This window comes from Psychrobacillus sp. NPDC096426 (assembly GCF_044762745.1).
GTDB lineage: Bacteria > Bacillota > Bacilli > Bacillales_A > Planococcaceae > Psychrobacillus.
Window position 1 is genome coordinate 1 of the sequence record NZ_JBIWEX010000010.1, and the last position, 57671, is coordinate 57671.

The following is a 57671-nucleotide window of genomic DNA, read 5'->3' on the forward strand; positions in this document are numbered from 1 at the left end:
GGCGACACGTGCAGCTGACGAATACTAATCGATCGAGGACTTAACCAAATGTATTTATTGTAAAAAATGTCTTTTATCCAGTTTTGAGTGAACAAGCACTCTAATTTGAGGGTTTCAAGACGCAAGCAGTGCTAGGAAACGATTGAGAGAAGGAAGGAGCGTACTCAAGTACGTGACTGACTGAACGAAAGAAGTTGACAACGCAAAGCGCAGTGTATTGAAAGCCGAACAAGTCTAGTGATGATGGCGAAGAGGTCACACCCGTTCCCATACCGAACACGGAAGTTAAGCTCTTCAGCGCCGATGGTAGTTGGGGGTTTCCCCCTGTGAGAGTAGGACGTCGCTGGGCACTAATAAAAAAGTCGTTACCGAAAAATCGGTAACGACTTTTTTTGTGCTTATAAAATAAGTATAGAAGCGTTTACTTATAAACGACATTTCACCGGTAATAACGACAATTATCATCAAAAAATAAGTGAAAATGAATTTTGTCTTCATATTTTGGAATAAGATTGTCCAACTATTTGAGGGCGATGTCCAAATTTTATATAAGATTGTCCAGCATTTAGGAAAGATCGTCCAAGTTCTATATGATTGTCCAGCTTTTACGATAGATTGTCCAACTATTTGAGGGAGTTGGACAAGTTTTATATAAGATTGTCCAGCATTTAAGAAAGATCGTCCAGGTCCTATATCATTGTCCAACTTTTACGATAGATTGTCCAACTATTTGAGGGCGATGTCCAAGTTTTATATAAGATTGTCCAGCATTTAAGAAAGATCGTCCAGGTCCTATAAGATTGTCCAACTATTTGAAGGCGATGTCCAAGTTTTATATAAGATTGTCCAATATTTAAGAAAGATCGTCCAAGTTCTATAGGTATGTCCAACTTTCGTGCGAGATTGTCCAACTTTGGATAAAATGAAAGTCTAAAATTTATTATCGGCAGGTCAAACAAAATCGTAAATCGTACGGTTCTGCGGAATAATCTTACGGCACAAGAAAAATACTAATAATAAACCAAAAAACCCCCGTAAAGGAGGATTCTTAACTAGAAATTTCACTCATTAACGCGTGGGTGTTACCTTCTGTGTCTTTGAAAAATGCCATCCAAGTTTCAGTTTCACCCATCTTAGCTACCATATGTGGTTCGTCTATAAATGTTGCTCCTGCGCCTTTCATTCGATCTACCTCTGTCTGTAGATCATTTACTTTGAAATAGATCACAGAGCTTTTATGGTCGAACTCTTCTTTTTCTGGTCTACTCAATAATAATCTTGTATCTTCGCATTGGAAAAAGGCTAGTCCGGTCGTTTCGAATAACAATGGTAACCCTATTACTTTTTGATAAAACTCGACTGCGCGATCCACGTTTTCTACATTTACTGCAATTTGTCCTATCTTCATCTATATAACCTCCATCTCTCTAATACAATTTCTCTATAAATCAGAAAAATCCTTTATTTTGAATGCTAAGTATAAATATTAGATGTTCTTTCAATTAGCCACATTCACAATGAATGTGGTGTTTTGTTGTCGATAATAAATGTTAACTAGACTTTTCAGATTTTTTATTATATACTACATTACAACACTAATGTACTGACTTTGAAGAAAGGAGAGTTGCCACTTTGAATTTAAATACAAATAGCACTATACCCATTTACATTCAAATTGCGGAATGGATAGAGAATGAAATACTTGCCGATCATTTTCAAAGCGACGAAAAGGTACATTCACAATACCAACTAGCAGATCTATTTAACATTAACCCAGCTACTGCTGCAAAAGGATTAACGATACTCGTAGAAGAAAAAATTCTGTATAAGAAAAGAGGATTAGGCATGTTCGTAGCGTTAGAAGCGAAAAACATGATTCTTGAGAAGCGACGAAACGAAACATTAACACGCATGGCAATGGAGCTTGTTTTAGAAGCAAAGCGGCTTTCTGTGACAGAAGAAGAACTGATTCAACTAATAAAGAAATGCGAGGGGGAACAAAAGTGACGGTTATTGATTGTCAAAATCTAAAAAAACGTTATAAGAGAATGAATGCACTCGAAGATATTACTTTTCAATTGGAAGGTCAAAAAATTACTGGTTTAATTGGACGTAATGGTGCCGGAAAAACGACATTGCTAAAAATATTGGCTGGTTTTATTCGAGAAAGTTCTGGAGATGTTAAAGTATTTTCAAACAAGCCATTTAATAATCTGCGTGTATCAGCGAATAGTATATTAGTAGACGATCAAATGAGCTTTCCAGATTCTTTAACGCTAGCAGATATATTAGAGACAGCACCGGATTTTTATAAAAGATGGGATTCGGAGCTTGCGACTAACCTTTTTCGATATTTTAGATTGAATCCAAAACAATTGCATTCAAGATTATCTAAAGGTAATAGGGCAACGTTTAATATGATCTTTGGATTGTCGACTAGATGCGAGTTGACGATGTTTGATGAGCCAACAAATGGAATGGATGAAGCGGTTCGATCGGATTTTTACCGGGCTCTACTGAAAGATTATATAGCGCATCCACGTTCCATCTTGATTTCGAGCCATCATTTAGCGGAAATGGAGCATTTGCTAGAGGATATATTACTGATTAACAAAGGGATGGTTGTTTTTCATCAATCATTGGAGGAAGTAAAAGAGTATGCAGTTGCATTTCAAGGGCCAAGTGGTTTAATAGAAAAGTTGACTGCTGAGAAAGAAATTCTTCATACGAAGCAATTGGATAGTCAGCGGAAGTATGTAGTGATTAGAAAGGAAAACGTGCCTTTAATAGAGGGAGTTACGATTCATCCAGTGTCTGCTAGTGATGTGTGCATGTATGTGACGAGTGATAGGAAAGGGGGAATCGATGATGTTTTTAAGTAATAGTACATTGGGAGAAGTAGTTAAGACACAAGTGAAATTTAAGATGAATGCATATTTGGGTACTCTCGTATCTTTAGTTGTTGTACAGTTACTTGGACTAGTATTTTCGATGAATGGTACAGGTTCCATGAGTACAGAGGTTAACAATACGGCAATTCAAGTCGTTAAAGTTTCAACGGATACTGTTTTTATATTTGTAGCGATTTGGGCGCTGTTTATTGGGAATGTCATTACCACAAAGGGTTATCGAAATAGCAACTTTTCGTTTGTTATAAATAGTGTAAGCAATAATTTATCAAATATTATTGTACTTATTATAATGAGTGTATTTGCTGGTATAACAACCTTTTTATCCAATTATATTTTACGTATCGTGCTTCCTCTTTTTAACAATGTTGATTATGTGAGGAGTGCAAGCATTTTAGATGAACCGCTTAGTTCGATTGCCAATGTGGGTTTATTGATATGTTTAATCCTAATGATTTCTGCAGGAGGATACTTATGGGGAACCCTCGTTTATATGCATAAGGCATTTATGTTTCTGTTAATCGTTTTAATCATTGCAACACCCACAACGAAGACTGGTCAAATGATTCTTCAATTCATATTTGTTGATAATGGGTCCTTGTTATTTTTGATCGTCAAATTAATTGGTGTATCCATTGTTTTATTTGTACTAGCAATTATTTGTTCGAATCGATCGGAGGTCAGACGATGAGTAATATTGCAATTTTATCGATTTTACCTTTTCTCGGTATACTTTTTATTACATGGCGTATACTTCGTGTGGCAAAGAGTACATCGAATCGTATTAATTGGTCGCAGCGATTGAATAAGTGGGTACTTTGTATTTATGTAGGTGTTCTTTTAGTGGCATTAGTTATGTATGAACTTACCTCATCAAACGGGGATGAACTTTTGGCTCCAAAAGAATACACAATGTTTAATTATGAAAATAAAGTATTTCAGCAAGCATTTGAAAACAATGAGGAAAGTAAATTTAATCCAAAGTTTTTAGTGGAAGAGTGGACACAAGAATTAGAAGGTGATACATTCGAAATAATTTCAAATGGTTCTAAATTCCCGACTGAAAGATTGAACATCGAATGGACGGATTCAAAGGAGCAATTGGTGGAAGTCAAAATGTATAAGACACATTCATACATGGATGGTATAAACTTGGGAGAGGAAATGCGGTTATCGACAGTTGAAATAAATGACAATCAAATGATATTTACCGCTCCTTCTCCAAAAGAGCTAACATATTATCGTTTTTCCAATGAACTATTGGCCCTTCCAATAGTTGATAGCTTGGATGCGAGGGAACAAAAACGTGTTATAGGTCACACATATATCTACTTAAAAGTGCCAAAACATATTAATGTGATTGATAAAGATGGATTACAATTTTATTAAGCAAAAGTGCCTTCTTAAGCGAGGCACTTTTATTTTAGTTTCACATCAAATAAAAACTTCAATCGCCATGATAGCAATTTAGATGGGATCAATGGAAACAAAAAGTCACGAGTACTAGCAAGTGAACGGGAACGAAGCTGTGCTGCGGCACCGATTTGCCGTGATAAGTTAATGACTTTTGTCGTACGCGCTATACGTTTTTCCTCGTAATAAGCAAGAGCTTTTTCCACATCATCTAGCTGCTGAAATGCGTTTCCAAGAACAATCGCATCCTCAATTGCTTGTCCAGCACCTTGCCCCATATTGGGGGTAGTTGCATGTGCAGCGTCGCCTAATAACACAATCCGTCCGAATGCGAATTTTCGCAGGGGCTTAATGTCCATAATGTCATGATGGAGAATTAGGTCAGTTGGCGTTTTACGAATTAGTTCGGATACTTCAACAGGGAAATTTTCAAATAGGTTCGCGATTTCATTCCGTTCAATATGTTGATAAAAAGGATCCTTTTCGCGAGCATTAATACATGCAAACCAGTAGACTTGTCCATTTTTCATGGGTGCTATACCAAATCGACCGGTAGAAGACCAAATCTCAGTGGATGTAAATTCGTCCACATTGCCTTTGTTTTCTGTAATACCACGCCAACAAGTATAGCCAGAATATCGTGGAGCAGAATTTGGTACTAGTTTTTTTCGAATAGAGGAATGAATACCGTCCGCAGCAATAAGTAGATCTGCCGTCACTTCTGTTTTATCTTCAAAATAAGCGATTACTTTGTCACCAGATTGGTCCACATTCACACATTTTTTATTGTAATAAACCGTGTTTGGTTCTAATGCTTCTAAAAAAGTACGATGTAAATCAGCACGATGAATGGTAATGTTCTCTTGTCCAAATTTTTCTTTGAGTACGGAGAAGTCAATGGAATTTAGTTTCCGTCCTTTGGCATTTAGAAAAACTTGCGTGTGCAAAACATTTCCATTGGCAAAAACTTTTTCACCGACACCAATATTCATAAGGGCTTGCATGGCATTTGAACCAATTCCTATACCCGCCCCGACCGGTTGAAAAGTAGGTGATGTTTCGTACACTTTTACTGAAAACCCTTGTTTTTGTAAAGTTACAGCAGCGCAAAGGCCACCAATTCCACCGCCAATAATGATGACGTCCATTATAATCAGCACCTTCCTTATCCATAGTTTATCAAATTAATAAGAATATTTGTGTTATGCTAATATAAAATCAATAATTGGGGGAATTATTGTGATAGAACTTGTTACGTATGATGAGAAATATCGAATTGCATTAGAAGATTATCCACTAACAGAAGAACAATTAGGATTTACTGGGCATCCTCTTGAACTTCTAGAACGCTGTACTAACATAGCAACATACACTCCTATTATTATATTGGAAGAAGAACAAGTTGCAGGATTTTTTGTGCTAGACACGGGTGCTGATAAATTCCATTACACAGATCACCCTGAAAGTATTTTACTCCGAGGATACTCGATTCATCCAGCATATCAAGGCCGAGGAATTGCAAAAATATCGTTGGCTCTTATTTCACCCTATGTAAAAGAAAATTTTCCTCAGATTAATCAAATCGTACTAGGTGTTAATGAAGCGAACAAAGCAGCACAATCCCTCTATATAAAAGCTGGATTCATAGATGTAGGGAAACGATTCACTGGAAGATCGGGTGTACAGATTGCTATGTGTTTGAAGTTAAATAAATTAATAATTCGACAAGCACTCCCTGGAGATGAACAAGGTATTGTAGATGTGTGTGTTACTGCTCAGTGGAATACATATAAAGATTTGTACACTACGGAATACATAGAAAGAATCATTGAGAAGTACTATACAACAGTACGAATTCAAGATGAAATAAGATTTACAAGTTGCGAGTGGAACGGATATTATGTTGCAGTACTAAACGATCAAATTGTCGGGGCAATAGGTGGAGGAGTCGACGAAGAAGGTATAGCAGAAATATACGTACTTTATTTAGATCCTGAAAAACGTGGACAAGGTATTGGCACTAAGTTACTCAACTATTTTACGGAAATTCAACGTATACAATACAAAGCAAAAGAACAATGGGTGTCTGTTGCAAAAGGAAATAATCTCGGTATTCCTTTTTATGAAGCGCGGGGCTTCATCTTTCAAATGGAAGAACAGGCTTATGAAAGTACCGCGGAAGACAATGTTAGTTCATTGCGTTTCAAACGAATGATGAAATCTCCCTGTTAAAGGGTGATTATTCATTCAATTTATAAAAACATCATCGTTTGGATTAGACGTTCCGCGTCCATCCGTATTATTCGTAATAAAATATAGTGATTCTCCATTTTAATTTGATAAGTATTATTAATGTAAGACGATAAATACTATTGAATTTACTTATAGAACGTAGAGGGGTATGCTGAATTTACATATAGTACGAATGGAAAGAAGGCTTTACGATGGAATTCATTCTCTTTTTTATAGTCGGAGTTGTCGGCAATGTTGTTGGCACGTTAGTAGGAGGCGGGGGACTCATTAGCTTACCAACGATGTTACTTATGGGATTACCTGTACACTCTGCGATTGGTGCGAATAAAGTATCCAATACGATTAGTTCGTTAACTAGTTTTCTCGTTATTTTCAAACAGAAAGAAGTTTCCGGCAAGGAAGCATCGGCAGTCATCGTATTTTGCTTAGGCGGAGGTATTTTAGGTGGATTGATCGCCTCTTTTTTAAGTGGACAAATGCTAACGATTATTGCAATTCTTTTACTTAGCTTTGCATTTGTTACGTCTTTCATGGGTAGTGGGAACTTTGATGGGACGGAGTCGTTTCGCGTCAACAGAAAAATAGGTCCAGCCCTACTCGGGATTGGTATGTATGATGGCATGTTTGGTCCTGGGAGCAGCACTCTAGCAATGTATCTGTATGCTAGTCAAAAAATAGCTTATATCCGAGCGGTAGGTTTAGCAAGAATTGGCGTTTTCGCAAGTTGCTTTGGGGCATCTATTACGTATATATCAACCGGTAAAATCATTTGGCCACTTACCATTGCATTGATGATGGGGGCGATAGTGGGTGCCCAGTTAGGAGTGCGATTAGCACGCAAGCTAAAATCAGAGCATATTAAGCCGCTACTTAGAGTGGTGACGGTGCTATTGATCGTGCAAATCGTGATGGATTATTTGAAATAATTAGGAGGGAATCATTTGATGAAACTTCGTTGTGCAATATTAGATGATTATCAAAATGTAGCACTAGAGATGGTTGACTGGTCTAATATCTTGGATAAGGTCGAAGTAAAATCTTTTCAAAATCATTTCGAAAATGAAATGCAGCTAATCGAAGCAATTATCGATTTTGAGATAGTTGTCATTATGCGGGAAAGAACACCCTTTACTGCATCATTATATGAGAAACTCCCAAACCTAAAATTACTCATCACATCTGGCATGAGAAATGCATCAATAGACCTTGCCGCGGCTACAAACAATGGAGTAATTGTTTGTGGTACTGCGAGCATGTCCGAACCACCAACAGAGTTAACTTGGGCTCTTCTATTGAATCTCGCTCGGAAGGTTACGAGAGAAAACAATGAGCTTCGAAACAATGGACCATGGCAAAGTACAGTTGGGGCTGATCTATATGGTAAACGTCTTGGAATATTAGGACTTGGTAAAATCGGAAGTCGTATGGCAGTAATAGCGCAGGCATTTGGCATGGAAGTTATCGCGTGGAGCCAAAACTTAACGAAAGAACAAGCAGACAAATTTGGCGTACGATTAGCAACATCTAAAGAAGAATTATTGGAATCGAGCGACTTTGTTTCTATTCATCTTGTACTAAGCGAAAGAACGCATGGACTAATTGGAATAAAAGAATTGCAGCTTATGAAAACTTCTGCTTATTTAATCAATACATCACGTGCTGCCATTGTTGATCAAGATGCGCTAATAGAAGCAGTAAGTAAAAGATGGATAGCAGGTGCAGGGATAGATGTGTTTGAAATGGAACCTCTTCCGGAGAATAATCCATTCCGTACGCTACCAAACGTACTGGCTACACCACATCTAGGCTATGTAAGCAAGCGAAATTACAACACTTATTTTAAGGAAGCAGTAGAGGATATTCAAGCATTTCTTGATGGGGCAGTTATACGACAGATCAATTAAAAAAGGAGCTCCTAACAAAATAGTTAGGAACTCCACTTCTATTAAATTATTTCAACTCAGCAAGCATTTCACCAAGCTCTTTTACGCTTGCAGTTTCATCTGAAACGGTTGTTTTCAGTAGCTCTTTTTGTCTTTCTAGTGCATCATTCAATGTTGCAAGTTCAGCAGACACATCAGCATTAGCCAGTTCTCTTTTTTCTTTCAACGAATTGATCGTATCAAATAAATCTTCGTGGCCGACGATTCTGCCAGCACCCCACATAAGTTTTTCCTCAGGAGCTTCTAAAACATAGTCTGTGAAATAATCGAATACTTCTTTATCGAAATCATATGCGTACCAGTTGTTATCGATTGCCCATAAATATTCATCTAATGGGGTTGCGATATCGCCTTCATTTAACGCATCAATGGATAGGCTTAAGTTATCGATGTTATTTTGGGCATGTACATGTGGAAAGATTGGTTCGTCTTCCCATGTTAAGCGTACAAATTGATCCTCGGCATATTTAAACGCAGCAAGTAATCCACTATTTAGCTTACGGCTTTCTTCATATAGCTTTTTAGTTGCATTCGCATCACCTTTTGTTAAAGCGGCTAAATAATCTTCATTCACTTTTGCAACTTTTGCATTTACTTCTTCTGCAATTGACACTACACGATCAATTTCTGCTACAAGCTCACTAGAGGACACTGCAGCTTTTTCAAAGACTTGAGCATGAATGTTTTCTTTCAATGCTTTTAAACGAGTAGTGAAATCTAATGGAACTACAGCAGTCTCATCATAATGCATTGCAAGTAATCCGTATAGATTTAAGTGGAATTTTAGTGCATCTGCATTGTATACGTCCTCACTATCGAATTGCGAGTGATAATGGGAATGCATAAACTCACTATCTTGGAAATCATTACGAAGTGCGGGAACACCGGCAATTCCAAAAGAGAAGTCATCAGACCAAGTACGTAGTGGCGAAACTACTGAAATACCATCTTTATAAACGCCAGTTACACTAGGTACATCCTCTGTAAATTTGGTTAAATAGTTATTCAATTCATAGACAGAACGAATTTCATCCTGTGTTGTATGTTCATAAGCAGGAAGCTCAAAGTTCATATTGGCAAATGCTTTTCCTACCCATTCAGGGTGTATATTGAAGATTTGATTGTATGCACCCGTTGACCAGTCATAGCGAGTGTTTGAAACTCCCCACTCTTCTGCAGCTAGTGCATTGAAAATAATCGTTTTTTCTGGCTGGTAGCCGCTATCGATTAACCCTTTTGCAACACCCATCATTAAAGCAATCGCAGCGTTATCATCCTGGAATCCTGCAAAGTATGAATCGTAATGCGCTGATAAAATGATATACGATTCTGGGTCCTTACCAATGATTTTACCGTAGTAGTTATACGTTTTGCCATCAAATTTCACAGTAGATTTTGCATCAAATTTTACGGTCATTATACCGTTTTTACTAGCTTCTAATGCTTTCTTTAAGCTATTTGCATCTGTTTGAGACATAGAAAATGCAGGTGCATCATCTGGTCCACAAATGTCTTGCGCATTAAGTGCATCCGGATCCACTTCACCATAACCAGCTTCTTGTACTGCAATAACAGCTGCTGCACCTTTTAAATGAGCTTGATAAGCAGAATAATTAATCCACCATTCCTCGCGTTGGTTTATATCTATTAATACAAGCTTCCCTTTAATATCCAGTCCGGAAAGGTCATCTGCAGTTCCTTTACCCGCATAGATAATCTCAAGTTCTTTTTGGCCATTTGTGTCAAAGTTTACTTGATAGCCACCTAAAACAGCGAGATGTTCTTTGCCATCAGCGTCAGTAAAAGTTAAATCTGCTTTTTCAAATTCCCAAGTGTCTACTTTAAATTCGTCCTTTGTCACTTCGGAAAGCCCGATTTTCTTCATTTCATCGCCAATTTTTTCCCCAGTTTTTAGCTCTGCTTCTGATCCAGCAGTGCGATATCCTAGCTTTTTATTGGTTTTAAATTCTTCTAGACTTTTTGCAAATTGAAAAGCGTAATCCACATCTACTGCAGAAAGATAATTACTGTTTGCATCTTCTCGAGTAACGATTTTCCCATCTTGGACTGACTCTTCATTCACTTTTTTAGTTTCTTCTTTTGGGGTACACGCCACTAATAACATTCCGACTAACATCGACAAAGTTAGGTAGCTAATAAGCTTTTTCATTTATCACATTCCTTTACATTTTTTTATAACTAGATAATTAAACGACATTTATAGAGTATTAGCAATACTAATATTGAAAAATATTAATCAATAATATAGTTCCCCAAAAATTATTGAATAAACTGGAGGCATTAGATAGAAAGGGATTTCCGCATAATTTGTAGAATATACAAAATGGGGGGGGATATTTTTTGGAGAAAAAGTCACTTGTGGAACCAATTTTATATGCACTCTTTGTTCTCGTAGGAATGTGTTTTTTAACGTTATTTATATTATTTGTTGTGTTGGTAACTGGAGGTATTTTCTACATTGCTCTAATCATTACAACAGCGGTCGTTTTGTATGTATTTTATGTATGTGTTCTATTTCATTTTTTCAAAACAAAGAAACGTAAAGTCGCATTTGGAAGTTTGGCGGGAGCAGCTATTTTAGTTAGTGCCATTCCTCCGATACAGCATACTTATACAGATCGGATTCCAACGGTAGAAGCAGAAGTGAACGTTTATGATTACATGCCTTTTTCCGATTCCGGGAAGATTGCAACTTTAGATTATGATGCTACTTTGAAGTTAACAGAAGACTTGCCGAAAATGGATGGCGCAACGGCCCTTTACCCGCTTTACTCCGCATTTGTTCAAGCGACGTATCCCGAAAAAGACTATAATCCGTATGAAAGTGAAGTTATGGTCAATACGACGCCTGATGCGTATAGCCATTTAATGCAAGGGGAAGTGGATATGATTTTTGCCGCAGCACCTTCCCAGTCACAAACGAAAACAGCAAAGCAAAATGGGAAAGAACTTAAAATGACACCAATTGGACGTGAAGCATTTGTCTTTTTTGTCCACCAGAAAAATCCTATTTCTGATCTTTCAATGGAACAAATTAAAAATATATATGCCGGAAAAGTAACGAATTGGCAAGAGGTTGGTGGATTAAACGACAATATTCGGGCATTTCAACGTCCAGCGGATAGTGGAAGCCAGTCAGCCTTGGAGCACTTAATGGGAGATTTACCAATTATGGAGGCGCCAACAGAGGATATTGCTTCAGGAATGGGTGGTATTATTAATGAAGTTTCTCAATATAAAAACTACAAAAATGCCATTGGATATACATTTCGTTTTTATTCCACTGAAATGGTACAAAATAAGAAAATTAAACTGTTAGAAATAGATGGTATCGCACCTACGAAGGAAACTATACGATCTGGAGAATATCCAATTGCTTCAGAATTTTACATTGTGACAGCAGGTACGGATAACCCAAATGTAGAGAAATTCATTGCATGGATCTTATCTCCACAAGGACAAGAACTAATTGAAAAAACGGGGTATATATCGTTAGACTAATAAAAGGAAGAGCTCTTAATAGTAAGGGCTCTTCTTTTGATTAAAGCAACTCCAGTTCCTTATTCAATTTCTTCATTTGTCATTTGATAGAGCCAAGCGAATTTTTCAAACTTTAAAAGCAACTATCGCTTTTAAAGTTGACTTAAAAGTTATATAGCTGAAAATTACAAACAGTGGGATAATATTCGAGGGGATATGTATTTTATTTGGGAAGGTGTGTTGTAATTGGTTTATTTGAGCATGGTGTTTTTTCAAGTAGTTGCTCCGATTCTGATTATGCTTGGAATTGGTGCAGCACTGCAGCTAAAGTTTCAATTTAATTTGAAAGCATTATCGAACTTAATCACCTATTGTTTAATGCCGGCAGCTGTTTTCATCAATATTTATGAAACGAAGGTGAATGCAGAAGTATTGGTGCAAATTGTATTCTACTTAGTAATTTTCATCATTTGTTTAATGGTGTTAGGAACGGTAATTAGTAAATTATTAAAACTTAATAGAAACCAAGCGGCTATTTATAAAAATAGTGTCGTACTTATTAATTCTGGAAACTACGGTATTCCTGTCAGTCAGATGTTGTTCGCGGCGAATCCTCTTGGAACGTCTATTCAAATTATTATTGTCATTTTCCAAAATATAATTACGTATACATACGGTCTTTATAATTTAATATCTTCTACAAAATCCGGCTTAGATATTTTGCGTAGCTTGCTTCTTTTACCGATTGTCCATGCGCTCATACTTGGTGCTTTGATGAACATATTCGATATTGGAATTCCGATATTTTTGCGTATTCCCGTTGATTACTTAGCGAATGCGTTTATTTCGATTGCTTTAATTACTTTAGGGGCGCAGTTAGCGCAATTAGATATTAAAACGATTTTAAACAAAGTCATATTAACAAGTACAATCGGTCGCTTGGTAATAGGACCTATTTTAGCGTTTGGATTAATTCTATTAATGGGATTCGATGGGGTCGTGGCGCAGTCATTATTTATCGCAAGTGCTTTTCCAACGTCTAGAAATAGCTCGACACTAGCATTAGAGTACGATGTGGAACCGAATTTAGCGGCACAAATTGTGTTATTTTCGACGGTTGTTAGCTGTATTACAGTTACGATTGTTATTTATCTTTCGAATATTTTGTGGGGATAGTGAGTGGATAGTATGGAAAAGAGGTCTTTACAAGCACGTATTTTTGGCTTTGGAGCAGTTTTTGTTTCGCTCGTAGCGATTATGACAGGTATTTCTTTTTATTTTATTATTTCACATGCGATTGAAGGGCAAATTGGAGAAAGAGCGCTTAGTATTGCCGTAACAACAGCAGAACGCCCTGATATTGTAGCAGGTTTTGGGTCAGAGAATCCTTCAGATGTGTTGCAGCCAATCGCGATGTCCATTCAGTCAAGTACGGGAGCGGAATATGTTGTTATTGGGGATAAAGAAGGTATCCGTTATGCGCATCCAGTAGTAGAAAGAATCGGGAAAAAAATGGTTGGGGATGACAATGAACAAGCCCTACTATACGGAAAATCTTATATTTCGGAAGCTACTGGTACACTTGGTACCGCACTTAGAGGAAAAGCTCCTGTAATGGATGCGAACGGAGAAATTATTGGCATCATATCTGTCGGATTTTTAAAAGAGGATATGACAACGATATTTATTCGGTATGTAGATAATATTGCCTATATCGTCGTGACTGCAATATTACTAGGGATTCTCGGCTCCAGTATATTAGCGCGGAATATAAAGAAAGAACTGTTTAATCTGGAACCAGCAGAAATTGCGACTTTATTTACAGAACGTAATGCATTAATCGAGTCCGTTCGCGAAGGAATTATTATGGTAGATGCAAAAGGCATCATTACAATGGCGAATTTAGCTGCACTTGAAATATTATCATTACCACAGCAGACCGAATTAGTCGGTCGAAATATTTGGGAAGTTATACCGAATACGTATCTCCCGCAAGTATTAGAATCTGGAGAAGAACATCTAGATCGTGCCATGGAGTTACGGGGAAAAAGAGCAATCGTCAATCGAATTCCAATTCGTGTCGGTGAGAAAATTATCGGTGCCGTGTCTAGTTTTCGTTCCCAATCGGACATTGACCGCTTAGCGGAAGAACTATCTCAAGTGAAGCAATATACCGAGGCATTACGTGCGCAAACACATGAATATAATAACTTTTTATATACAATTTCAGGTCTTATTCAATTGAACTCTTATGATGAAGCAATTAGTTTAATCCATGTGGAGACGGCAGAGCATCAATCACTTATTCAATTTATGACGAAACGTTTGCAGGACCCATTCCTTGGAGGAATTGTCATTGGGTTTCTTAATCGAGCGAAGGAATTAAAGGTGCGGTTTATATTAGATGAAGATAGTTATTTAGAAAAACTACCAAAACATCTTCAAAAGCATCTCTTTGTGTCTATTATAGGTAACTTAGTGACGAATGCATTTGAAGCGGTAGAAAAATTACCGGAAGAGATACGCATAGTTCGCATATTGATCGTGGATAACGGAGAGGAAATAATAATAGAAGTAGAAGACTCAGGGGCAGGGGTGCCTGTGGAAGTGTTGGATGTAGTTTGGCAAGAGAAAATATCTACGAAAAGTGATACAAATAGGGGATTTGGTTTAGTGAAGGTAAAGGAAAATGTAAATGATCTAGGTGGCTCTATCGCGCTTGAAAATGGGGATTTAGGTGGAGCATTGTTTATCGTTTCTATTCCAAAAGGGGGGTATTTACATGACAAAGCAGGTAGAGATATTAATAGTGGAAGATGATAAACGAATTTCTGATATTCATCGACGATTTATCGAAAAGCTAGAAGGGTTCCAAGTGATTGGTTCTGCGTATACAGGAGAAGAAGCAAAGGATTGGATCATTTCGTATATGCCAGATTTAATACTGCTAGATGTTTATCTTCCAGATACACTTGGAACGGATTTATTGACAATCATTCAAGAACATAGTCCGGATACAGATATTATTTTTATCACTGCAGCAGCAGAGTCGGAAATAGTGAAAAAAGCATTCCGGGGTGGTGTGGCAGACTATATTCTAAAACCATTAACATTTGAGAAGTTTAAAGAAAGTTTACAATCTTATAAGAAGAAAAGGAATATTCTTACAGGTAGCGGGAATGTACAAGAAGATTTAATCAAGTCTCTATGGAATAACAATTCTTCTATTCCTAATTCGGAAGATATTCCGCCAAAAGGAATTGATCCAATTACGAAAGAAAAAGTGGTCAATCATATAAAGAAAGTAAACGACGGCATTACAGCGGAATCACTAGGGCTAGAAGTTGGAGTAAGTCGCTCAACTGCAAGGCGCTACTTAGAATACCTTGCTTCTGAGAAGGTTGTATATGCAGAGCTTATATATGGAACAGTTGGTAGACCAGAACGGAGATACTTTATCAAATCGTTGTGAACATTATGAACAAAATGAACTCAATTTTCATTATCCAACTTATCACCAGAAACATTGTATTGGTAAAATGTTCTGATAAATTATGAATAAGCGTTTGAAAACGCTGTCATTACATTGGGATGAGGGGGATTTTATGAAAACTTGGAAGAAAATCACGTCAATTGCCTTTACAGCTGCATTAGCAGTAGGTTTAGCCGCTTGTTCATCAAGTGAAAAAGGAAGCGAAAGTAAAGTCGAAGGAGCTACTGCATCGGATTACCCGAAAAATAATATTACGATTGTAGCTCCATCAGGTGCTGGAGGCGGATGGGATCTAACAGCACGATCTATTGCAAAAACAATGAATGATACGAAGTTAATCGAAAAACCAATCGTTGTTGAAAACAAACCAGGAGGCGGCGGAGCGGTTTACATGGCAGAGTTCGCAACGAAAGAAGCGAAAAATGACTATGTATTAATGGTAAAGTCACCACCAATTCTTATTAATAACAATAAAGCAGAGGGTAACAGTCCTTATGGTTACAAAGATACAACGCCACTTGCACAGTTAACTCGTGATTACGGGGCAATTGTCGTTAAAAGTGATTCAGCATATAAAACGTTACAAGATCTGTTAGATGCCATCAAAAAAGATCCAAAAGCAGTGACACTTGCAGGAGGATCAGCGCCTGGATCAATGGACCATCTTGTAGGAGTATTACCTGCATTTGAAGCAGGAATCGATCCAAAAAAGGTGAAGTATGTTTCGTATGACGGCGGTGGAGAAGCGGTTGCGGCGCTACTTGGTGGAAATGCGGATGTAATTGCGACGGACGCCTCTACAATTGCAACGTATGTAAAATCAGGGGATGTACGTGTACTAGCAGTAAGCTCTTCTGAACGTTTAGAAGGGGAACTTGCGGATGTGCCTACTTTTAAAGAGTCCGGCATCGATGCAGAGTTTACCATTTGGAGAGGTCTATTTGGACCGAAAGAAATGTCGGTAGATGCTAAAAACTATTGGTCTGAAAAACTTGAGAAAATGGTAGAAACAGAAGAGTGGAAGGCTGAGCTTACGAAAAACGGTTGGGCAAGCGAGTACCGTAGTGCAGATGACTTTACTACTTATTTAGAAGACCAAGATAAAGTGATTGTTGAATTATTAACAGCACTTGGTATGCAGAAATAACACTATGTAGGTGGCCGTAGTTGCCACCTTTTTAAGTTAGGAGGGAATCAAATAGTATGAATAAAAAATTCGATCGATATACGGGGATTGCTTTTTTGCTAATAGGAATTCTATTTTTGATGGAAAGTCAAAAGATTTCCGATAGTGCCTATGGTTCATCTGTCGGTCCAAAGATATTTCCGATGTGGCTTGGTATTGTTTTGATGGCTTTGAGTATACGACTAATTTATGAAACGTTTAAATACAAAAAGGAAGAATCTGAGAAAGAAACACTACAATACAAGAAATTGTTTATTATTTTTGGGAGTGCAGTTCTTTATGCATTTTTCTTAGAGAAAATTGGATATGCCGTTTCCACTTTTCTATTTTTATTGATCGCATTTCAAACGATGGAACGAGGAAAAGTGGTCTATTCCATAATCATTTCCGCAGCTTTTTCATTTGGTGTGTATTATATATTTTCAGAGGTTCTTGGCGGTTCACTGCCAGGGTTTCCACTGTTTTAGGGAAGGAGAGATTTAAGCTATGGATACATTACAATTTTTAGCTGACGGATTTAAAATTGCGTTTCAATGGCATAATATACTGTTTGCATTTGTCGGTGTTGTCATCGGGACTGCAGTAGGCGTTCTGCCGGGTATCGGACCAATGAGTGGTGTTGCTCTTCTTATTCCTGTAACAGCGACCATTACTTCAGGAATGCCAACAGGAGATGCAGCAGCAAGTTCACTTATTTTGTTAGCAGGAGTTTACTACGGAGCGATGTACGGAGGCTCTACAACTTCAATTTTATTAAATACACCAGGGGAATCATCCTCTGTAGTTACAACATTAGATGGATATCAAATGGCTAAACAAGGCCGTGCTGGATCAGCCTTGTCAATTGCAGCAATCGGTTCCTTTGTTGCGGGTATTGTAGCATTACTAGGACTCGTACTTTTAGCAAAACCACTTGCGACTGTGGCGATAAAGTTTGGACCGGCCGAATATTTTTCCCTAATGTTATTAGGGCTAGCAGCTGTTAGTGGACTTGCGGGAAAATCAATGACAAAAGCATTGATAATGACGGTTTTCGGACTAATGCTAGGAACGATTGGAATTGACGCAGTTTCCGGTATTTCACGGTTTACATATAATCAGCCAATTTTATACTCAGGCTTGGAGTTTTTAACAATTGCAGTAGGATTATTTGCACTTGGTGAAGTTATTAAAACAATTCTAGAGCGGGACGAAGAAAGCGGCACCATTGCAAAAATCAATCGAGTCTTACCGACAAAACAGGATATGAAGGATAGTACAGTTCCCATTGTGCGTGGATCTCTTCTAGGATTTTTTATCGGTGTTTTGCCAGGAGCAGGAGCAACACTCGCATCTTTCTTTTCTTACACGACGGAGAAGAAATTTAGCAAGAACCCAGAGTCGTTCGGAAAAGGAAATATTGCAGGTGTAGCTGGTCCAGAGTCAGCGAATAACGCTGCTTCTGGTGGAGCAATGATTCCACTTCTTACGTTAGGGATCCCTGGTTCAGGTACAACTGCTATATTAATGGGCGCACTGATCATGTATAACATTCAGCCAGGTCCACTACTTTTTGATGAACATCCAGATGTGGCGTGGGGACTGATCGCAAGTATGTTTATCGGGAATTTAATGTTACTTGTATTGAATATGCCATTGGTAAGAGTATTTGCTAAAATTATTCAAACACCGAAAAAGTATTTACTGCCGATGATTGTTGCAATTTCATTTTTTGGTGTTTATGCAGTACAATACACAACATTTGACTTATATTTATTGTTAGGCTGTGGGGTTTTAGGTTATCTATTATCCAAGAATGATTTTCCAGTTGCTCCTTTAGTGCTTGCACTTGTATTAGGACCAATGATTGAAAACAATATGCGCCGTGCTTTAACAATTTCTAATGGAGACTTCAGTATTTTCTTTACGAAACCATTATCATTAGTGTTTATCGTTGCAGCTGTAGCATGGTTGTTAGTTCCTTTACTACTCAAGCTTAGAGGACGAAAAGTTATTATAAATGAAGAAGGTTAATAGGAATGCAGACTCCACTTATGAGAGTCTGCATTTTTTTATGGATTAGGAAATTATAAATTTAATGTTATGTGGATAACTTTCTCCAAACAATAGAAGGCATATCACTTTAACGATTAAACGCAATATAGAGATAATGCGTCTTAACAAGTTGAATAAAGTGTCCGCAATGATTTTCACTACAGGGCGGACGCTTTCCGTGGGGTGAGCGATGAACCCTCACCGACGCTACGCGTGCGCTGTGAAGTTTCATCTGTCTCACTTCATCCCACTGGAGTCGCCACCCTTCCGCGAAAATCAAAGGAGCTTGCTGACTAATTAGTTTCTTGCTTAATAAACCAAAAGTTTTACTTGAATCGAAGAGGAAAATCTTATTAGTAAGTATCTTGTGAAAATTTATCCAGTAAGTGGATAAGAGCAACAAACTGGTCATTGAAAGTAACTAGTTCTATAAGGGAAGCAACCAAATTAGCACGAGAGCAACCAATTTAGGAATGGAAGCAATCATTTCCCATATCAAAGAGTTTACTTAATAGGATACGACCATATATTACTAAAATATACATTATTTATTAATTCATAATAGTGAAGCTCATGTTCACTGTTTAATAAGTAATTTTTTCATATAGTTATAGCTGCCACTTTTGCCTTCGTGCAGCGGTTCTAATATTTCTTTTTGTTTTGTTTAGCTAAACGCTAATTAGCTAGCATGTTTCGTTGATTGTAGCGGAAGGCGGCGACTCCTGCCGGATGAGTGAGCAAATGAGCCATCACAACGGTCTCTTAACAGAGCTTTTTAAAGACGCATTATCCCTATATTGAGTTAACCAACCTTTATTAGGGTAGTTTTTTTATTAAGCGATTATCGCTGATCGTATAGAAAATTTTTTTGACTGTACAACAGATTTATGGCCGGAAACGTCAGGATGGTATTGCTTCTTTTCTCAGCAGGAATTTTCATGATACGATAAGTGTATATAAGCTATAAGAAGGGGGAGGTTCCATGTTCATGGATAAGCTGAAGAATAAGTTAATTGAAAATCAACCTCTATTTATAGGAGAGGATACAGCATTCCGTTCAGCTATTATGATTCCACTTATCCAAGTAGATAAAGAATGGCATGTCCTTTTTGAAGTACGTTCACTAACCATGAGAAAACAGCCAGGGGATATTAGTTTTCCAGGTGGTCGAATCGATCCAACAGATGCAACGCCAATGGATGCAGCCATACGAGAAACCCATGAAGAATTAGGTATTGACCCGGCGTATATTAACGTTTTAGGGCAGATGAGTGCGTACATTTCATCACCATCTTTCGTTGTGTATCCATTTGTAGCGACGATTGACCATGATCAAATACATTCCTTTAACAAACAAGAGGTAGAAGAGATATTCACGATACCCGTCAACTGGTTGTTGGACTACCAACCTTATATGCACACAGTATCCGTTCAACCGATGCCCTTAACCGATTTCCCTTATGAAAAGATCGTGAATGGCGATAAATACCAATGGAGACCACGTTCGATAGAGGAATGGTTTTATGATTTTGGAAAATATACAATATGGGGCTTAACCGCTAGGATATTAAAACATTTTGTAGAGACAATTAGATAAGTAGATAGTTATTTTTGAATAAAGACAGTGATACAAACAACTCCTTTTAAATTAAAAAGAAGAGGATTTGTTTGTATTTACTGTCTTTTTTCGTCTAGTGGACGAGTTTCCTCATCGAATAAATCTCGCGAGTGTATTCTTATGACATTTGTCATCTCGTTTTTATGACACAGTATACTAATGAAAATTTTCCCAACGACATAGACTAAAGATAGAAATTCTGGAGGTGAGCGAATGGAAAATGTAGTGGAAATTAAAAAATTAACGAAGGTTTTTAAAGACAAGAAAGCAGTTGATAATGTTTCATTCTCAATTGAGAAAGGTGAGATTGTTGCGATTTTAGGACCAAATGGAGCAGGCAAAAGTACAACGATGCTTATGATGCTCGGTTTGTTAAATCCTACAAATGGGGAAGCGAAGCTTTTTAACGATCATGCAAAGGAAAAAAAGGTACGGGAAAGAATTGGCGTCATGTTGCAGGAAGTAAGTTTAATGGATGGCTTAAAGGTGAAGGAAATCATTCGGTTGTTTAGGAGCTATTATCCGAATCCTTTGCCAATGAAGCAGCTCATTAACCTGACAGGTCTTACTGGAGATGATTTAAACAAAAGAACTGAAAAGTTATCTGGCGGACAAAAACGGAGAGTGGGCTTTGCACTCGCGCTAGCTGGGAATCCAGATTTACTGTTTTTTGACGAACCTACTGTTGGAATGGATATATCAGCACGAAAAGTTTTTTGGGACACTGTAAAAGAGCTTGCTGAAGATGGGAAAACAATTATTTTTTCTACTCATTATTTACAGGAAGCGGATGATATTGCGGATCGCATTATTTTATTCAATAAGGGAGCGGTCGTCGCTGATGGGGCACCTGCTGCAATAAAAGGGAATTTGCTGAAGCAGTCTGTTTCGTTTAAAGCTAAATCTGCATTTCCGAAAGAACGATTTTTACTGTTTCCACATGTGTCAGATGTCTATGAGAAAAGTGGCAGGACGTTTGTTGTAACAGATAATACAGACTTTGTAATTGCTAAAATTTTTGAAGACCATTTAGAAGTTCATGATATTACAATCGAAAAAGGCCGACTCGAAGAAGCATTTGAACAATTAACGGTTGAGCAGAAGGAGGCTATTTAAATGCATATTTTTATCAATCAATGCAAAATTGAATTTTTACGGATGTTTCGAAATCCATATTATATTTTCTGGTCGCTACTCATGCCGATTGTGTTTTATATTATTTTTACGAAGGTTGTCAATACTGGTGCAGCAGATCAAGGTGTTTGGAACGCACATTTTTTAATGTCTGTAGCAGCTTTTAGTGTAATGGGTAGTGCGATCATGACTTTAGGAATCCGGATGGTACAGGAACGCTCTGAAGGATGGACAAATTTCATCAAAGTAACACCTCTATCGGGCACGGTGTATTTTGCAGCAAAAATGCTTGGTCAAACAGTTGTGCATGTGTTTTCAATCGTTGTTATTTTTGTTGCGGGAGTACTGTTAAACGGAGTAACACTGACGGCATATGAATGGATAATGAGCGGATTATGGATATTACTCGGTTCACTACCGTTCCTCGGTTTAGGTGTATTGGTCGGGACGATGAAGCGAGTGGATACAGCAGCAGGTGTTAGTAATCTTATTTATATGGGTCTCGCAATCACTGGAGGAATGTGGATGCCAATGGAGGTTTTACCTAAAGTTATCCAAAATATCGGTGCTTGGCTTCCTGCATTTAATTACGGGAACGGCGCGTGGGAAATCATACGGGGGCAAGCTCCTGAATTTCGAAATATTGCGATTTTAGCAGCTTACCTTATCTTATTTATGGTAATATCAACCTATATAAGAAGGAAACAGGAAGCGGTGTAGTTGTGAAGGACTTTGAGATTTTTCCGAAAAAGTTTGGTATTTTACCTTATATCTTTTTATCCTATTTAATTCTGCCACTTTTTTATATTTTTGAAGAAAACGGCATTAAAGCAGTGATGGGCTATAGTATGTTACTGCTTTTTCTCGTTTCTTATAGAGAATTATATAGTGTTAAATCAGAAAAAAAGTATTCCTTCTGGCTTGCTATACAAATCATCATCGTAATGATCTTTAGCATTTTGTACAACCCATATATTATATTTATGGGCTTTTTCCCAGCTAATTTTGTTGGATGGTATGAACAGAAAAAGGATTTTCGTCGTGCATTAACTCTTTTTGCATTTTCGATGATTCTAACGATGGCAATTGCTATTTATCGGGGAGAAATGGTAGATTTCCTATTCTTTATTCCTTTCTTAGTCGTAATGATTTCATCTCCAATCGGTATTCGGACAATGAATGAGAGAATGACCTTAGAGCAAAAGTTGGATCAAGCTAATGAACAAATTAAAGACTTAATCAAAAGAGATGAGCGGGTACGAATTGCAAGGGACTTACATGATACATTAGGACATACATTGTCACTCATCACGTTACAAAGTCAATTGGTACAAAGGCTTGCAGAAAGTAATCCAGAAAGAGCAAAAGTGGAGGCAAAGGAGATTGAAATGACTTCACGATCTGCATTAAGAGAAGTACGAGAGCTCGTATCTGATATGCGTACAATTACGTTGGAAGAGGAAATAGTGGATTTAGAACAAATATTGAATGCGGCAGGAATCGAATTTCACATGAAAAAAAATAATGAATTACCCGACCTTCCACTTCTGCAACAAAACATTCTTGGAATGTGTCTCCGTGAAGCAGGAACAAATATCGTCAAGCATAGTAAGGCAAAAAAATGCTATGTCGATATACAGGGGAGCAAAGGGAATTTCACAATTTCGGTGAGTGATGATGGAATCGGATTGGTAGATTCATATACGAGTGGAAATGGTTTAAAAGGCATGAGAGAACGCCTATCTCTTATTGAAGGTAAGTTAGATATCTATAAAACGAACGGTACTACATTGGTAATGTCTGTACCTGTTATTGTTAAGTTAAAGGAGGGAGTAGCCTTATGATTCGGCTTGTGATTGCTGAAGACCAGCGAATGTTAAGAGGAGCTCTCGGCATGCTACTAGATTTTGAAGAAGATATGGAAGTAGTAGGTGAGGCAAAGGATGGGCTAGAGGCACTAAGTTTAATACTCTCTTTGAAACCTGATGTTTGCCTAATGGATATTGACATGCCTTTCAAAAGTGGATTGGAAGTGGCTGCTGAATTAAAGAAAGCTCGTTCTTCATGCAAAGTCATTATGTTAACTACGTTTGCGCGTCCAGGTTATTTTGAACGGGCAATAAAAGCAGAGGTGCATGGATACTTATTGAAGGACGGATCGATTGATGATCTAGCAGAGTCGATTAGAAGAGTAATGGTTGGGAAACGTGAATTTGCATCCGAGCTCATCATCAATTCTTACCATAAAGAAAATCCTCTCTCAGAACGAGACCAAGAAGTACTCAAATTGGCTGCAGCAGGAAAGACATCTAAAGAGATTTCTATGGCATTATTTTTGTCACCAGGTACAGTTCGAAATTATATGTCCGAAATTCTACAAAAGTTAGAGGCCAAAAACAAAATCGAAGCCATTGCCACCGCTGAAGAAAAGGGCTGGATTTAGCGTACTGAAAATGTGAAAATGGAATTTTTATAACAGTGTGCAAATATGGTGTATATAACGAAGAGTGGACAAGAATTGAATTAGTGCTGCTCTTACTATAAGGGGGTTATATGTTGGTAGTGTCAGGTGGAAAGTATGTGAAAGTAGATCCTGGTGTAGAGCTATTTGTTCAAGATATAGGAAGTGGAGACCCAATTGTTTTCATCCCTGGCTTTACATTTACAACGGAAGTATTTACCCATCAAGTCGATCATTTCGCCAAAACAAATCGAGTAATTGTTATCGATCCAAGAAGTCATGGCCGCTCATCGATTACGTTACAAGGAAATGATTATGTAACACACGGAACGGATTTAGCAAAGGTACTCGATGCATTACAACTAAAGAACGTAACGCTGGCAGGTTGGTCTTTTGGTTGCCTAACAGTTTGGGAGTATCTTAAACAGAACGGCTATGACAATGTAAAATCACTAATTTTCATTGACATGTCACCAAAGGCGTTGTCGACAAACGATGAGGAAGATTGGGTAGAAGGCCCTCTCGATGATATTGGGGCAATTTATAACACTTACTTACGCAATCCGGCAGGTCAACGTGAATTTATCAAGGCATATACAACAAGTGTCATGGTGCAACGTGATGTAACAGAAGATGAGTTAAATTGGCTGGTGGAGCAATCTTTAAAAACACCCAATTATATTGCAGCGAATCTATTTGCTTCCGGCATGTTCTCTGATTATCGTGAAGAAGCAAGGCAAGCTTGTGAACTAGTACCAACATTGACTGTTGTGGCGGATCATTGGGCAGATAAAGCAATTACGCTTACACAAAAAATCTCCCCAAAGTCCACCATAGAAGTACTGGGCGGACATCTAATGTTCTGGGAGCATAGTGAGAGATTTAACAAACTGGTAGAACAGTTTTTGTCTAAAGATGCTTGACCAAGCTTTGGTGAAGGAAACGAGCGGATAGAAAGATTTGTGACCGTCCCAAAAACGATTAGCTGGAAGTCACCTCCACATTTTTGGTATCATACGTGTAAAAGAAACAGAACGAGAGGGCGACACGATGAAGAAACTATTATTAACAGGATTCGAACCATTTCTATCTTTCTCAGTGAACCCTACGATGCGCATAGTAGGGGAACTAAATGGACTAGAGCTCGCAGGTTATGAAATAGTAGGACGAGTGCTACCAGTCGATTTTGCATCATCTGGAACCGAACTTCTAACACATATAGAAGAGATCGATCCGGACGTGGTCATTTCATTAGGGCTTGCAGGAGGGAGATACAAAATCACTCCAGAACGAATCGCCATTAACGTGAAAGATGGAGCAGCCGACAACGAAGGTCATATTCCAATTGATGAATCTATTAATCTAGAAGGGGAACCAGGCTACTTCACTACATTGCCTATTCGCCAAATGGTTAACAAGCTATTAGAAGAAGGTTTTCCGGCAGAAATATCCAATACGGCAGGAACCTATCTATGCAACAACGTTATGTACGAAGCTCTTCACTATGCAAAAACAACGAAACCAGACATGAAGGCAGGATTTATCCACATTCCAGCATCACACGAACTAGCCATCCAACATGGAAAGATTCCAAGCTGGTCCCATGAAGATTTGAAGCGTAGTGTAGAGATTTGTATTGGGGTATTTGCTGAATAATATGTAAAAAGGAGAAGTTAGAGGGTTTCCTTGAGCTCCTCCTTTTCACGTATTTACTTTAGGTCGGAAGATTTTAGGACATTCTTTTTATACATTTCTTTGACTGCTAAAGGCATTTCTTTCGTGGATTTCCATTCCGATTGTTCTTCATCAAAAGTCTTTTCCAAGTCCTCAGGGAATTTCATTTCATACAGATCGTCAATACTCTTAACTCGTAGAGCTGCCATTATAGCAAAGAGCTGCACTTTATTTATACTAATTCCTTTGCCATTAACAAGGTCTGATATTGTTCCTACCCTCATTCCTGTCATTTGTGCTAAGTCCTTTTGAGTGATTCCTCTTTCTTTTAACAGATCATCTATCTTAATGGCAAAGTAAGCCTCTCCTAGTAATCCCGCGGTATTCATTACGACATTATTCATCAGACTATGTCCAGATTCTAATAAATCCTGAACCTTCATTTTTTTCATGATAACTATCTCCTTTGTATTGTTTCCGCTAATGTAATACATAGTAAAAGTATGGCCTTCAATGTGTCAGTTAACTCAATGTTCTTTTAAAAGTTAATAGACTGTCGTAAAATACTCGAAGAAAATTAGGATATAACGTATGATAAAGGAAAAAGAGTGGGTGACGTATGAAAGCTTATATACTAAAACTAACATTTGAATACCTGGAGCCACCCGTTTGGAGACGAGTGATCTTACCAGCAGGGGCAACATTTAACCGTTTACACGAAACAATTCAATACGTGACAAACTTTCAAAGTAGAAAGTCTCCCTACCATTACTTCGGAATAGAGATAGACGACAATTTTATTACAAATAATGTAGCGATTTTAGAAGAATACAAAGGACAGAAGTTTGTGGGACAAAACGTTAAGCAACCAACACGTATAAAAATCGATTCGTATATAGAAAAATACGGTCAATTGGTATACAACTATGATTTCGGTGATGACTGGCGGATTCGCGTGGAACTTGAAGAAACGGTCGAAGATTATTATTTTGGGTATCCAACACTACTTGACGGAGAAGGGACGGCGCCACCAGAAGATGTAGGCGGTCCACCTGGATACGAAGAGTTTTTAAAGGTGTACTATGACCCAACGCATCCGGATTATTTATCGACTTATGGATGGGCAGAACAACAGTCATATTTGCCGTTAGATATAGATGAGGTGAATGATCGTTTAAAATCTGTAAAATACAAAAAGACAGAATGGCAACAGATCGATCATGACAATTACTTCGTGCTATCAGATAAATACCGCGGTGCAGATTACAAAGATATTGATGACATACCTAACAAAGAACTAGTCATCCAATATGCCGAGGCATGTGCTCAACTATATGGGGTGATCGAAACTTCCAAGTTTCTAGAGATTTATAACGCTCAAAACGAGTCCTCTATTACTAGCGGGGATCTCCAAGCGATCTTAACAGATCCTCATAATACAAAATTACTTCGGAGTAAATATGTATATGTATATAGAAACGCATTGGTCCATGAGACAATTGAGCATTTTGGGGATTATGATAAATTAATGCCGAAAGTCAGTGGAAAGCCATATTATGTGCCTCCAAAAAAGGAACTATTACGCTATACAGATGAGTTCTACTTTGAAAAGACAACCCACCAGAAAAAACTAGCTAACATGCTTGCGAAAGATTATTTTGGCGGCAGTACAGTCAAAGTACATGAGGAAATAAGCGAGTTAGTTTTTCAATTACAAGTTTTTGATGTAGATTTCCAGCAAGTTGTAAAGGAATTTCTAGGACGTTTTGAAATTAAAGATATAAAGCATCTAAATGAATACGTACAAGCAATCTCAATGATTGCGAATACAACCCGAACTTGGGAAAATAGAGGCCATACACCAGATGAACTATTTCAAATGGAAAGGCACCATTTGAATCCACTGCCAACTGCTGCTGTACCGTTTAACGTAATCGACGGAGGCAAAGTTGGTCGAAACGATCCTTGCCCATGTGGTAGTGGGAAAAAGTATAAGAAGTGTTGCGGAAAATAAAACAATGATCGAAAATAGGTACACATGTTCAACTAGACGTGCGTACCTATTTTCATAGAACAAGGAATTTGCATATGGAGGAATGTATATGTACGATCCAACCATTTTTGAAAATTTAAAAGTAGCATTTGAAAACCATGTGTATGATTTAGATAATATCGATCACAAGATACATATTACGAACCGAGTAGACCGCATGGATTTGTCCATTCTAGCTCGGGAGTTCGCTATTCAATTTACACTCGTCACTAAACAAGACGTAATAGCTGAAATTGTGTTAAAGGCTTCCTTAGAAGATTTAGCAGGGGAGATACTTGAAACACCTGGAAAACAGCTTGGCTGTTCCTTGTTATTACGGTTTAACAAGCGAGTTCAAAATGTAAACCTACAATGTACAAAGATTGAGCAAGCATTAAACAATATTTGGGAAAATGAAATTCAATTAACGCAAACATTAAGCTATGTGTATGAACAGAAAGCTTCCGGTTATCTAAATACGATAGACATAGAGTTTATCCACAAAATTAATGAGGATCATATGGATGATATTACAGACTTTCTTGATCATGTTTTAGAGACATTGGAAGTGTTGCATAGGATATAGGGGCTAATGAGGTACAAAAGGGGAGCTTCACTTAAGAACCTGGTACCCATCACTAAGTTTCACTTTTTTGTACAACAAACTGTAATATAATACAGCAACCAATATGAATTCATCCTATTAGCACCATCGTCTTATAATTTCTAATAATTCTAATTAAATATTCTTTTTACTAATGTATATATAGATGATAATATTAATTCTCTTAACCAAAATTCATAATAGGTTAGGATTTTCAATTTGTGAACGAATGGCGGTAAAAAATGAATATCAATTATAGATACAAGCGGATTATTTTTGCTTTTTTAATGGCTTTTAGTATGTCCTGTTTTATTACATTTATATTAATCTCAATAAGTAATGGGTATAATAGTTTATTTTTATCTACGTGGTTGAAAACTTGGTCACAGGCTTTTATTTGTGCTCTTTTTGGTGCTTACTATTTTCCAGTATTCATACAAAAAATAATGCAAAAAATAAATTTTGTAAAAAGCGAGTAAATCATTTTTCTTCCCAATCGTTTTTGAAATAAGAGGAGGACAAGACATGTGAAAAGCATCTTCACTGTCTTGTCCTTTTTGTTATCTTTTTACTTCATAATGCAACTCAGCAAATTGATTAAAACGATTTATGCTCTTTAAGGTAAGTTCGGTTTCAAAATCCATTTCTTTGAACAAAGGAATTCCTTTTCCAATTATTACAGGAGATACAGTAATAATCATCTCATCTACTAATCTATTTTTGATAAACGAGTGTAACAGATCCCCACCGCCCATTACCCAGATATTTTTACCTTCCTTGTTTTTCAATTGATTCGATAAAGTCGACGACATCTCCACTAGAGAATTTGACGTTCTCATTATCCTGACTAACCGTTCTAGAGAAAACATAGCATTCCTTACCTTCATAAGGGAAGCTTTCAATTTCCTGTTCCATGATCCAGTCGTACGTGCGTCTGCCCATAATTACCGTATCTACTGTGTCATAGAAGTCAGAATACCCATTATCTCCTTCACCTTCGACCTTAAACAACCAGTCAAGAGAGTCATTCTCTGTCGCAATATATCCATCTAAGCTTGTCGCAATGAATATTTGATTTTTCTTTGATCCGTCATAAGAACCTCCTTGGTTAGTTTTATATGTTAAATTCTATAGCATGATAGTCAATTCCTGCTAATGAGTTTTTATAATTAAAAGTACTTTTAGAGCAAATTATCAATGAAGAATTAAAGTGATTTTCCGATAGAAACACAGGGAACAAAAACTAATACGGTAAGGAGGAAGAATGATGCATAAAAGAATCGTTTCTGAAAAGGAATATTTCCTTTTAGAAAAGCTTAAACTCGATTTGAAAGAAGCTGTGAAAAATGAAAATAAACACAGGATTAGTAACCTTGAAAAACAAATTAATAAAATGAAATTTAATTTGGACCTTTTTAATGAAGAAGAAAAAGTAATTTATATAGGAGAATTAATGAAAAATGCGTTTCACGTAAAGACAGATGAGTACCAAGACAGAAGGGTTGCAGAAAATGAATATGAAGCCATTTTAAGACTTGATAAAAATAATCCGGAAGCAGCTTATCGTTTTGCATATCTGCAGTACAATAAAAGCAACTGGTTAAAGGCTATTAATTATTTTCAAAAGGCAGTCGAAACCCACGGTCATCGTAAAGCCAATTTTCCATTAACCGAAGATCAAGTGATAAAAGGAAAATTATACATCGGATATTGTGCAGCACAGCTTGCAAAAGAAACACTTAATGAAGCAAATGGACTCAATGAAGAATCATTAGATTTACCAGTAGAAGGAATAAGTGTCGAACAATTGTTAGACAAATTAAAAAATGAAATAAAGAAGACAGAATATACACTAATTACAAAAGATGGACAAAAAGGAATTTCAAAAGAAGAATACGAAAATTTACTAGATAATCTCGAGGAAGAACAATTGATGCTTAGTTTCATAGAGGACAAGCCATTTATTCAAAGAGGGGAAGAAAATATAGTCTCTATAAGTGGTACGTTAAGTATCTTATTGAAAGAACTACTATTAAAAAGTAAAAGGAAATTATTTCTGTCACTAGATGAAGTAAATGAAATGAATGAGAAATCAATAAAGGAAAACTCCTATACGAAAAGTGTGTCACGCTTAAATACTGCATTAGGGAAATGTGGTTTTGCAAAAAAGATAATAACGAAAAATTTAAATGATCTGGGTTACAAAATAGATCCACTGGATTTCTATATCATTGCCCGTGAAGATCATCATCTATAACGAAAACCTGCTGAAAGTTTGGCAGGTTTTTTATTATGCCTATCTTATGCTCATGACAAGCTTGTCATGGCTAGATCCTATAATACAAACATAAACCAAAAGGAGAGATGCACAATGCAAAACAAACAATGGCAATCACTATTCACACGTTACGGATTTCAAATGATTTCAACAGAGAAAGGATTTGATTTAACTGCACTTAACGAAGTAAATAGTCAATTCGTAAGGTACTTCTTGCAAAAGTTAGGTGTGGATTTCTACATGAATCACAATGAACTTTTCATTGATTCAAGCCCTATTACAGAAGAAACTTTTGTGAACAAATTAGAAGAAATGACAGATGGGAGAACAGAAATGCTTTATCATGTGAGCGAGTTACCACTTGCCACATTGGATACGTACATTGCAGGTATGGTTACACAGCTTAACCGACTAGGATGTATGACGGAAATATCTTGTGATGGACACGATAAACGCTCAGCGAATATAGGTTTTCAAACTGCTGAAGGACGCAAAAAAGCTCATGTTTTATTCGACTTTATTGAACTGCCTTACCATCACCATATTCGACAAACCCGACTTCGTGTTAATCGTAAATGCCTACCAACATTTGCAGAAAAATTATCGGCAATTACATTAGAACATGCTGCAAAAATATTTGAAGAGTCTAATGCAATTTTAAGTGTGCAAGAATTCGAAGTACAACTGGAGACACTTCTATCAATTTCAGGAGCTAGTGGAAAAGAAGGGCAAATCCGCAAGCATGTTATCGAAGAAATCAAACCGTATGCAGATAAAATAGCAATCGATCATTATGGAAACATTTTAGCTGCTAAAAGATTTGGGGATGGACCAACTGTTTTACTAAATGCCCATTTAGACACAGTGGAAGAAATTATTCCTACAAGAAAAATACTTAAAGAAGAGAACATTTGGAAATCTAGTGAAGGTATTTTAGGAGCAGACGATCGTGCAGGTATAAATGTTATCTTAGCAACTGCTAAATCTTTAACAGAAAAGAATTTTAACGGAACGATCAAGTACATCTTCACTGTAGAAGAAGAGATTGGATTACTAGGGGCATCTGAAGTAAATGAAACATTCCTTTGGGATGTGGATATTGCCTTTGTAATTGACCGCCGTGGAAACGGAGACATAGTCACATCCAAAGGTGGAATTTCCCCATTTTGTACAGAAAGATTCGGACAAAAGATAGAACGAATTGCTAGACAATCAGGCATGTCCCATTGGAAAACAACAGCAGGAGGTTCTAGTGATACAGCTATCTGGGCGAGACACGGTATTCAAAGCATTAACCTTTCCGCAGGATATAATTTTGAACACACAGACAAGGAGCAACTAGATGTTAAAGCAAACTATGGAACATATGAATTAGTACTTGAGTTACTAGAACGCTCTAATGAACTATACAATTCAGCAAAGGGAGTAAAAAGGGTACCAGGTTCCGAATGAATTCAGAATTGTGTTAGAACCTGGTACCCGGCTCTTATAGGTATAACAAAAATGCCTGCAAAGAACCTATTGATAAAGAAAAACCAAATAAAGAGAAACCAAATAGGTCGTGTTAAAACTGAAAAACCTACCAATCCTTGGGGACGAGATGAAAATGGCAAACTTACTTTTGTCCGTGTGTTAAAACCAGGTGAAACACCTCTTGTATAAACTAAGGATAACCTACATTTTGGTCAATTCGGCATAGGTGGAGGTCAATATATCACAGATATAAAAGGACATGTCAAATATGAAACTCCGTCTAAACAAAAGCTTTTCATTGTGCGCCTCGGTATAAGTGAAGCCTTATATTGTAAAAGCTCTCTGTGTTAGATGCAACTCAAAAATGATTCTGAATAGTGTCTAAGCTGAGTCTGACACAGGAAGCGTATTTATTTTCTTGAGAAAGCCAAATACTATGCATAGGCATAATTAATTCTGTTTCGTTGGTATTGCAGAATAAAGGAAGTTGATATATAAAATAACTATTATTGTTAGATGGCGATCTATAGGTATATGGTAAAATATATGCATAGTTCTATTAACAAAGCAGATGATTAAAGACTCCCTATGTTAGAAGTAAATTAGAATACAATTCTGAATAGTATCTAAGTTGCGTCTGCAAAGGGAGTGTTATTTATAACTTTTCAGAAAACAAAAAGCACCTCATCCTTGCTAATGCGGCGGGGAATAGGTGCTTTAAGAGCTATTCCGGTCCTAAAAGAATTTGCTTAAATATTTAATATGTCTGCTAAAATTATATTTTAATTTGTAAAGTTGATAGAGGTTAACAGATGGCCAATCAATTAATATTACGAAAGATGTAAAAATTCCCTTTGTCATATTAAATTTATAGCAATTATGAATAGTATAAGGAGTGTATAGATTGTTACAAGACAACTTAAAATACAATGAAGAAGTGAAACCTAATACTGGTTTTCTAAATGAATTAAAGGATAAACTCCCAGAATTTTTTACGGCGAATAAATTTGATGAGGATGGTAATCTTGTTGAAGAAGGTAAGTTTGATCTAGAAAAGTTTCAACGGGCTTTAAAAGAGAAAAATATCAATGAGTTAACAAGTGGATATCAACTAGGATTTATCGGAAAGGATTACGCCAAAAAGCAAGCTGGAGAATATGCAACAACAGTTATTGTTCCAGATAAAGATCATAATAATTTAGAAGAAAATAAAAAGAGTAAGAACTTGTTTTTCACGGGTGATAATTTAGAGGTATTACGACATTTACAAAATAACTATAGCAATTCTATTGATGTGATTTATATTGATCCACCATATAATACAGGAGATGATGGATTTATTTATCCTGATAACTTTGAATATACGGATCAAGTGTTAAAGGATATGTTTGGATTAAATGATAAAGAATTAGAGAGATTAAAAAGTATTCAAGGAAAAGCAACTCATTCAGCTTGGTTAACTTTCATGTATCCAAGATTATGGTTGGCCAAAAGAATTTTAAAAGAAAGTGGAATCATGTTTATATCTATCAATGATAATGAGGCAGCAAATTTGAAATTACTTTTAGATGAAATATTTGGTGAGTCTAATTTGGTGGCAGATTTAATCTGGTCTAACAAAGAAGGTGGAGGATCTTCTGATTCGGCACTTTTCAGAGTGAAACATGAACATATTTTAACTGTTGGTAAGAATATGGACTTTGTTGCTATTAAAGGTGTGGATATAAATAATGAAGATAGATATAAATTAAGTGATGAACATGAAATTGAAAGAGGTAAGTTTTACTTGCAAAAACTAGGCATGGGTTCAATTCAATATTCTAAGTCATTGGATTATCCAATTAAAGCACCTGATGGTACTACTATCATGCCAGCTGATAATAACAAAGGTAAAAAAGCTTGTTGGAGATGGTCAGAAGATAAATTTGAATGGGGACTTCAAAATGATTTTATCGTTATAAAAAAAGATTCATCAGATATTTGGACAGTATATACTAAACAATATTTAAAAGCAGATAATAACGGTAAACATATTGATAGAACTCAAAGACCTATGGGAATTATAGATGATTTTTCTAGTACACAGGGAAGTAAGGAATTAGATAAATACGAATTAGGTACTTTTTTTAGCTATCCAAAACCAACCAAATTGATAAAGTATTTAATAGACAGAATAGATAATAATGATATAAAGATTGTAGATTTTTTTGCAGGGTCAGGAACAACTGCAGATGCAGTCATGCAATTAAATGCTGAAGATGGTGGAAATCGTCAGTATATTATGGTTCAAATCCCAGAATATACTTATTCGCTCGATGGAGATGGAACAAAGGTGCCGAATAAAGGAAGCGAGGCGGCCTTTAATGCAAGCTATTTGTCTATTGATGAAATTAGTCGAGAACGAATTAAAAGAGCAAGTAAAAAAATTCAAGAAGAATCTGGATTGACAATACCAGAAAATTTCGACGGTGGATTTAAACATTACCGAGTGGTTTCGCCAGACCAACCAACGTTGGATGACTTAGAGTCGTTTGATATCGAATCAGGGTTTTTTAAAAATAGTATTGGTCAGTTAGTGCAACTGCCAGAAAACGGTTTTGATGATATGATTCAGCCATTTTCTTCAGAAGGATTAAAAATTAATGGGAATGCTAGTGGTGAGGACACGATCGTGACAACTTGGCTAGTATCAGATGGTTATAAAATGGATGTAGATGTTGAGAGTATTGAATTAAATGGTTATCGAGCAAGTTATGTGGATAGTAGTCGCTTGTATTTAATTTACTCAAAATGGGGTTCCGAACAAACGAAAGCACTTTTAAACTTGATAGGAACTAATCAGTTAAATGTTCAAACAATTGTACTGTATGGTTACTCTTTTGATCTAGAAAGCATTAGAGAAATTGAGATTGGCTTGAAACAACTTAATAGTAAAGTCAATCTGCTAAAAAGATATTAAGGAGGTAGGGAGTACGATATGAAGATATTATTAGAAGAACTACCTCACCAAGAAGATAGTATTAAAGCCATTATGGAAAGCTTCACAGGAATAGATAATACTTCTAGTGAACCCGAAATGAATGATATCTATGCTAACCCGTTAATTCTTGGGAGATATAATGAATTGACCAACATTGATGTAAAGATGGAGACAGGTACGGGGAAAACATATGTATATACAAGATTGATGTACGAAATGCATCAACAACATGGTATTTTTAAATTTGTGATTGTAGTCCCAAGTCCCGCAATTAAAGAAGGATCTAAAAATTTCATACAAAGTGATTATGCGAAACAACATTTCTCTCAATTTTACGAGAATACAAGAATTGAACTAAATGTAATTAATGCGGGAGATTTTAAAACTAAATCTGGACGAAAAAATTTCCCTGCACAATTACTTAATTTCGTTGAGGGAAGTAGACAAAATTCAAATACGATTCAAGTACTTTTGATAAATGCCGGAATGTTAAATTCTTCGAGTATGAAGAAAAATGATTATGATCAGACATTGATTGGTGGCGTGACAAACCCAATTGAAGGGATTCAAAATACTCGCTCAGTTGTCATTATTGATGAACCGCACCGTTTTCCAAGAAATAAGGCAAATTATCAAGCGATTGAAGCCATTAAACCTCAAATGATTGTTCGTTTTGGTGCAACTTTTCCTGAAATGATGGTAGGCAAAGGAAAAAATAAAATTACAAAAAAGGATTATTATCGTGGTAATCCACAATTCGATTTGAATGCAATTGAAAGTTTTAATAATGGATTAGTTAAAGGAATTGATATTTATTATCCTAATTTAACGGAAGAACAAGCTAAAAATCGCTACGTTGTAGACAGTGTAAGTGCAAAAGAATTAGTGCTTAAGCAGAACGGTAAGGGTTGGACACTACGAGTTGGCGATAACCTAGCCGAAGTAGACTCAGGGTTTGAAGGTGATGTTGAATACGTAGGTTCGAAAATGTTGAGTAATGAATTGGAACTTGAAAAGGGTATGAGTTTGATTCCTGGAACGTATCGTTCTTCTTATCAAGAGCTAATTATTAAAGATGCAATTGATAAGCATTTTGAAATTGAACAAGCTAATTTTTTTAGAAATAATCAAAGAGACAACAATGCACCGAGGATCAAAACGTTAAGTCTTTTTTTCATTGATAACATTAATAGCTATCGTCAAGAAGATGGTTGGTTAAAAGAAACTTTTGAACGTATATTGAAAGAAAGAATCGCTCGATTAGTAGCAGAGTATGAATATAAACATCTACCAAGAGAACAGGAGTATTTAGAGTTTTTAAGAGCTACTCAGGCAAGTTTGAGTTTAGGTAACGATAAACAAAACGTGCATGCAGGATATTTTGGCGAAGACAGAGGTTCTGGTGATGAAGCGATTCAAGCTGAAGTAGATGATATTTTGAAAAACAAAGAAAAACTTCTAAGTTTTAAAGATGAAAAGGGTGGTTGGCAAACAAGACGTTTCTTATTTTCAAAATGGACGTTACGCGAAGGTTGGGATAATCCAAATGTTTTTGTTATTGCTAAATTACGTACTTCCGGTAGTGAAAATAGTAAGATTCAAGAAGTTGGTAGGGGATTGCGATTACCTGTTGATGAAACAGGACACCGTATTCAACAAGATGAATGTCAGTCTAGACTTGCCTTCTTAATTGGTTATGATGAAAAAGATTTTGCCCAAAAATTAGTAGGGGAAATCAATAGTGACGTGAAAATTCAATTGAATGAAGAAACGCTAACAGAAGAGATGATTCAGTTAATAGTTACAGAACGACAAAAAGTAGATCCTGATTTTACAGATGAAATATTGCTGGAGAATTTAGATGAATTAGGGGTTATCAATCGTAAAAATGAGTTTAAAAAAGCGATAGAAATAGATGGAGTTCAGAAAGATGGATTTGAATGGTTAGTTGAACTATATCCCGAATTGAATTCGAATCGCCTACGTGAAGGCAGGGTTGTAGATACCAAAAAATCTGCAACAAAAATTCGAGTGAAATTAAGAAAAGAAAATTGGGAAAAAGTGAAAGAGTTATGGCGACAATTTTCGAACCGCTATATGTTGGAATTTGAACGAATCCCTGATACAGTTCGTTTTATAGCTGAGCAAATAGTTGGAAATCCCGATTTATATGAATATGAAATACCTATACAAATGAGAGAAACAGTATATGCAAGTCAGGATAAAAAGAGCGTTATTTTAAAAGAACAAGAAGCAGAATATGAACGAGTATATCTGCCAGGAATGGCTTATGGCAAATTTGTTAAATCTATTAATATAGCTACAGGAATTCCTGTTAAAAATATTCACGCAAATTTACTTAAACTTATGAAATCGGATTTGAAAGGTGATGCTAGATATTTAAGTGAAGTATCGATTAACAATATCACCCGAGAGTTTAAAAAGCGGTTTAATGAAGAATTTGTACAAGCTTATGAATACAAAAAATTAGATTTCCAAGCCCGTACATCGATTTATAATCCAGAACTGGATCGTTTCGTGGATGATATCAATGCAGAAGTTATTGGAGTAAATATAGATGAACAAGCACAAGAAGACGATCGCTATCTTTATGAACTTCCTCCAATGAGATACGATAGTGTAACACCTGAAAGAGATTTATTAAGACATGGATATAATGAAAAAGTAACTGTTTTTGGAAAGCTGCCTAAACGAGCAATCCAGGTTCCAAAATATACTGGCGGCTCCACAACACCAGACTTTATTTATATGATTGAAAAAGAAGATGATACAAGCGTGTATTTACTTGTTGAAACAAAAGCAGAAAATATGAGATTAGAAGATCAACGAATTGTAGATATTCAAAAAAAATTCTTTGATACATTGAAAGAGCATCATGTTGAATTTGAAGAAGCTATCAGTGCACAACAAGTATATTCTATGATTAGAAAATTGTCTGAAGAGTGAGGAACAGAACAGTCGAAAAAAATATTTCATTATTAGAATTAACTAAAAATAGGCGATTAGTAAAAACCAGAGCGGAATCTAAATTGTAAAAACTCCCTGTGTTAGGTACAACATAGAAACTATTCGGAATAGTGTCGAAGTTGTGTCTAAAACAGGGAGCATAATTTATATTAAGGTGATTAGAGTGGTTAATATTAGTGTCCTTTCCAACTAGGGGAATGTTGAATGATTTGTATATTTGACAAGTAAAAAAGAAATTTCTACTTCATGTGGATCAGGAAGAGCTAGATACTCATACTTTAGAGCAATTTAAATTGAAGCTAGGTAGAGGGACAAGCCAGTTAGAAATCCGTTCATTGGATAATTCCATGCTACATATCTATCGCGTATTAAATGATCAAAACATACCGGATGATGCAGGTGTGGCTATTGAATATATCAACATCTCTTTGCAGTGCAGAAGCACATAGGTTGGATGCCCCTAGGATTAGCGAATGCAGTCGCCCAGTAAATGCTAGATGCACCAGCAGATAGCTTTGTTAAATCCTGAATGAGATTCGATGTAATAAGCCATAACTTATTCATCCTCAACCTCTATCAAAAATATTCTTTTCTCAAATCCACCACGTTTTTCTTTCTTAGCGATGCGGATTTTCTCCAGGTCCTCGTACGTTGCCTCATGAATTGGAAGGGCAGCATGAATGAGTTCCAAAATGTCGGCTAGTTCCTCTAGTGCATCTTGGTGGTTCATCGTTTCTTGGAATTCCTGTACTTCTTCATATAGCTTTTTCTTTATTTCCGTTAAGTGTTCGGAAGGATCAAGTGTGCGTGTATTTAATTTGCTGCCTGAGTTTTCGATGACTTGTGGTATTAGGTCGCGTACTAGTTTGTTGTAAACTGGCATTGGTGTCACTCCTTTAAGAAACTGAAGGGGTCTGTCCATATCACTGTTTTATTTATTTTTTGAATGCTAGCACACTATTATGACCGCCAAAACCAAATCCATTTGACAAGGCAATCGTAATATTGGTTTCTACGGCTTGATTTGGTACATAATCTAAATCACATTCAGGATCAGAATTTTCATAATTAATAGTGGGTGGAGCGATATTTTCTGCCATGGCTTTAAGTGTAATAATGGCTTCAACGGCTCCTGCTGCACCAAATAAATGACCTGTCATTGATTTAGTAGAGCTGACTTTCACATCCATTGCTTTGTCTCCAAATACCTGTTTAATCGCTTTTGTTTCAGAAATATCACCAACTGGAGTACCTGTTCCATGTGCATTGATATAATCAACATCTTTTGGTTCTATATTGGCCATTTCTAAGGCAAGTTGGATAGCATTAGCGGCTCCATTAAAATCTGGAGAAGTAATATGATAGGCATCTGTTGTAGACCCATATCCAATGATTTCACCGAGAATGTGAGCCCCGCGGTTTTTGGCATGTTCATATTCTTCTAAAAATAACACACCGGCACCTTCGGACATAACAAACCCATCTCGATTGGCATCAAAAGGTTTACTTGCTTTTTCTGGTACATCATTTTGGACACTCATTGCTTTCATCTTAGAAAATCCTGCAAAAGCAAGCGGAGTAATTACGGCCTCTGATCCTCCTGCTAAAATAGCATCTGTATGACCATAAGCAATATTTAAATAAGCTTCACCGATTGCTTGGTTACTAGTTGCACAAGCAGAAACAGGTGAATAACTTGGTCCACGGAATCCCGTTTTTATCGAGATTATTCCTGCTGCCATATTACTAATCATCATTGGAATAAAAAATGGAGATACTCGTTTCGGTCCTTTTTCTTTCAATAGGTCATAATTATGTAGTAATGTTTGAAGACCGCCAATCCCAGAACCAATATAGATTCCAATCCGATCCTTATTCACCTTTTCTAACTGGAGATTGGCTTGCTCTAATGCCTGTACAGCCGCAGCATAAGCATATTGGGTAAACGAGTCATACTTATTGATTTCTTTTCTATCAAGATATTTTTCTGCGTCAAAATCATCGATAAATCCTGCAATTTGAGTATTGATATCTTTGTATTCTTCTGAATTCAAACGCTTAATGCCTGATCGACCATTTTTTATATGATTCCAAAGTGTTTCCACATCATTTCCTAATGGTGAAACAACCCCAGTTCCTGTAACGACAACTCTGCGTTTCATTTACATGTCCACCCTCTCAAAATATAATTCTATTGTATTTTTTCTTATAAAATTATCGTCTTTCAAATAAGCCTAATTCTTGGTCTTTAGCAGCCAATTTCATTACAACATAATGTTGTTTTTTCCCTGTTGCTGTATAAGGTAATTCATCGATAAATCGATAAAAGCGCGGCTTCTTGTAATCAGACAACATTGGATGATCTGTACAATATTTGTCTAAGTCTTTTGCGGAAAGGGCAGGGTCTTTTCTAACTACATAAGCAACGACTGATTCTCCCCTTAATTTATCAGGAACTCCTACAATAACAGACTCCTCAATATCCGGGTGTAAATTAAGAATTTCTTCAATTTGTACTGGATGAATATTTTCACCTGAGGAAACGATCATATCATTTTTCCGTCCGACAATCGTGATATACTCATTTTCATCCCAAGTTGCCATATCCCCGATATAAATCCATCCTTTGTAAAACACACGCTTGCTTTCTTCATCTTTATTTACATAGGCATATGTGGATTTGCCTGGAGCTTTCACAATGACTTCGCCAATTTCAGCTCCATCTTTTGCCACAATATCATCTGGTTCAGCCTTGCGATCAGGATATATTTTTACTACAGCTACATCATCATCTGTACAAGATCTTCCTGCTGAGCCTGACATATTTGGCAAATCATTTGGACGGAGGAACGTATTCCAAAAGGCTTCTGATGTTCCATATCCGTTATAAATGTTAGGCGTTAATGTTTCTTGGAATTTAATACAATCTTCTTTCTCTAATGGCGCGCCCATTGTAACGATTCCTTTTAAATTTGACAAATCCGTTTGGTTTTTCTTCTGCGCATTATAAAGCATTTTTAGAATGGCTGGAACGCCAATTAAAAATGTGATGCCAAACTTTTCTACAAATTCTAAACATTTTTTTGGATTAAAATTTCGATGAATGACAATTTCTCCGCCTATATACAAAGTTGGGCATGGTCCGCCAGAATGAATTCCGCCACGGTGAAACCATGGACTCATGTTCATCGTTTTATCGACTGGGCTGAGAGGGAAATGCATCGCTACATCATGAGCAGAAAGAACTTCGTTAATGCTATTCAAAGGAACCCCTTTAGGTTTTCCCGTTGTTCCAGATGTATAGAGTCTTGTTGTTTCATCATAAATATGGACTGGACGGTCAACCTTTGGATTTTCTTCTGGCTGATTGGCAACATATTTATCAAATTTAATATGGTCTTCTGGTACTTCAACTTCTCCAGATAGATCTACCATGACAATGCGGCGAGGGTTATGATCGGCCATTTTTAAAGCTTTTTCAACCATGTCTTTAATTTCTGCATCATAGATAAACACGGCTGGTCTACTATCATCAATGATGGCTGCAGTTTCCCCAGGGGATAGTTTGAAGTTTATAGTACAGTTCACCGCTCTTATTTTTTGTGGAGCCAAGTAACAAAAAATAAATTCGGCGGAATTCATAAGTTGGTACATCACGACTTCATTTTTTTGCACGTCATCTGCCAATAGGGCATGCGCCAATTTGTTAACATCTTTATTTAAATCAGCATATGTCCAAGATTTTTTTCGTAAAGGATCAGTTAAAGCGGGGCGATTAGCATATCTATGTACATTGCGTAAAAATCCATTTATATACGTATACTCTTGTTCAAAAGTATGTTTAAACATCGTAACATCATATGTAAATTCTGGCATAATCTCGTTCTCCTTACTCTCTATATATAAGTTCCTAAAATTCCTTGTATTGACCCATGATTAACGATGTATTTTGTCCGCCAAATCCAAAAGCGTTAGACATCGCTATCCGTACATCCGTTTTTCTAGCTTGATTTGGTACATAGTCAAGCTCACACTCCGGATCTGGATGTTCATAATTTAATGTTGGAGGGACGATGCCTTCATGAATGGACTTAATACATGCAATGACTTCTGTTATTCCGCCAGCACCCATCAAATGGCCGGTAGCACCTTTTGTTGAACTAACAGGGATTTTTTTTACCAGTTCTCCAAAGACCGTCTTGACTGTATTTGTTTCAATTCGGTCACCCACCTTGGTTGAAGTACCGTGAGCATTTATATAATCAATTTGGGACGGCTCTAGACCGGATTCTTTTATCGCTTTTTGCATACAAAGGATTTGACCGCGGCCAGTAGGTTCTGGAGATGTGACATGATAGGCATCTGTATTGCTCGCATATCCTAATAATTCTGCTTTAATTTCTGCACCCCGTTCTTTTGCAAAATCTAATCTTTCAAGAACAACAGCGCCTCCCCCTTCACCCATTACAAAACCATTCCGAAGTAAATCAAACGGACGACTAGCCTTCTCGGGATGCTCGCTTTCAGTGGATAGTGCCTTTGCAGAAGAAAGACCTGCAGCCATTAATGAGGTCAGAATAGACTCAGCACCAACTGCTACTACGACGTCAGCTTGCCCTGATTTTAGGAGCATAGAAGCCATACCTATAGCATCAGCTCCAGATGAACAAGCAGTATTCACAGTTAAACTTGGACCTTGTATATTGTGGGTGATCGATATTTGTGCAGCTGCAATGTTTCCCAACATTTTAGGTACAACAAATGGACTTACCCGATAACTGCCGCTCTTTGTCAAGTGTTCCTGTGTACTAGTTACCGTAGAAATACCCCCTAGGGCTGTTCCTAGGACAATTCCAATTCGTTCGGGATTTAGATGAACATGACTATCAGCTAGTGCTTCTTCAGCTGCTATTAAAGCAAACTGCATAAAAATATCCGTATTCCTTGCGAGTTTTTTTGGCAAAAAGTCTGCGGGCGAAAAGTCTTGTATTTCAGCCGCGATTTTAACTTGTAAGTCGGTTGTATCAAATCGACTTATGAAAGTGATCCCGCTTTGAGCGGCAATTAGATTTTTCCAGTAAGATGCTACACCTATTCCTATCGGGGTAATGGCGCCCATTCCTGTAACAACGATACGTTCTTTATGCATGCTTATTGCCCCCATCAGCCTGCTGTACTTGCGGACTAGTAAATTTAGTAGATATACGATGTAATCTTTCCCATAAATCTGGGAATTGTTTTTGGAGATTTAATGGTTTTCCTTGTACATTTACGAATGCATGAGAAGTCTCCCCTTCAGATGCGAGTTCGTCATTCTCTTTGAAAACTTGATAAGTAAAACTCATTCGTGTACGTGTAAGCATTGATAAGGATGCTCGTACAGTAATCTTTTCTAAAGGTTTAACCATTTTTTTGAAGTGGCTATCCGCTTTTAAACAAACCAAAGAAATTTCATTGTGATGGAATGTTTCCATGTAAGAGAATCCGTAATGAGCTAGCAGTTGCATGTAAGCATCTGTAAACCACTCGAAATTTTTTGCATAATAAGAGATCCCAGCAGCGTCACAGTCTCCCCATGTAACAATCATGTCTAGATCATAACTCAGATGAGTAGATGCCATCCTATTCCCGCCTTTCTAAGTTAATTTCATACTTAAATAAAATCTTGAAATAAAGATAACATGCACGTTATCACAAGGAACAAGGTGAAAGACGATTCCACCAATTTCTTTATTCAACTTATTCCTCGAAATCTATAATAAAGAGAACTCATTTTGCTTAGAATGTTCATTCTATTTGTGTCATGTTCTTCCTTTTTTAAAATATGAAAAAAAATAATGATTGTTTGATAGCCTTACTTTTGCTACAGATAGACTATTGATAAATAAGATAGGAAATACTTGGATTGTGAATAACTACACAGAAAGTATTAATTATTTTATTATAACAATTTATGTATATGGATAAGTATTTATAATTGTTATGGTATTTATGCAATATGGTAATACCACTTTTTGATAGAAAGATGTTTTCTAGCCTTTGCACTTTGATTATCAATAGAGCCTGATTGCATAAAGGTCACTTGAAAAAGGATTATTATATATGGAGTTTACTAGAAAGCTATTTATACATAACGTGGAATTTATCATACGTAAGACTGGTTTTTGTCATGTGATTTTCTAAGATTGTCAGCTTGGAAAGATGAGGGGAACTTATAATAAAATAGTAGTTTTGATAAATGAAAACGTTCTTCTCGATGTTCTTCTAGCGGTTTCTCATTTCTCTATAGCTGGTTGTGAAAATGAGAAAAACCTTGAGGCAGGGGAACAAAGTGGAGAAGTGGAAGAGCGAGGTGACGTTAAAGTCGATAAAGTAAAAGGTGAGTGAAGGGGGACTAATTGTGACAAAATTCCCCGGAAGTTAACGGTATTTATCCAGTATGAGAATTAAAACACCTTATCATGTTTTTTTACAAATGTTATAAAGTTTGATACTGCAGGTGATTGATAACCATTTGTTCGCCAAACCATTTGAATGCTTCTAAAGCATTTAGGTTCCCGTATGCGAATGATTGATATCTTGCTTTTATCAAGAGCAGGTAACAAGGGAATAAGAGCAATCCCTAAATTTGCCCCGACCAAATCAGAGACTGTTCTCTCCTCAAACCCTTCAAATATTTTTTTTGGATGGAAGCCAGCGTTGTGGCAAAGATTCTCAATCAAATCATGGAGAGCAGTACCTGGTTTGAAAAATATAAACGGGTCATTGGCAACTTCACTTAAATGGACTTCTTCTTTATTAGCTAGTCTATGGCTGACAGGGACAATTAAAAATAACTCCTCGGTATAAATCGGTATAGAACTTAGATGATCAGAAGATTCTTGTTGTGAACAGAAGCCAATATCGATATTTGCAGTATTTAATTCTTCAAAAATATTGCTTGTGATATTTTGAGATAATTGAAATTGTATTCTTGGGAATTCCTTTTGGAAATCATGAATTAAATCAGGTATATAACTTGAACCCAGTGTTTGAATAAAAGCAAGTGAAATCGTTCCATAGTGTGGATGGACCATATCGTTGACTTTTTGTTTAGCCTCCACCATTTCGGATACTGATCGATTTGCATGTTCGAGAAAAACTTTACCATATCGGTTTAATACCACCCCACGGCTTTTTCGATCAAATAAAGGAACACCTAATTCTTCTTCAAGCCGCGAAATAGAACGGCTGAGCGCGGGCTGTGAGAGACTTAATTCTTCAGAAGCTTTTGTGAAATTTCCTACATTGGCTAATATTTGAAAGTAATGAAGCTGGTCGAAATCCATTCAGTATTCCTCCTACAAAGCTAGATATTACAATTATGCATAGTAAGTATGAAAAATACAATTATTTAAGAATAATAAATAGCGTCCGAACGAATTACTTGATTATCGAATCCGGTTCGTTAAGAGTACACTGTGGAATGCTCCATATTCTCTCTGCGATTCCAAAAGAAGGTGCCAAGAAATCAATAAAGGTGAGGAAGGCTTCTTAAACTACATTGAGTCATCTAGATCCAGTAAATGTAAATTAGAAAGGTGATCCGCAATAATATAAAGAACCTCATTTAGATACATCATGGTGAACCATATCATAAGTAAATGAGGTTTAATCTAATATTAAAAAATAGTTGGTGAATTTTAGGGTAGTTTTAGAGGGAATCCCTCAATCAGGTAGTGAAGGATAAACCCTTGTAAGTGAGTTGTAGAAAAGTCCTTCAAATGGAATAAACGCAATATCAAGCAATTGCATGCTGACCAATAGTGACCAAAGCGGTAGTTCTGGAGTTTTACTTTTTATTGCAGCGGCAACTCCAAAGTGCCCAGCAAACATATGAACCCTCCTTAAAGACTTCTGAAAAATAAACAGGAATGGAGAAGAGGATGGGCCTCATCATAGTTGGTTTCGTTTGTTAAATGTTTTTAAATATCTGTAAAGGGATTTTAAGAATGGACAATTTAGGATCGTTTTCGAGTTGTCTATGACACAGTGAACAAAAATTAAATATTTTTACAGCGGTTTGCATTTTTACAAAAAGACAGCATCCTTTCTAATACCTGAGCAACCGTTCTGACTTTCTTATATTAAAAGTTATATAATGGAAGTGAATAAAATGAACCTTGCATGAATAATTATCTGTGCAAGAAACCATCATAATATTTAATCGTATTTTTGGAGATGTTAGAATTGATAGATAAACTCTTTTATAAAACACTATTAAAAAATACCTTTTCAGATCCTATGGAAGTAACTTTTTGGGATGGAGAGAAGGTCCAACAGGGAGAGGGAACGCCAAAGTTCAGCCTCATCTTCCATGATGTCATCCCTAAGGCAGAACTCATGCAAAACGCATCCGTTGCTTTCGGTGAAGCGTATATGAATGGAATTATTGAGATAGAAGGAAGCATAAAAGAAGTGGTTGCCTCTATTTACAATAAAAAGGAAAGCTTCCTTGGTGGCAGCAAGATGTATGCTAGTCTGTTGAAGAAAATTTCTAATACAACGAAACGAAGCAAAGAAAACGTTGCATTCCACTATGATATTGGCAATGACTTTTATAAACTTTGGCTTGATGAAACAATGACTTATTCTTGTGCTTATTTTAAAACTGCTAATGATTCACTAAAAACTGCTCAACAAAATAAAGTAGCACATATTCTTAAAAAGCTGAACCTTCAAGAAGGACAAACGCTGTTAGATATAGGTTGCGGATGGGGAGAATTAATCATTACGGCCGCTAAAAAATATGGAGTGAAAGCAACAGGAATTACTTTGTCAACGGAACAATTTGAACGAGTGAAAGATAGAATATTAGAAGAACAATTAGAAGATTCTTTAGATGTGCAATTAATAGACTATCGAGAGTTAAAAAAACAGAAATTCGATCGAATCGTTAGTGTTGGAATGCTTGAACACGTCGGTCAAGAACATTTGACTGAGTATTTCCAAAAGGTAAATGAATTGCTGGAAGATGGCGGATTATCCGTTCTCCATACAATTACCACTCATAAAGAAGGCGCAACAAATGCTTGGATTGATAAGTATATTTTCCCGGGAGGATATGTTCCATCTGTCAGTGAACTTGTAACTCATATGGCGGAAAATAAATTCCTTTTAATTGATTTGGAAAGTCTTCGCAGACATTATGAAAAGACGCTGGATATGTGGTCAGAGAACTTTGAAAATGTTCTAGATAAAGTGAAAAAGACTAAAGATGAACGATTTATTCGCATGTGGCGATTATATTTGAATGCTTGTGCTGCTTCATTCCAAGCAGGGAACATTGACTTAACTCAATTTATTTTTACAAAAGGTACAAACGATTCACTCCCATTCACTCGAAGTTATATGTATAGATAACACTCATTAATAGTAGTGGTGTAGACCAAGATATTGGTTTGTACCGCTACAGTTTTGTATGATGGCATGATCATCGTGAATGACCAGCTATCTACAAAATATATTGTTGGACAAATATATATAACTGTTGTATATTTAGAACAATAATTAAATTGCTTAACAGAAACAATGAATTCACATATTACAAAAAGTAATCGTGATTGTTCGGTACTTTTTGTAATATGTGAATTTTTTATTCATCACAAATTTTGGAGGTCATTTAAATGACACAAGGTACAGTAAAATGGTTTAACGCAGAAAAAGGTTTTGGATTTATTGAAGTTGAAGGCGGAAGCGACGTATTCGCTCACTTCTCAGCAATCCAAGGCGACGGTTTCAAATCACTTGACGAAGGTCAAAAAGTGGAATTTGATATCGAAGATGGTCAACGTGGACCACAAGCAGTAAACATCGTAAAACTTTAATTCCTCGGAATTAAATAAATTAGAGACATTCCTTATGGGTGTCTCTTTTTTTGTTTTATTTTAAATAGGGTCGGATAGAAATTTAGACTATGGGACAAAGTATTAACCATCCAAGCAAAGTGATAACATAAGGATATAAAGATCTTTCAGATAGGAATGAACCAAGATGAGTAATACACATATATTTTCAAAGCGTGAAGAGATTGCGAATGCAATCATTCACGGAATTGGAGCTCTTTTAAGTATTGCGGCTCTTGTCATTTTGATTGTGTCTTCTGTGACACGAGGAACGGCGTGGCATGTAGTGAGTTTTACGTTGTTTGGAGTGACGATGGTGCTGTTATATGCTTCGTCCACACTCGTTCATGGGTTCCCAGCGGGTCGAGCGAAAGATGTGTTTGAGATAATGGATCACTCAGCCATTTACTTTTTCATAGCAGGGACGTATACTCCTTTTTTATTCCTTGCAGTAAAAGGAACACTTGGCTGGACGTTATTTGGGATTGTGTGGGGGCTTGCGATAGCTGGTACGGTGTTTAAAGCATATTTTGTGAAGCGCTTTTTGCATACGTTGACGTTATTGTATGTTGTGATGGGCTGGTTGATGGTATTTGCATGGAAACCGCTTGTAGCAAACGTATCGACTCAAGGTCTTATTTATCTGGCTGTAGGTGGCGTGCTCTATACAGTAGGTGCAGTTTTTTATGTTTGGCGCGGATTTACGTATCATCATGCGGTCTGGCATATTTTTGTACTTGCAGCATCCATATTGCATTTTTTTGCAGTTATGACTTTATTGGCGTAAACTTACTAATATATTTATAACGTGAAGGGAGAGATAAGAATATGATAAAAACAACTGTATTTGAACAATTAAAACGTGCGATGAAAGAGAAGGACGTATTAGCAAAGGGCGTACTAACACTCTTAAAATCAGCACTGGATAGCGCAGAAAAAGAAAAAGGTTCCAGCCTTTCACCAGAAGAAGAAATTGCTATTGTGAATCGCGAAGTGAAACAAACGAACCAAGCGTTAGAAGGAGCTCAAAATGCAAATCGTGAGGACTTAATCGAAAAAGAAGAAGCAAAACTAGTATTACTAAAAAGCTTCTTGCCAAAACAGTTAAGCGAAGAAGAAATTACATCAATTCTAACAGAGGCTGGAATTGTAAAAGGTATGAATATGGGCGATGCGATGAAAATTGCCAAACCATTACTTACTGGAAAAGCAGACGGCTCGACTATGTCTAAAGTCGTGAAAAATTTGATCTAAAAAGAAGAGTGCCTAGCGAAAGTGCACTTAAAAACTTACATTTTAAAATTCGTAGCGGTTTTTTAAACGAAAATAGGCAACTTCTTGTTCGATTTTGAACAGGAAAGTTGCCTATTTCTTTGATCTTTTCTATTCTTTTTCTTTCAGAGCAATAAATAATACCCCATGTAACATACGATTATCGAATAGTATGCTGCATAGGAATCTTAATATGGCAGATTGTTGGAAGAATTCGGCTAACTTCTGTAGTATTAAAATAGAGATAACATATTGTCCTTTCCAGGAAGGGCTAGTAAAGGAGTTAAAACAATGAAGCAAAAATACGAAAAGATCTTTCAAGAATTTACGTTTCCATCAGGAGTAGAAGTAAAGAATCGAATAATGGTCGCACCGATGACGAACTATTCCTCTGAAGAAAGTGGGGAAATTTCAGAAAGAGAGCTAGCTTATTATAAAGAGCGTACTGGTGGAGTCGGGACTTTCATTACTGCCTGTGCGTATGTGAGTAAGGATGGTAAAGGATTTCCGGGGCAATTCAGTATAGACGATGATAAATTCCTTCCAGGATTGAAAAAACTAGCGCAAACTATCCAGTCGAATGGAACAAAAGCAATTATACAAATTTATCATGGGGGCAGACAGTCGCCACCACAATTACTGCCAGACCAACAACCTGTTTCAGCAAGTGCTATTGCTGCGGAACGTGAAGGTGCAGCAGTTCCGAGAGAGATGACAGAAGAGGAAATAAACAATACAATACTCGCTTTTGGTGAAGCTACTAGAAGAGCTATTGAAGCAGGTTTTGATGGAGTAGAAATCCACGGGGCGAACACTTATTTATTACAACAATTCTTCTCGCCACATTCAAATAGAAGAGACGACAAATGGGGTGGATCTCTTGAGAATCGGATGAAGTTTCCTTTAGCCATTGTAGATTCTGTTAAAAAAGCAGTGGAGGAACATGCAAAAGCTCCATTTGTCGTTGGTTACCGAATATCTCCAGAAGAAGGCAGTAATCCAGGGATTCAATTGGAAGATACACTTCAATTTGTCGATAAGCTGGCAGACCAAGGATTAGACTATTTACATGTGTCTGTTAATCATTTCTGGAATGGCTCCTTCCGTGAAAAAGATAAAACAGAGTCAAGAATTATTAACATACATGAAAAAATAGGAGATCGTGTTACGGTAGTTGGGGTAGGTTCATTGCATACACCAGATGAAGTGGTAGAAGCACTTGAAACAGGAGTCCCGTTCATTGCGCTAGGTCGCGAATTACTAATGGAGCCGAAGTGGATGGAGAAAGTCCAAGCAGGTGAGGAAGATCAAATACGTAAAACTCTTTCTAGACATGCTCAGGAAGAATTAGTTATTCCAGATCCATTATGGGACAGACTGATGAATGTAAAAGGCTGGTTACCAGTAGAAGATTAAAAACTGAAATAAAGAAAACAGACACTGTGTAGTATGGTGTCTGTTTTTTTTCTTTCTATATAAATAGTAAGTAATGCATTTTTTTCTTAAATTCTAAAGATATTGTAAAATAACTAAATACTTCTTGACCTAGTCCAATAGAAGGAATAAAGTAATTTGAGTGGGTCTTTTTATTTTATAATGAAGGGAATAGAATTAGGTGAAAATAACTATAACGAAAAAAATGTGGATAGGATTTGGATCTGTACTTGTTTTATTGATAATTGTGGGTCTATTAAGCTTATACTCAGTCAACCGGATAAGCGGGGAATATAAATCATTAAAGGAGGATCGGATTGATCCAATACTACTACTGGATGAACTTACTGCCTTTCAAAAGGATATGACAACGGTAAGTCTTGCTTTGGCATTAGGAGATACTGCAGTAGAAGGTTTAACTGATGAATTCGATAAAGGATTCCAAGAAACTGCTAGCAGAATTAATGATATGAAATTATCTTCAGAAGGCCAAGCATTTCTTGATAGAATAATAGAATTAGAGAATCATTACGCTTCATTGAATAAGGCTATTACTAGGGAAACAGTACCTAGCGATGATCCCGAAATTGCCAAACTTAATAGTAAATATACAGTAGAAGAGTTAATGGCTGCTATTGCCGATATGAAAGGATATATGACAGATGCAGTAGATAAAACAACTGTAGAACTTGAGGAGTTAGCAAAACTAACACTTACGTTGATATTTGTTCTTATAGTAATAGCAATTGTTGTAGGAGTTGTTATTTCAACTTTAATAAGTAAAGGTATAGCAAAACCAGTTCGTAAAATGACCGATTCCATGAAAGAAATATCGGAAGGAAATTTACAGATTGATCGTGTCGTGATTAAAAATAAAGATGAGATAGGTACTTTAGCTAGTACGTTCAACAAGATGTTAGAGGACTTAAGAGGAATGGTTACAAGAATGAGAGATTCCTCCGTAGAACTTGCGTCTAGTGCAGAGCAGCTTTCAGCAAGCTCTGAAGAGAGTCTTGCATCTTCTCAAATGGTTGCAACATCTGCTGAGCAACAAATGGTTAGCAGTGAACAACAACTGCGCATAGTAGAGAAAAATAATGATTCCATGGTAAATATGGGTCATGTTGTTAACCAAATTTCTGAAAGTAATGAAGAAATGGAAATAGCCGCAAACTCTGTTGTGGAATTGGTGAATAATGGATCTGAGGTAGTATCTAAAGTATCTGATCAAATGAATACAATTGACGCCACTATAAGAGAATCCTCTGACATTATTAAAGAAATGGAACAACATTCAAACCAAATTCAAAAAGTAACTGCATTAATCACCGAAATTTCTGAGCAAACTAATTTGCTTGCGTTAAATGCTGCTATCGAAGCAGCTAGAGCTGGGGAATATGGCAAAGGCTTCGCAGTAGTAGCTGAGGAAGTACGAAAACTTGCCGAGCAATCTAAAAACTCTGCCTCTGAAATTGAGTCGATGATTGGAGTTATACAATTGGCAGCGGGCAAAGCTGTTAAATCAATTGATATAGGTGGAGAGAAAGTGAAGGAAGGACTAAATGCCTCCAATCAATCTCGTCAAGTATTTGTGGAAATTGAAGCTGCAGTTGAAGTAGTAGGTTCGAAAATAGAATCTGTCTCTAGCGCGATCAAAGAAGTTCAATCCGTATCGGCAACTGTAACAACAGCTTCAAAAGAAATTGCACTTCTTGTACAGCAAACAGCAGATGGAGCAAATGATACGAGTGCTGCAACTGAAGAACAGCTTGCTGCAAACCAAGAAATTTCTTCCAATGCACAATCATTAGCACATTTAGCTGAAGTATTACAAACTGAAGTAAGTCATTTTAAAATCAATTAAGTATAAAGATTAAAAGGGACACAACTAAACGTGTCCCTTTTAATTTAGACTCTCTACTTTTGGGGAAACCTTCAATTACCTTTTACATAGTATTGATAAAAAATGGATACTATAGTTTTAAGCTAAAAGGAGTGATACTTATGGCAATGTGTCCTTTATGTAACTCATTAAAAAAATTAGAAGTTTCCTGCCCCAATTGTGATACGCAATTAGATGACTCAGGTAAGGTATCTGACTTTTTAGATCCATATGGACATTATAACGATGAAGAGACTGTGAAAATGGGTGATGGGTATCCAAATACAGCGAGAGATCAAATTTGTCCACATCTGATGGTCTGTAATAACTGTGGAAACGAAGTGGTGAAATTCATACAAGAAGAATAATTATACGTTCGTATGTGTTGAATGCAACAAAGTTTCTGTATATAATGAATTTAGGAACATACAATAAAAAGACTGGATACGCGAATATCCAGCCTCACAACTGCAAACCGCAGAAAGAGCGGTTGGTCCAGGTCAAAAATAACCGTCAAACCTTTAGCTCAGGGGACGGTTATTTCTTTTGATCAAAGAAAATAATCAATGTCACAACGATTGAAAAAGTCGCTAACAGTACAGTACTAAGCTGTATTAACAAACTGATTGCTTCGAATGTGGTCATTGGCATCACCTCCTTGAAAGGAAGTGACCAACCGCCCACCCTGCTATGCAATTGTAAAATGATTATAGCATAAAATAGAACGAATAATCTTTATAGTTAGAATGTTGTTAATTGAATTATCCAGGTCAGAGACGATGAAAGTTGTTTCTGATCTGGATTTTGTTTAGAGGTTTTCCTAAGTGAAAAGCAAAAATCGATTCGAGGAGTTCAAACCTCCAATACTTTGATCGTATTATCTACATTAAAAGAGAAGTTAAATAGGTAGGGGAATAGCTGATGATTTGGAAAGGGTTTCGATTTGGAATGTTTTTGCAGATTGCAGTTGGACCAATCTGTTTGTTTATTTTTCAAACTGCAGCTACTTCCGGATTTGTTGCTGCAGAAACAGGTGTATTGGGGGCAGCGATCGTTGATAGTCTCTATATACTTGCAGCAATTTTTGGAATAGGGAAGATGCTTAATAGGTATCCAAGAATGAAAGGGGTCATTCGCTATTTTGGGGCAGCGGTTCTTGTTTTGTTTGGTTTAAGTACCGTCATAGGAGTTTTTGGGTTTTCCATAATTCCAAGTTTAGATTTTCACGCTGAACAAAGTATAGAAATAATATTTGTTAAAACGATTGTTTTAACGCTTTCCAATCCATTGACAATTCTATTTTGGGCTGGCGTTTTGTCTACGAAACTAGTAGAAGAAGGTTTAAAGCAAAAGGATATGTATTCCTTTGGACTTGGTGCAGTATTATCCACTCTCTTTTTTCTAACGATCATTTCAATTTTAGGGACATTTCTATTTGTTTTTGTAGAGCCAGTTGTTCTGAAAGGATTGAATGTAATTGTAGGTATTGTGTTGGTAGCATTTGGAATAAGAACAGCAGTCAAAAAATAGTCCAGGCAGAAACAATTTAGTTTGCCTGGATTTTTTTTGAGTAATTACCTAAAGCCTACACATATCTTGAGTCGTTTGTAATTGCCATAGCTTGATTGATTTTCTCTGCGGTTTCTTTCAGTAGTGGCAAGAATTCATCACGCAATATTTCTTTAGATACTCGACCAGCATGAACAGAGCAGTTAAAAGCAGCGAATACTTTTCCAGATGCATCTCGAAGTGGTACTGCGATGGAACGAAGACCTTCTTCTAACTGCTGATCGACACCACCCCATTCATTTTCTCGAACTTCTTCTAGCATAGTCAGCAGCTGCTCTTTATCAACGATTGTTTTATCTGTAAATTTTTCGAAATCGAAGGACTCTAAATATTTTTCTAATCTTTCTTTTGGCAAGTATGCCAGTAGGACATGGCCCATGGATGTTGCATAAGCTGGTAGGCGTGAACCTACGTCTAAGTTGATGGACATAATTCGTTTCGTGGAAACACGTGCTACATAAATGATATCTGTACCATCTAGAATCGAAATGGAGCAAGATTCTCCGGTTTGATTGACAAAATCACGCATGAATGAATGAGCAATACTCCACTTATTATTGGATGATAAGTATGCGTAACCGAGTGATAGTGTACGAGCTGTCAATGTAAACAAACTGTTGTTGGATACGGCGAAGCCTAGATGTTCAAGCGTCAATAATATTCTACGAGCTGTAGGTCTACTAAGTCCTGTTAGTTTCGATACATCACTAATAGTGAGTGCTTGGTTTTCTTGTGAAAATGCTTGGATTACTTGAAGTCCACGCTCCAATGATTGTATGTAGTCTCCCGACTGTTTGAAATTGTCTGTCTTTTCTATTGACAAAGCTATCACCCTTCATGTTAAAATAAGATTGTACGAATAAAGAACTATTGTACGTATATCGTACAATGCTAATAGGAAATTTGCAAGTGCTGTACGAAGAATTTTTATTTTTTTATAACTAAATGAATACGCTTACAATTGGTGTTGTATGGTTGGGGATTATCAAACAAAACTTGAGGGGGAAATAGAAATGGCAGAAGTAGCAGTAAAAAACGCAAGAGTATTAGAAGCGTATGAAGGATTTGTAAAACATATGAAAGCATTCTTAGAAGAGCAACAGTTTAACCATGAAGAGTATACGAACTTTGTGAACTGGGCAGATCGACTAGGTAGAAGTGGAGAGATTCCATTATTCTTAGACGTTTTTGTAGAAACATATGTGTTAGAAGCAAAATATAAAAATACTCCCGGAACAGAGCCATCGTTACTTGGACCTTACTATGAAGAAAACTCACCTTTACTAGAAGGATCGAAAGTTGTGATTCCACAACGTCCAGATGAGCCAGGAGATAAATTGAAATTTTTCGGAAACGTTAGCTCTGTAAATGGACCGATTGGAAAAACGAAGGTCGAGTGGTGGCAAGACGATGCAGATGGATTATATTCAAACTATGATTCTACTGCACCAGATTTCAATTTAAGAGGGCAGTTCTACACAGATGAGAATGGAGATTTTGAAGTACAATCAATCGTACCAATTCCATATCAAATTCCAACAAATGGACCTACTGGTGAATTTACATTTGCTGCCGGTTATCATGCATACCGTCCAGCGCATATTCATATTAAGTTCGAACATGAGGGACATGAGACATTAATTACGCAAGTGTTCTTTGAAGGAGACCAATGGTTAGAAACGGATGTTGCCGGTGGTGTTCGTTCAACGCTTACTACAAAACTGATAGATAAGGGTGACCATAAAGAAGCTACCTTAAACTTTGTCATGCGAACTGAATAAGATATTAATTTCATAGCTGTCGAGTAAAACTTGTCAGCTATTTTCTGTTAGACTTTTTAGATAATTTTGATACAATAAAAATATAGTTTGTACGTATTAAGTAATTATGTACGAATAACGTACGAAAAGGGGTGCGATAATGGATTTTTACAAAGTAAATATAAATGGAAAAGCTATACAAGTTGCCGACTATCCAGGGGAAAAAGGACCAATCATTGCAATCCACGGATTAACCGGGACACATAAGAACATGCATTACTACGCAGAAAGACTCAAAGGAGAATATCGTTTTATTTCAATTGATTTGCGCGGGCGTGGGAACAGTGATGAAACGGATGAAGAGCCGTCGATTTTCAAACATGCGGATGATATTGTCGGTTTAATAAATGAGTTGAAGTTAGAAAGTCCTATTCTATTAGGATATTCAATGGGTGCTTTTATTTCAGCTATTGTTGCAAGTCGGTTGAAGTCAGTGAAAGGTTTGATATTACTGGACGGCGCTGCAAAAGCGACGGAACACCAACGAGGAATTGTACAGCCATCTCTAGGAAGAATTAGTAGAGAGTTTACTTCAAAATCGCATTACACAGAAGAAATTCAGAAGATTTACTCGAACTTAGGTATCGAGTGGAATGATGTGTTACAAGAAACAGTTGAATACGAAGTGGGTCCTGCAGGAGACCATTGGGAAAATAAATCAACAGAAGCACGCATAGTTGCTGATTTTAATAGCTTCTATAATTTTAGTCCGAAAGAGATTTGTTCCCAAATTGAATGTCCGGTGCTGCTCGTTTACGCGAAAGGCAATATTGGTTCAATGCCACCACTTTTTTACCTAACAGATTATGAAGAAACTAGGAAGCATACAAAGCAAATAGAGACAGTTGTGTCGGATTGTAATCATTACACGATGGTATTTGAAAAGCGGGAAGATATTCAAATAGCAATGGATGTATTTCTACAAAAACTATAATGGACAACTACAAAGGGTTTAAGGGGAGAAAAAAATGAAATTTTCGTTGGGAAATTTAAATAGGATTCTGTGGAAGTCCCACAAGCAAACGAAAGATCTAGTGACAATGGCGGAGCTTCGGAATCACAGCAGTGCAGGGATGGTATCTTCTGAATTGCCGGTTGGAAAAATGAGCACCACTAAGAACGAACAGACAAAACGAAATAATTCCTATAGCACAACGCAATTTGTCGGTCTCTTTTTAGGGCCACTATCATTTCTATTAATACTGTTTTTCTTGCCTCTTCCACAACTGAGTGACCAAGGGCGATCTGTCCTCGCGATTACTGCATGGATTGCTGTATGGTGGATTTTGGAATCAATCCCATTAGGTATTACTTCTCTAATGCCTCTAGTATTATTGCCAGTGATGGGGGCGGTCGGAGAGGGTGTTGCTGCTGCTAGCTACGGAAACCCTCTAATCTTTTTATTTATCGGAGGGTTCGCGCTAGCTTTAGCTTTGGAGCGCTGGAATCTCCATGAACGAATTGCGATTACGATTATCAGTGCAGTGGGGACTAGTACTCCGGGGCTAGTTCTAGGATTTATGTTAGCGACAGGTTTAATATCAATGTGGGTTTCGAATATGGCCACAGTTATGCTAATGCTTCCGATTGGTACGGCCATCATCGCAAAAGTCGTGACTCTCATGAAAGAAGATAATGTGTATTCCAAAGAAGAAGAAATGAAGTTCACGAAATCAATTATTTTTGCAATAGGCTTTGGGGGAACAATTGGCGGAAGCGCAACCTTGATAGGAACACCGACGAACCTTGTGCTTGCAGGACTTTCCAAGGAACTATTAGGGTTTGAAATATCCTTCGCCCAATTTTTTCTCTTTGCCTTTCCGCTGACTGCGTTGT

General features: G+C 36.8%; 53 protein-coding genes, 1 rRNA gene and 2 pseudogenes (1 of these 56 running past the window's edge). 42 read left to right on the forward strand and 14 right to left on the reverse strand.

Annotated features, from left to right (window positions below; genetic code table 11):
- Window positions 1-233 precede the first annotated feature (233 nt).
- A 5S ribosomal RNA gene (rrf, locus tag ACIQYS_RS10145) occupies window positions 234-349 on the forward strand.
- Window positions 350-1048: 699 nt separating this feature from the next.
- On the opposite strand, the gene ACIQYS_RS10150 is transcribed toward rrf, so the two are convergent.
- Window positions 1049-1408: a VOC family protein gene (locus tag ACIQYS_RS10150; RefSeq protein WP_402978644.1), complete on the reverse strand. Its 360-nt coding sequence runs from the start codon at window positions 1406-1408 to the stop codon at window positions 1049-1051.
- Between the two features lie 224 nt (window positions 1409-1632).
- Here ACIQYS_RS10150 and ACIQYS_RS10155 point away from each other — a divergent pair, with 224 nt between their 5' ends.
- The 4 genes from ACIQYS_RS10155 to ACIQYS_RS10170 are packed head-to-tail and all read left to right on the forward strand — an operon-like array spanning window position 1633 to window position 4298.
- Window positions 1633-2007 carry a GntR family transcriptional regulator gene (locus tag ACIQYS_RS10155; protein ID WP_402978649.1) on the forward strand — a complete coding sequence of 125 codons (375 nt, stop codon included), beginning with the start codon at window positions 1633-1635 and terminating at the stop codon, window positions 2005-2007.
- Between the two features lie 41 nt (window positions 2008-2048).
- The gene (locus ACIQYS_RS10160) at window positions 2049-2882 is read left to right on the forward strand and encodes an ATP-binding cassette domain-containing protein (RefSeq protein ID WP_402979005.1); all 834 of its coding nucleotides are present in this window, start codon (window positions 2049-2051) and stop codon (window positions 2880-2882) included.
- Window positions 2869-3600 carry a hypothetical protein gene (locus ACIQYS_RS10165; RefSeq protein ID WP_402978652.1) on the forward strand — a complete coding sequence of 244 codons (732 nt, stop codon included), beginning with the start codon at window positions 2869-2871 and terminating at the stop codon, window positions 3598-3600. Before ACIQYS_RS10160 ends, ACIQYS_RS10165 begins: the two co-directional genes overlap by 14 nt.
- Entirely contained in the window at window positions 3597-4298 is a 702-nt protein-coding gene (locus ACIQYS_RS10170; protein WP_402978654.1) for a hypothetical protein, read from the forward strand. The genes ACIQYS_RS10165 and ACIQYS_RS10170 overlap by 4 nt, the downstream gene beginning before the upstream one ends.
- Before the next feature lie 29 nt (window positions 4299-4327).
- Here the strand turns inward: ACIQYS_RS10170 and ACIQYS_RS10175 are convergent, their stop codons facing one another.
- Complete coding sequence (locus ACIQYS_RS10175; RefSeq protein ID WP_402978656.1) at window positions 4328-5470, reverse strand: FAD-dependent monooxygenase; 1143 nt, start codon at window positions 5468-5470, stop codon at window positions 4328-4330.
- Window positions 5471-5561: 91 nt separating this feature from the next.
- Here ACIQYS_RS10175 and ACIQYS_RS10180 point away from each other — a divergent pair, with 91 nt between their 5' ends.
- The 3 genes from ACIQYS_RS10180 to ACIQYS_RS10190 all read left to right on the forward strand — a co-directional run bounded on the left by ACIQYS_RS10180 (window position 5562) and on the right by ACIQYS_RS10190 (window position 8479).
- The gene (locus ACIQYS_RS10180; protein WP_402978659.1) at window positions 5562-6554 is read left to right on the forward strand and encodes a GNAT family N-acetyltransferase; all 993 of its coding nucleotides are present in this window, start codon (window positions 5562-5564) and stop codon (window positions 6552-6554) included.
- Window positions 6555-6766: 212 nt separating this feature from the next.
- Window positions 6767-7501: a sulfite exporter TauE/SafE family protein gene (locus ACIQYS_RS10185; RefSeq protein ID WP_402978662.1), complete on the forward strand. Its 735-nt coding sequence runs from the start codon at window positions 6767-6769 to the stop codon at window positions 7499-7501.
- An 18-nt stretch (window positions 7502-7519) separates the two neighbouring features.
- Window positions 7520-8479 carry a D-2-hydroxyacid dehydrogenase family protein gene (locus tag ACIQYS_RS10190; RefSeq protein ID WP_402979007.1) on the forward strand — a complete coding sequence of 320 codons (960 nt, stop codon included), beginning with the start codon at window positions 7520-7522 and terminating at the stop codon, window positions 8477-8479.
- A 46-nt stretch (window positions 8480-8525) separates the two neighbouring features.
- On the opposite strand, the gene ACIQYS_RS10195 is transcribed toward ACIQYS_RS10190, so the two are convergent.
- A complete protein-coding gene (locus tag ACIQYS_RS10195) occupies window positions 8526-10688 on the reverse strand; it encodes a M28 family peptidase (protein WP_402978665.1) in 2163 nt (720 codons plus the stop codon).
- 191 nt (window positions 10689-10879) lie between these two features.
- On the opposite strand from ACIQYS_RS10195, the gene ACIQYS_RS10200 reads away from it, so the two are divergent.
- From ACIQYS_RS10200 to pcp, 14 genes are all read left to right on the forward strand, one after another.
- Complete coding sequence (locus ACIQYS_RS10200; protein WP_402978668.1) at window positions 10880-12040, forward strand: PstS family phosphate ABC transporter substrate-binding protein; 1161 nt, start codon at window positions 10880-10882, stop codon at window positions 12038-12040.
- A gap of 225 nt (window positions 12041-12265) precedes the next feature.
- The gene (locus ACIQYS_RS10205) at window positions 12266-13195 is read left to right on the forward strand and encodes an AEC family transporter (RefSeq protein WP_402978671.1); all 930 of its coding nucleotides are present in this window, start codon (window positions 12266-12268) and stop codon (window positions 13193-13195) included.
- A gap of 12 nt (window positions 13196-13207) precedes the next feature.
- Complete coding sequence (locus tag ACIQYS_RS10210) at window positions 13208-14839, forward strand: ATP-binding protein (protein ID WP_402979010.1); 1632 nt, start codon at window positions 13208-13210, stop codon at window positions 14837-14839.
- Window positions 14802-15491, forward strand: coding sequence for a response regulator (locus ACIQYS_RS10215; protein WP_402978674.1), 690 nt, complete (start codon window positions 14802-14804; stop codon window positions 15489-15491). The genes ACIQYS_RS10210 and ACIQYS_RS10215 overlap by 38 nt, the downstream gene beginning before the upstream one ends.
- Before the next feature lie 133 nt (window positions 15492-15624).
- The gene (locus ACIQYS_RS10220; protein WP_402978677.1) at window positions 15625-16659 is read left to right on the forward strand and encodes a Bug family tripartite tricarboxylate transporter substrate binding protein; all 1035 of its coding nucleotides are present in this window, start codon (window positions 15625-15627) and stop codon (window positions 16657-16659) included.
- Between the two features lie 56 nt (window positions 16660-16715).
- On the forward strand, window positions 16716-17165 hold the full coding sequence (locus ACIQYS_RS10225) for a tripartite tricarboxylate transporter TctB family protein (protein ID WP_402978680.1): 450 nt from the start codon (window positions 16716-16718) through the stop codon (window positions 17163-17165).
- 19 nt (window positions 17166-17184) lie between these two features.
- Complete coding sequence (locus ACIQYS_RS10230; RefSeq protein ID WP_402978683.1) at window positions 17185-18711, forward strand: tripartite tricarboxylate transporter permease; 1527 nt, start codon at window positions 17185-17187, stop codon at window positions 18709-18711.
- 1003 nt (window positions 18712-19714) lie between these two features.
- Entirely contained in the window at window positions 19715-20329 is a 615-nt protein-coding gene (locus ACIQYS_RS10235) for an NUDIX hydrolase (protein WP_402978686.1), read from the forward strand.
- A gap of 234 nt (window positions 20330-20563) precedes the next feature.
- Window positions 20564-21466, forward strand: coding sequence for an ABC transporter ATP-binding protein (locus ACIQYS_RS10240; protein ID WP_402978689.1), 903 nt, complete (start codon window positions 20564-20566; stop codon window positions 21464-21466).
- Window positions 21467-22204, forward strand: a complete 738-nt coding sequence (locus tag ACIQYS_RS10245; RefSeq protein ID WP_402978692.1) for an ABC transporter permease — start codon at window positions 21467-21469, stop codon at window positions 22202-22204.
- Between the two features lie 2 nt (window positions 22205-22206).
- Entirely contained in the window at window positions 22207-23328 is a 1122-nt protein-coding gene (locus ACIQYS_RS10250; RefSeq protein WP_402978695.1) for a sensor histidine kinase, read from the forward strand.
- Entirely contained in the window at window positions 23325-23927 is a 603-nt protein-coding gene (locus ACIQYS_RS10255; RefSeq protein WP_402978698.1) for a response regulator transcription factor, read from the forward strand. The genes ACIQYS_RS10250 and ACIQYS_RS10255 overlap by 4 nt, the downstream gene beginning before the upstream one ends.
- A gap of 110 nt (window positions 23928-24037) precedes the next feature.
- Window positions 24038-24868 carry an alpha/beta fold hydrolase gene (locus ACIQYS_RS10260; RefSeq protein ID WP_402978701.1) on the forward strand — a complete coding sequence of 277 codons (831 nt, stop codon included), beginning with the start codon at window positions 24038-24040 and terminating at the stop codon, window positions 24866-24868.
- 127 nt (window positions 24869-24995) lie between these two features.
- Window positions 24996-25601, forward strand: coding sequence for a pyroglutamyl-peptidase I (gene pcp, locus ACIQYS_RS10265; RefSeq protein ID WP_402978704.1), 606 nt, complete (start codon window positions 24996-24998; stop codon window positions 25599-25601).
- A 53-nt stretch (window positions 25602-25654) separates the two neighbouring features.
- Here the strand turns inward: pcp and ACIQYS_RS10270 are convergent, their stop codons facing one another.
- Window positions 25655-26071: a helix-turn-helix domain-containing protein gene (locus ACIQYS_RS10270; RefSeq protein ID WP_402978707.1), complete on the reverse strand. Its 417-nt coding sequence runs from the start codon at window positions 26069-26071 to the stop codon at window positions 25655-25657.
- Window positions 26072-26238: 167 nt separating this feature from the next.
- On the opposite strand from ACIQYS_RS10270, the gene ACIQYS_RS10275 reads away from it, so the two are divergent.
- The 3 genes from ACIQYS_RS10275 (at window position 26239) to ACIQYS_RS10285 (ending at window position 28734) form a co-directional block, all read left to right on the forward strand.
- Complete coding sequence (locus ACIQYS_RS10275; protein WP_402978710.1) at window positions 26239-27633, forward strand: IS1096 element passenger TnpR family protein; 1395 nt, start codon at window positions 26239-26241, stop codon at window positions 27631-27633.
- Window positions 27634-27721: 88 nt separating this feature from the next.
- Window positions 27722-28237: a hypothetical protein gene (locus ACIQYS_RS10280; RefSeq protein WP_402978713.1), complete on the forward strand. Its 516-nt coding sequence runs from the start codon at window positions 27722-27724 to the stop codon at window positions 28235-28237.
- A 260-nt stretch (window positions 28238-28497) separates the two neighbouring features.
- Window positions 28498-28734 carry a DUF2798 domain-containing protein gene (locus tag ACIQYS_RS10285; protein ID WP_483880184.1) on the forward strand — a complete coding sequence of 79 codons (237 nt, stop codon included), beginning with the start codon at window positions 28498-28500 and terminating at the stop codon, window positions 28732-28734.
- Between the two features lie 81 nt (window positions 28735-28815).
- On the opposite strand, the pseudogene ACIQYS_RS10290 reads toward ACIQYS_RS10285, so the two are convergent.
- Window positions 28816-29326 (reverse strand): annotated as a pseudogene (locus ACIQYS_RS10290) (dihydrofolate reductase family protein).
- A gap of 196 nt (window positions 29327-29522) precedes the next feature.
- Here ACIQYS_RS10290 and ACIQYS_RS10295 point away from each other — a divergent pair.
- The 5 genes from ACIQYS_RS10295 (at window position 29523) to ACIQYS_RS10315 (ending at window position 37953) form a co-directional block, all read left to right on the forward strand.
- Window positions 29523-30512: a tetratricopeptide repeat protein gene (locus ACIQYS_RS10295; protein WP_402978716.1), complete on the forward strand. Its 990-nt coding sequence runs from the start codon at window positions 29523-29525 to the stop codon at window positions 30510-30512.
- 114 nt (window positions 30513-30626) lie between these two features.
- Window positions 30627-31985 (forward strand): M20/M25/M40 family metallo-hydrolase, encoded by a 1359-nt coding sequence (locus ACIQYS_RS10300; protein ID WP_402978719.1) that lies wholly within the window; start codon window positions 30627-30629, stop codon window positions 31983-31985.
- A 51-nt stretch (window positions 31986-32036) separates the two neighbouring features.
- Window positions 32037-32195, forward strand: coding sequence for a hypothetical protein (locus ACIQYS_RS10305; RefSeq protein ID WP_402978722.1), 159 nt, complete (start codon window positions 32037-32039; stop codon window positions 32193-32195).
- Window positions 32196-32910: 715 nt separating this feature from the next.
- Window positions 32911-34965, forward strand: coding sequence for a site-specific DNA-methyltransferase (locus ACIQYS_RS10310; protein WP_402978725.1), 2055 nt, complete (start codon window positions 32911-32913; stop codon window positions 34963-34965).
- A gap of 18 nt (window positions 34966-34983) precedes the next feature.
- The gene (locus ACIQYS_RS10315; RefSeq protein ID WP_402978728.1) at window positions 34984-37953 is read left to right on the forward strand and encodes a type III restriction-modification system endonuclease; all 2970 of its coding nucleotides are present in this window, start codon (window positions 34984-34986) and stop codon (window positions 37951-37953) included.
- Between the two features lie 577 nt (window positions 37954-38530).
- Here the strand turns inward: ACIQYS_RS10315 and ACIQYS_RS10320 are convergent.
- The 5 genes from ACIQYS_RS10320 to ACIQYS_RS10340 are packed head-to-tail and all read right to left on the reverse strand — an operon-like array spanning window position 38531 to window position 43595.
- Complete coding sequence (locus ACIQYS_RS10320; RefSeq protein ID WP_402978731.1) at window positions 38531-38857, reverse strand: phosphoribosyl-ATP pyrophosphohydrolase; 327 nt, start codon at window positions 38855-38857, stop codon at window positions 38531-38533.
- 52 nt (window positions 38858-38909) lie between these two features.
- Window positions 38910-40136, reverse strand: a complete 1227-nt coding sequence (gene fabF / locus ACIQYS_RS10325) for a beta-ketoacyl-ACP synthase II (protein WP_402978733.1) — start codon at window positions 40134-40136, stop codon at window positions 38910-38912.
- A gap of 52 nt (window positions 40137-40188) precedes the next feature.
- On the reverse strand, window positions 40189-41850 hold the full coding sequence (locus tag ACIQYS_RS10330; protein WP_402978736.1) for a class I adenylate-forming enzyme family protein: 1662 nt from the start codon (window positions 41848-41850) through the stop codon (window positions 40189-40191).
- Between the two features lie 34 nt (window positions 41851-41884).
- Window positions 41885-43123: a beta-ketoacyl-ACP synthase II gene (gene fabF, locus ACIQYS_RS10335; RefSeq protein ID WP_402978739.1), complete on the reverse strand. Its 1239-nt coding sequence runs from the start codon at window positions 43121-43123 to the stop codon at window positions 41885-41887.
- Entirely contained in the window at window positions 43116-43595 is a 480-nt protein-coding gene (locus ACIQYS_RS10340; RefSeq protein ID WP_402978742.1) for an acyl-CoA thioesterase, read from the reverse strand. The genes fabF (ACIQYS_RS10335) and ACIQYS_RS10340 overlap by 8 nt, the downstream gene beginning before the upstream one ends.
- 580 nt (window positions 43596-44175) lie before the next feature.
- Between ACIQYS_RS10340 and ACIQYS_RS10345 the strand changes: the two genes are divergently transcribed.
- Window positions 44176-44361 carry a hypothetical protein gene (locus ACIQYS_RS10345; protein ID WP_402978745.1) on the forward strand — a complete coding sequence of 62 codons (186 nt, stop codon included), beginning with the start codon at window positions 44176-44178 and terminating at the stop codon, window positions 44359-44361.
- Between the two features lie 59 nt (window positions 44362-44420).
- Here the strand turns inward: ACIQYS_RS10345 and ACIQYS_RS10350 are convergent, their stop codons facing one another.
- Both ACIQYS_RS10350 and ACIQYS_RS10355 read right to left on the reverse strand, forming a co-directional pair.
- On the reverse strand, window positions 44421-45302 hold the full coding sequence (locus ACIQYS_RS10350) for a LysR family transcriptional regulator (protein ID WP_402978748.1): 882 nt from the start codon (window positions 45300-45302) through the stop codon (window positions 44421-44423).
- Between the two features lie 436 nt (window positions 45303-45738).
- Window positions 45739-45849: pseudogene (locus ACIQYS_RS10355) on the reverse strand (permease); the annotation flags it as partial.
- A 354-nt stretch (window positions 45850-46203) separates the two neighbouring features.
- On the opposite strand from ACIQYS_RS10355, the gene ACIQYS_RS10360 reads away from it, so the two are divergent.
- The 7 genes from ACIQYS_RS10360 to ACIQYS_RS10390 all read left to right on the forward strand — a co-directional run bounded on the left by ACIQYS_RS10360 (window position 46204) and on the right by ACIQYS_RS10390 (window position 52814).
- Window positions 46204-47376, forward strand: coding sequence for a class I SAM-dependent methyltransferase (locus ACIQYS_RS10360; RefSeq protein ID WP_402978751.1), 1173 nt, complete (start codon window positions 46204-46206; stop codon window positions 47374-47376).
- Between the two features lie 263 nt (window positions 47377-47639).
- Window positions 47640-47840 (forward strand): cold-shock protein, encoded by a 201-nt coding sequence (locus tag ACIQYS_RS10365; protein ID WP_402978754.1) that lies wholly within the window; start codon window positions 47640-47642, stop codon window positions 47838-47840.
- A 166-nt stretch (window positions 47841-48006) separates the two neighbouring features.
- The gene (gene trhA / locus ACIQYS_RS10370; RefSeq protein ID WP_402978757.1) at window positions 48007-48645 is read left to right on the forward strand and encodes a PAQR family membrane homeostasis protein TrhA; all 639 of its coding nucleotides are present in this window, start codon (window positions 48007-48009) and stop codon (window positions 48643-48645) included.
- A 41-nt stretch (window positions 48646-48686) separates the two neighbouring features.
- Window positions 48687-49112 (forward strand): GatB/YqeY domain-containing protein, encoded by a 426-nt coding sequence (locus ACIQYS_RS10375; RefSeq protein WP_402978760.1) that lies wholly within the window; start codon window positions 48687-48689, stop codon window positions 49110-49112.
- Window positions 49113-49421: 309 nt separating this feature from the next.
- Entirely contained in the window at window positions 49422-50546 is a 1125-nt protein-coding gene (locus tag ACIQYS_RS10380; protein WP_402978763.1) for an NADH-dependent flavin oxidoreductase, read from the forward strand.
- A gap of 199 nt (window positions 50547-50745) precedes the next feature.
- The gene (locus ACIQYS_RS10385; RefSeq protein WP_402978766.1) at window positions 50746-52428 is read left to right on the forward strand and encodes a methyl-accepting chemotaxis protein; all 1683 of its coding nucleotides are present in this window, start codon (window positions 50746-50748) and stop codon (window positions 52426-52428) included.
- Window positions 52429-52568: 140 nt separating this feature from the next.
- Complete coding sequence (locus ACIQYS_RS10390) at window positions 52569-52814, forward strand: hypothetical protein (RefSeq protein WP_402978771.1); 246 nt, start codon at window positions 52569-52571, stop codon at window positions 52812-52814.
- 169 nt (window positions 52815-52983) lie between these two features.
- Here ACIQYS_RS10390 and ACIQYS_RS10395 read toward each other — a convergent pair whose 3' ends face one another.
- Entirely contained in the window at window positions 52984-53091 is a 108-nt protein-coding gene (locus tag ACIQYS_RS10395; protein ID WP_402978777.1) for a putative holin-like toxin, read from the reverse strand.
- A 276-nt stretch (window positions 53092-53367) separates the two neighbouring features.
- Here ACIQYS_RS10395 and ACIQYS_RS10400 point away from each other — a divergent pair, with 276 nt between their 5' ends.
- The gene (locus ACIQYS_RS10400) at window positions 53368-53976 is read left to right on the forward strand and encodes a LysE/ArgO family amino acid transporter (RefSeq protein ID WP_402978780.1); all 609 of its coding nucleotides are present in this window, start codon (window positions 53368-53370) and stop codon (window positions 53974-53976) included.
- A 55-nt stretch (window positions 53977-54031) separates the two neighbouring features.
- Here the strand turns inward: ACIQYS_RS10400 and ACIQYS_RS10405 are convergent, their stop codons facing one another.
- Window positions 54032-54838 (reverse strand): IclR family transcriptional regulator, encoded by an 807-nt coding sequence (locus tag ACIQYS_RS10405; RefSeq protein ID WP_402978783.1) that lies wholly within the window; start codon window positions 54836-54838, stop codon window positions 54032-54034.
- 190 nt (window positions 54839-55028) lie between these two features.
- On the opposite strand from ACIQYS_RS10405, the gene ACIQYS_RS10410 reads away from it, so the two are divergent.
- The 3 genes from ACIQYS_RS10410 to ACIQYS_RS10420 form a co-directional block, all read left to right on the forward strand.
- Window positions 55029-55796 carry a dioxygenase family protein gene (locus ACIQYS_RS10410; RefSeq protein WP_402978786.1) on the forward strand — a complete coding sequence of 256 codons (768 nt, stop codon included), beginning with the start codon at window positions 55029-55031 and terminating at the stop codon, window positions 55794-55796.
- A gap of 139 nt (window positions 55797-55935) precedes the next feature.
- Window positions 55936-56769, forward strand: a complete 834-nt coding sequence (locus ACIQYS_RS10415; RefSeq protein WP_402978789.1) for an alpha/beta hydrolase — start codon at window positions 55936-55938, stop codon at window positions 56767-56769.
- A 34-nt stretch (window positions 56770-56803) separates the two neighbouring features.
- A protein-coding gene (locus tag ACIQYS_RS10420; RefSeq protein ID WP_402978792.1) for an SLC13 family permease crosses the window boundary here: on the forward strand, window positions 56804-57671 show its 5' portion. The gene runs 791 nt beyond the window's last position; the window shows 868 of its 1659 coding nt (coding positions 1-868); its start codon is at window positions 56804-56806; the stop codon falls past the right edge of the window.

Coding starts and splice junctions, on each gene's coding strand:
- ACIQYS_RS10315 (WP_402978728.1), top strand. CDS start 34,984: ATGAAGATATTATTAGAAGAACTACCTCACCAAGAAGATAGTATTAAA.
- ACIQYS_RS10345 (WP_402978745.1), top strand. CDS start 44,176: ATGAGGGGAACTTATAATAAAATAGTAGTTTTGATAAATGAAAACGTT.
- ACIQYS_RS10395 (WP_402978777.1), bottom strand. CDS start 53,091: ATGACCACATTCGAAGCAATCAGTTTGTTAATACAGCTTAGTACTGTA.
- ACIQYS_RS10150 (WP_402978644.1), bottom strand. CDS start 1,408: ATGAAGATAGGACAAATTGCAGTAAATGTAGAAAACGTGGATCGCGCA.
- ACIQYS_RS10410 (WP_402978786.1), top strand. CDS start 55,029: ATGGCAGAAGTAGCAGTAAAAAACGCAAGAGTATTAGAAGCGTATGAA.
- ACIQYS_RS10380 (WP_402978763.1), top strand. CDS start 49,422: ATGAAGCAAAAATACGAAAAGATCTTTCAAGAATTTACGTTTCCATCA.
- trhA (WP_402978757.1), top strand. CDS start 48,007: ATGAGTAATACACATATATTTTCAAAGCGTGAAGAGATTGCGAATGCA.
- fabF (WP_402978733.1), bottom strand. CDS start 40,136: ATGAAACGCAGAGTTGTCGTTACAGGAACTGGGGTTGTTTCACCATTA.
- ACIQYS_RS10400 (WP_402978780.1), top strand. CDS start 53,368: ATGATTTGGAAAGGGTTTCGATTTGGAATGTTTTTGCAGATTGCAGTT.
- ACIQYS_RS10210 (WP_402979010.1), top strand. CDS start 13,208: ATGGAAAAGAGGTCTTTACAAGCACGTATTTTTGGCTTTGGAGCAGTT.
- ACIQYS_RS10340 (WP_402978742.1), bottom strand. CDS start 43,595: ATGGCATCTACTCATCTGAGTTATGATCTAGACATGATTGTTACATGG.
- ACIQYS_RS10190 (WP_402979007.1), top strand. CDS start 7,520: ATGAAACTTCGTTGTGCAATATTAGATGATTATCAAAATGTAGCACTA.
- ACIQYS_RS10255 (WP_402978698.1), top strand. CDS start 23,325: ATGATTCGGCTTGTGATTGCTGAAGACCAGCGAATGTTAAGAGGAGCT.
- ACIQYS_RS10215 (WP_402978674.1), top strand. CDS start 14,802: ATGACAAAGCAGGTAGAGATATTAATAGTGGAAGATGATAAACGAATT.
- ACIQYS_RS10245 (WP_402978692.1), top strand. CDS start 21,467: ATGCATATTTTTATCAATCAATGCAAAATTGAATTTTTACGGATGTTT.
- ACIQYS_RS10375 (WP_402978760.1), top strand. CDS start 48,687: ATGATAAAAACAACTGTATTTGAACAATTAAAACGTGCGATGAAAGAG.
- ACIQYS_RS10320 (WP_402978731.1), bottom strand. CDS start 38,857: ATGCCAGTTTACAACAAACTAGTACGCGACCTAATACCACAAGTCATC.
- ACIQYS_RS10225 (WP_402978680.1), top strand. CDS start 16,716: ATGAATAAAAAATTCGATCGATATACGGGGATTGCTTTTTTGCTAATA.
- ACIQYS_RS10260 (WP_402978701.1), top strand. CDS start 24,038: ATGTTGGTAGTGTCAGGTGGAAAGTATGTGAAAGTAGATCCTGGTGTA.
- ACIQYS_RS10220 (WP_402978677.1), top strand. CDS start 15,625: ATGAAAACTTGGAAGAAAATCACGTCAATTGCCTTTACAGCTGCATTA.
- ACIQYS_RS10185 (WP_402978662.1), top strand. CDS start 6,767: ATGGAATTCATTCTCTTTTTTATAGTCGGAGTTGTCGGCAATGTTGTT.
- ACIQYS_RS10235 (WP_402978686.1), top strand. CDS start 19,715: ATGTTCATGGATAAGCTGAAGAATAAGTTAATTGAAAATCAACCTCTA.
- ACIQYS_RS10160 (WP_402979005.1), top strand. CDS start 2,049: ATGAATGCACTCGAAGATATTACTTTTCAATTGGAAGGTCAAAAAATT.
- ACIQYS_RS10195 (WP_402978665.1), bottom strand. CDS start 10,688: ATGAAAAAGCTTATTAGCTACCTAACTTTGTCGATGTTAGTCGGAATG.
- ACIQYS_RS10305 (WP_402978722.1), top strand. CDS start 32,037: ATGCCTGCAAAGAACCTATTGATAAAGAAAAACCAAATAAAGAGAAAC.
- ACIQYS_RS10175 (WP_402978656.1), bottom strand. CDS start 5,470: ATGGACGTCATCATTATTGGCGGTGGAATTGGTGGCCTTTGCGCTGCT.
- ACIQYS_RS10295 (WP_402978716.1), top strand. CDS start 29,523: ATGCATAAAAGAATCGTTTCTGAAAAGGAATATTTCCTTTTAGAAAAG.
- ACIQYS_RS10170 (WP_402978654.1), top strand. CDS start 3,597: ATGAGTAATATTGCAATTTTATCGATTTTACCTTTTCTCGGTATACTT.
- ACIQYS_RS10285 (WP_483880184.1), top strand. CDS start 28,498: ATGAATATCAATTATAGATACAAGCGGATTATTTTTGCTTTTTTAATG.
- ACIQYS_RS10390 (WP_402978771.1), top strand. CDS start 52,569: ATGGCAATGTGTCCTTTATGTAACTCATTAAAAAAATTAGAAGTTTCC.
- ACIQYS_RS10365 (WP_402978754.1), top strand. CDS start 47,640: ATGACACAAGGTACAGTAAAATGGTTTAACGCAGAAAAAGGTTTTGGA.
- ACIQYS_RS10165 (WP_402978652.1), top strand. CDS start 2,869: ATGTTTTTAAGTAATAGTACATTGGGAGAAGTAGTTAAGACACAAGTG.
- ACIQYS_RS10415 (WP_402978789.1), top strand. CDS start 55,936: ATGGATTTTTACAAAGTAAATATAAATGGAAAAGCTATACAAGTTGCC.
- ACIQYS_RS10230 (WP_402978683.1), top strand. CDS start 17,185: ATGGATACATTACAATTTTTAGCTGACGGATTTAAAATTGCGTTTCAA.
- ACIQYS_RS10270 (WP_402978707.1), bottom strand. CDS start 26,071: ATGAAAAAAATGAAGGTTCAGGATTTATTAGAATCTGGACATAGTCTG.
- fabF (WP_402978739.1), bottom strand. CDS start 43,123: ATGCATAAAGAACGTATCGTTGTTACAGGAATGGGCGCCATTACCCCG.
- ACIQYS_RS10330 (WP_402978736.1), bottom strand. CDS start 41,850: ATGCCAGAATTTACATATGATGTTACGATGTTTAAACATACTTTTGAA.
- pcp (WP_402978704.1), top strand. CDS start 24,996: ATGAAGAAACTATTATTAACAGGATTCGAACCATTTCTATCTTTCTCA.
- ACIQYS_RS10275 (WP_402978710.1), top strand. CDS start 26,239: ATGAAAGCTTATATACTAAAACTAACATTTGAATACCTGGAGCCACCC.
- ACIQYS_RS10350 (WP_402978748.1), bottom strand. CDS start 45,302: ATGGATTTCGACCAGCTTCATTACTTTCAAATATTAGCCAATGTAGGA.
- ACIQYS_RS10280 (WP_402978713.1), top strand. CDS start 27,722: ATGTACGATCCAACCATTTTTGAAAATTTAAAAGTAGCATTTGAAAAC.
- ACIQYS_RS10300 (WP_402978719.1), top strand. CDS start 30,627: ATGCAAAACAAACAATGGCAATCACTATTCACACGTTACGGATTTCAA.
- ACIQYS_RS10240 (WP_402978689.1), top strand. CDS start 20,564: ATGGAAAATGTAGTGGAAATTAAAAAATTAACGAAGGTTTTTAAAGAC.